This window comes from Coralloluteibacterium stylophorae (assembly GCF_018122625.2).
Classification (GTDB): domain Bacteria; phylum Pseudomonadota; class Gammaproteobacteria; order Xanthomonadales; family Xanthomonadaceae; genus Coralloluteibacterium; species Coralloluteibacterium stylophorae.
Genome location: NZ_JAGQFT020000006.1, coordinates 169,659 through 222,745, shown reverse-complemented (window position 1 = coordinate 222,745; position 53,087 = coordinate 169,659). Strand labels below are relative to the sequence as shown.

Here is a 53,087-nt window from a genome sequence, read left to right as displayed (position 1 = left end):
GAGAAGCAGAACGTGTGGCCGTCGCTGTAGGACGCGCAGGCGTCCGAGCTACCGCAGTCTTCGCAGGGGCCTTTTCCGATCAGCTCGGAATCAGCGTCCGCCACGGGTGACGGACCACATGGTCTTGCGGCGGCGGAGGCCCGCGCCGCGCTTCAGCGTGCGCTTGATCTCGCCCTGGAGGGACGAGGGAGCGGCCGCGCGCGCGGCCTTGGAGAACGCCTCGCGCATGGTCGAGGCGACGGCGGTCTGCTGCTGGCGGCTCATCGTGCGGCCTCCAGGCAGGACTTGAAGGAGGGGTAGCGGCCAAGATTCGCCGCCCAATACGCCTCCTTCACCGCCTCGGGGAGGTGGTCGTAGAAGGCGTCGAACGCCGCGCGGACCTGCGCCTCCGTGTAGAGGACCTTCGGCTGCCGCTGGGGCAGGATCGGGGTCACCACACGCTTCTGCCGGCGGCTCAGGCCGTAGCGGGTGTACCGCTGGCCGGTGGCGTCTTCCTTGGTCTCCTTGACGACCTCGTAGCCCAGCGCGCGTAGCTCGTCGATGCGCGAGGCGAGCCGGCGGATGCGGTAGACGCCCTCGGCCTGCCAGGAGGTCAGGTGCGGCTCACGCCGGAGGTGCTGAAGGACCGTGACGGCCTGCTTGGAAAGTTTCATCGGGGTTCCTCGGGTAGTCCCGGCCGTACTCGACGGGCAGGGCATGGGAGAGCCGCAGGCCCTCCAATGCGGAGAGCTGCGCGGCGGTGAAGTCGTGCGTGGGTTCGAGGGACCGGTTCACTCCGCCGATCAGGAGGACCTGGATGGCGGAGGTGTTCCGGGGGCCGGCAAGGACGCCGGGGGTGTCGAGGGGGCGACCGGGCTCGACCGTTCCGTCCCGCTTGATGACGTAGTGCGCCGCGATCTGGCTGAAGCCCTGGCGGCGGTGCATGAGGGCCACGCCTTCGGCGCCGAGGTCGGCGCTGACGGTGGGCGAGGTCATCGTCGCGGTGACGAAGAGGACCGAGGGGGCCTCGAGCTTCATCAGCCGCATCGGTAGATCGAGACCGCGGTGTGCGGCTCCTCTCCCGGCGCGGCGAATCGCTTGGCGGTCAGCAGGAGGACGATCTGGTCGTCGTCCGTCCACCAGCCGGTCGCCTTGGTGATGGCGTCGAGCGGCCCTTTTACGTGGTTGTCCACGTCGCCCTTCGGCCACTTCTTCTTCGTGGTCTTGGGGCGCTTGCAGATGGACTCGTGGACGACCAGCAGTGGCTCATCGGCCTCGAGGCCGGTGGCGCCAGGCGCAAGGTGCGCCGCGGCCGTCTCGCGCCACGTCTTGTAGGCGCCGGAGAAGTAGGTGCCCCACTTGGAGACGCGGGGGCGGGAGGCGGGCGCGGGCTCGAAGGGGAAGTCGAGAGAGGCGACCAGCGTCGCCCCCCTCGCAGCTTCGATCAGCCTCGCGAGCGGATCAGAAGTCCTCGTCACCGTCCGTCTCGGCCTCGGCGCCGTCGTCCGAGAAGCCGGCCGCGGCGGCCGGGGTGCCCTCGGCGATCTCGTCGGCGTCTTCTTCCTCCTCGAAGCCGCTCGAGTCGGCCATACCGCCCGGCTCGACCACGCGGATGAGCTGGACGCTGTTGAGGGACAGGGACAGGCCGAACTGCTTCGAGCTGTCCACGAAGTACCAGCGCGGGGTGAAGGAGACGCGGACCTCGGAGCCACCGCCGATGGCGGGTGCGACCTTGATCTGCTGCTTCCGGCCGTCGAAGAAGGTCGGCTTCATGGTGAACGGCTTGCCGGTGCGCTTGGCGACGCCGGATGCCTTCATCTTGACCTTGATGTAGTGCTTGCCGGTCGGCTCGCCCTCCTTGTCGGTCTCCTCGACCGCGATGTCGGCGAGCTGGGCCTTGCGGGCCTTGGCGGGGTTCTCGGACTTCCACGCGGCGAAGCACTCGTCGCGGTAGTCGGTGAGCTGCTGGATCAGCTTGTCCCACGCCTCCTCGCCCTCCTCGAAGAGGACGCCGGTCTCGTAGACGCCGTTCGCGTCGAACTTGGTGTCCGGCTCGTTGAGCTTCGGGAAGCGCGCGTTGCCGCGGGGCGAGAAGAAGGTCTTGGCCTTCGCGTTCAGGATGTCGGTCATGCGGGTTCCTCAGTGGTGCGGAGGTCCCGCTGGGGCACCTCCGGGTTGTCGGGGGTGTCCAGGGCGGCCGCGATCTCCGGGGTGGAGAGGCGGCCGAGTTCGCGCAGCGCGTCGTCGGCTGCGGAAGCGAATTGGCGGAGCATCAGAGGTGCGGTCGCACCTCGTTGCGCACGAAGGCCGCGACGGCATCGAACGTGCGCAGATGGCGGAAGCGGCAGTCGGCCTTCATGCGGCCGACCACGGAGAGGACCTCGCGCGGGTCGAGGCCCAGCTCGGCGCAGTAGGAGTCGAGCGCGGTGGCACAGGCGATGACCTGCGCCGCCGGCTCGGTCCACTGGAGCGCGGTGATGACCTGCATCGCCCCGTCCGCGGCCACGGTGGCCGGGCGGGAGAAGAGGCGATCACGGACAGCCTGCTCGGACATCAGCCCTCGCCCGTGCCGCTCAGGTCCGCGCGCAGGGCGCGGACGCGCCCGTCGAACAGGTCGAGGCTCTCCTGGGGATGCTGGAGAGCCCACACGTTGCCGTGGACCGGGGAGTAGCTCCGACCCATCAGCCGCCCACCAGGTCGCGCGCGCGGCTCACGAAGTCGGCGAACGCTTCGTCGTTGCGCTGGGTGGCGACGACCGTCCCGTCCGGGGCGACCGCGGAGTGGAAGAAGGAGGTCGGGGAGTTCTGGAAGTAGGTGAGGTTCACGATCTATTCCTCGAAGTGGGACGGTTGCAGAAGTGGGATTGACTAGGCAAAGAAATACCGCGCCTCGCGCACGAGGCTCAGGTCCAGCTTGCCGGTCGGTGGAAGCGGCGGGATGTCTGCCGCGATCTCGGGGGGTACCTGGGCGACCAGGGCGTCCCGGAACTCCCCCAGCACGTCACGCTCGTACTGCTCGATGAACGCTTCGCGGAGGGCGGACGCCAGGATGCCGGTGGTGGCCGCGTGGGTGCCGTAGGAGTCGTGGATCATCGCGAAGTCCGTGATGCCGTTGGCCTTCGCGAGGACGGTGGTAAGCATCAGGTGCGATGCGTCGCAGGAGTGGACGAAGTTGGGGGAGATGCCGGCACCCTGCCGGCGGCGGTCGAGTTTGGTTCCATCACGAGTCAGCACTAATTGAACTCGCTTGCCCCCCAGGTGGACGTTCACTACCTCGCCGATGTCCTCCCGGTACTCCTGGAGCACAGGGAATCCGGCTGGCGTCGTCCACGAGATCGGGAGGTCCGCTGCCGAGACGACCTTCGCCGCGGCCCGGAGCCACGCCATCGCCTCGGCCGCCGCGATGACGACCTGCCCGACGCACTCCCACAGGACCTTCCCGAGGTACCCCGCCATTTCGAAGGAGTCATCCATCCCGTCCTTTTTCATCTGGTCGAGGATTTGCCCGCGCATCCCGTTGGAGGTCACGCCGTAGGGAAGGGTCATCACCGGTCGCTTGACCATCGAGCGGGTCAGCCGCCCGTCCCACGCCGCCGCCAGCGGACAGCCGCCCTCTGCGTCCTTTCGAATGCGCCCTTCGGCCACCGTCTTTACCTCGGTGTAAATGTCAGCCGGGTGCGAGCGGGGCATCAGGTTGGTGGCTGCGCCGCCTACCTCGTCCCGAAGCATCGCCGAGAAGTTCTGGAGGCCGTTGCAGGAGCCGTCGAGCGCGATGGGGAGGTGCGACACGAAGTCCTCGCCCTGGAGGGAGTAGCCGAGCCACTCGAAGCACGCCGCCAGGGCGCACCACGGAGAATCGGCGGTCTCCCAAAAGCGACGGCCGTCGAGGGGATCAAGGGCGGAGTCGAGGATCAGCTCCTCGTTCTTCCGCACCCAAGCGATGCGCTCCTCGAAGGGCACCTTGTCCACGCCGAACAGGTTCGCGACGTGGACGGCGAGCCACTTGGCACCCTCGGAACCCAGCGGCTTCCCTTCGGCGAACCGCAGAAGCGCCTTGGTCGGGTCGTCACCCTGAGGGGTGAGCGAGACGGTGAGGGGGTAGACCCTCCCACGGAAGTCGAGGGAGTGAGGGAAGTAGATCGCCGGCTCGTCACGGAAGCGGCGCGCGGCCTGAAGCCGGGTCGCGGCCGCGATGCGGGAACTCGTGTTGCGGGCGTTGCTCTCATGGACGGCGGAGGCGCGGCGCTTCCAATCGGTGAACTCCTCGGGGTGTTCCTTCTTGAAGAGTTCGCCGTTCTCGACGAGGCCCAGGGGCTTCGGCGGGAGGTCCTGAAGCTCCCTGGAGGGGAGTCCGCCGAGACCGCCGCCCGCCTCCCAGGCTTCCAGCATCACGTCCAGCACGGAGGCGTTGATCTGCCAGGGGGTGTTCTGGATCGTATTGACCGCCTCATACACCAACGGCATGTCCGCCAGGGCCAGCTCGTTCAGGTATGCCTTGTTCCGGACGCGGGCGAGCTTCGCGCGCGCCGCTACGGGCCGCAGGTAGCCTCCAGGCTGCCCCGGCCCCCAAGGCCGCGGCGGGATCAGCATGGGGAGGGAGACCGGGCAAACGTTCGCTGCTGACCGGTGTGCCGCGTCGAGCCACTCCATCAGCTTCTCGTTGCCCTCGATCACCATCTTCGACTTGCGCGCAGCTCCGGAACCGCGGTTCACCAGGCGCATCTCCAGCATTCCGGTGGTCTCGGCGAAGACCTCGATCAGCTTCATCGCGACGATCACGCCCTCTCCCTCAGGGAAGGAGAACGACGCCATGTCGGTCTTGGAGATGGCGTTGTTCATCACCGCCTTGGAGTGCCGAGCCGACGTGGACTTCTGCACCGCGCGCTGCGCGAGCTTGTAGAGGCCGGGATGCTTCTCTGCGAAGCCGGCGTGGTTCACGGCGTCCTCGATGGCGAGGGCGAGGTTCATGGCGACGCGGGTGGCAGGCGACTCGCCGAGGGCGAGGTGGTCCACGCAGCGGGAGACGGTCAAGAAGGCGAGGGTCGGGATGTCGATCTCGCGGAGGTACTTGATCGCGGAGTGGCGGCGACCAGCCCTTCCGGAGGACGCCTCGGCCACGAACACGTTCAGGGCCTCGATCATCGGCTGGATGGTCTCGCGGATCAGACGGCGCCCAGGCGCCATCTCGGACTCCTCTCGCCGCTCGCGGTCCCTTTCGTATGCCTCGGCACCCATGCGGATCGACTCCTCCTCGAGGGCGTGCTGCCGCGCGATCAGGTCGTGGTTGCTCATCTGCAATGTTCTCACTTGTGGGATTGACTAGACAAAACGAGGCGCAGCCCCTCCGAAGAGGGGCCACGGTCGAATTGGGTTCCTTGGGAGACCTAGGGGTTCTGTAGGTCTCTTGTAGGGTGACTAAAGGTACACCACAGGGGAGGGCGGAGGAGGTCCATCACGAGCAAGCACTAATTGTGCGTGTCACCTGCCGCGTCACCTCATGTCACCTCTACGTCACCCGTTGCGTCACTAGGCCGCGTAAGCGTATGATTGGCGGTTCGTTTCCCCCGGATTTAGGTTCCAGTGGGGAAACCCGTGAGAGTTCGAGTCTCTCCTTTCGCACCAGCGAGGTCTTGCGGGGTGCGGGGCGACCGACCTCCGCGGGTTTTTTTGTGCCCGGGCGATCGGCGCCGGGTTGAAGAACGGGTCCCGCGTCCAGCGCGGTCAGGAGCATGCAATGGAAGTCTCGGTCGAACAGGTCGGTAACCACGAACGCCGTCTCACCGTCAGCCTGCCGGGCGAGCGCCTGCAGTCGCAGGTCGGCTCGCGTCTGCGCGACATGGCGCGCTCGGCGCGCATCAAGGGCTTCCGCCCGGGCAAGGTGCCGCAGAAGGTGATCGAGCAGCGTTACGGCAAGCAGGTGCGCGCCGAGACGCTGGGCGAGATCGTCCGCGAGAGCCTCAACGAGGCACTGGCCCAGCAGCAGCTGCGTCCCGCCGCCGCGCCGCAGATCGAGAAGGCGACCGACACCGACCAGGAGATCCGCTACACCGCGACCTTCGAGGTGATTCCGGATCTCGGCGCGATCGACGTGAGCAAGGTCGCCGTGACCCGGCCGACGGCCAGCGTCAGCGACGCCGACGTCGACCAGATGATCGAGACCCTGCGTCTGCAGCGCCGCAGCTGGAAGCAGGTCGAGCGCGCCGTGCAGGACGGCGACCTGGTCCAGATCGAGAGCAGCGCGAGCACCGGCGACGTGCGCCTGCCGCCGGAAGGCGCCGAGCGCGGTACCACCATCCTCGGCTCGGGCGTGCTCCTGCCGGCGATGGAAGCGGCGATCCGTGGCCTGAAGGCAGGCGACGAGGCCGATGCCAGCGTCGAGTTCCCGGCCGACTGGCGCGTTCCCGAGCTCGCCGGCAAGACCGCGACCGTGCACGTGAAGGTCGACCAGGTGTCGGAGCCCGACCTTCCCGCCGTGGACGAGGAGTTCATCCGCAGCTTCGGCATCAAGTCCGGCGACATCGAGCAGTTCCGCAAGGACGTGCGCGCGAACCTGGAGCGCGAGCTGAAGGGCGCGCTGATGAACCGCCTGCGCGCCGAGGTGGTCGAGAAGCTGGTCGAGAACTTCGGCAACGTCGAGTTCCCGCCGCGCCTGATCGAGTCCGAGGCGCGCGGCATGGCGCGCCAGGCCGAGCAGCAGGCCGCGCAGCGCGGGCGTCAGGGCGAGAAGATCTCCCACGAGAACTTCCTGAAGGCGGCGCAGCGTCGCGTGGCCGCGGGCATGATCCTCGGCGAGATCGCGCAGCAGAACGCCCTGCGGCTCGACCCCAAGCGCGTCAGCGAGACGCTGAGTCTGATCGCCTCGACCTACGAAGAGCCGCAGCAGGTCGTTGAACTCTACCGTCAGGACCCCCAGCTGATGTCCAGCCTGCAGACGCGGGTGATGGAGGAGCAGGTGGTCGACTGGGTCGCCGAGCATGCCGACGTCACCGAGCAGACGCTGAGCTTCGACGAGCTGATGCGCCCGCAGTAAGGTGTCGCATCCGCGGTGCCGGCCATCCCGGCCGGTGCCGCCAGGGCTGGTCATCCCCAACCGGAGCGACGAACGACATGATTCCCCCCAAGGCCCTGAACCTGGTGCCGATGGTGGTCGAGCAGACCAGCCGCGGCGAGCGCGCCTACGACATCTATTCGCGCCTGCTCAAGGAGCGCGTGATCTTCCTGGTGGGCCCGGTCGACGACCACGTGGCCAACGTGATCGTCGCGCAGATGCTGTTCCTCGAGGCCGACAATCCCGACAAGGACATCAGCCTCTACATCAACTCGCCCGGCGGCGTGGTCACGGCCGGCATGGCGATCTACGACACCATGCAGTTCATCAAGCCGGACGTGAGCACGATCTGCATCGGCCAGGCGGCGAGCATGGGTGCGCTGCTGCTCGCCTCCGGCGCCGCCGGCAAGCGTCACGCCCTGCCGCATTCGCGGGTGATGATTCACCAGCCGCTCGGCGGCTTCCAGGGCCAGGCCAGCGACATCGACATCCACGCGCGCGAGATCCTGACCCTGCGCGAGAAGCTCAATGCCATCCTCGCCCAGCACACCGGGCAGGACATCGAGCAGATCGCCAGGGACACCGACCGCGACCGCTTCCTCAGCGCCGACGCGGCGAAGGAATACGGCCTGGTCGACTCGGTGATCGAGCGCCGCCAGGACGAGAGCGTGACCCCGGCTTGAACCAGCTCGCAATGGGCGTGATGCCCCTCGCAGCCCCGCGGCGGAGCGCCGTGGGGCCTGTGCTACCCTCCAGACCGAACCATCACCAGCGGGGCTACGTGCGATGACCGACGAGCGCCAGGGCCGTTCCAGCGACAGCGGCAAGATCCTCTACTGCTCCTTCTGCGGGAAGAGCCAGCACGAGGTGCGCAAGCTGATCGCCGGGCCGAGCGTCTTCATCTGCGACGAGTGCGTCGAGCTCTGCAACGACATCATCCGCGAGGAGCTCGAGGAGAAGGCGCAGGCCGCACGCAGCCATCTTCCGAAGCCGCGCGAGATCATGGACGTGCTCGACCAGTACGTCGTCGGCCAGCCGCGCGCGAAGAAGACGCTGTCGGTGGCCGTGTACAACCACTACAAGCGCATCGAGAGCCGTCAGAAGAACGACGACATCGAGCTCGCCAAGTCCAACATCCTGCTGATCGGCCCGACCGGCTCGGGCAAGACGCTCCTGGCCGAGACGCTGGCGCGCCTGCTGAACGTGCCGTTCACCATCGCCGACGCCACGACGCTGACCGAGGCCGGCTACGTCGGCGAGGACGTCGAGAACATCATCCAGAAGCTGCTGCAGAAGTGCGACTACGACGTCGACAAGGCGCAGACGGGCATCGTCTACATCGACGAGATCGACAAGATCTCGCGCAAGAGCGAGAACCCGTCGATCACGCGCGACGTGTCCGGCGAAGGCGTGCAGCAGGCCCTGCTGAAGCTGATCGAGGGTACGGTCGCGTCGGTGCCGCCGCAGGGCGGGCGCAAGCATCCGCAGCAGGAGTTCCTGCAGGTCGACACCAAGAACATCCTCTTCATCTGCGGCGGTGCGTTCGCGGGGCTGGACAAGATCATCCAGCAGCGCAGCAGCGACTCCGGCGGCATCGGCTTCGGTGCCCAGGTCAAGAGCAAGGACCGCAAGGCCGACATCGGCAAGCTGCTGGCCGATGCCGAGCCCGAGGACCTGATCAAGTTCGGCCTCATCCCCGAGTTCGTCGGCCGCCTGCCGGTGGTGGCGACGCTCGAGGAGCTGGACGAGAAGGCGCTGGTCAAGATCCTGCTGGAGCCGAAGAACGCGGTCACCAAGCAGTTCAAGAAGCTGTTCGAGATGGAGGGCGTGGAGCTGGAGATCCGGCCGGATGCGCTGGCGGCGATCGCTCGCAAGGCGCTCAAGCGCAAGACCGGTGCGCGCGGCCTGCGCACGATCATCGAATCCGTGCTGCTGGACACCATGTACGAGCTGCCCTCGCTGGACGACGTCAGCAAGGTGGTGGTGGACGAATCGGTCATCGAGCAGCGGGCGGAGCCCTACCTCATCTATTCCACGCCGACCCAGCAGCCGCGGGCTGCGTCCGAGTAGGCGCCGACGAACGGTCCGGACGAACCGGAAGGCCGTCGCCCCAGGGCGGCGGCCTTTTTCTTTGCGTGGCCGGCGCTTGCGCGGCCGCCTGGGGAAGCGCCGGCGGCGCCTCACGCCGGCGCGACATGAATGCGCTTGTCGCGGACCGACCGCGCGCGTCAGTCTCCATCTTGCGTGGTGGGCCGCCGCCCCCATCTCCCCGCCAGTGGCGCTTCGCGCCGCGCGGCCCGCCGTCCCTCCGCATCGGCCGCGCACCAATCAGGAGTCCCAGATGCAAAAGCAGAACGAAGCGCTCGACCTGCCGGTGCTGCCGCTGCGCGATGTCGTCGTGTACCCGCACATGGTCATCCCGCTGTTCGTGGGTCGCGAGAAGTCGATCAAGGCGCTCGACATGGCCATGGATGCCGACAAGCAGATCCTGCTCGTCGCGCAGCAGAGCCCGGAGACCGACGACCCGCAGGCCGCGGACCTGTTCCGCGTGGGCACGCTCGCCCAGGTGCTGCAGCTGCTGAAGCTGCCCGACGGCACCATCAAGGTGCTGGTCGAGGGCAGCGAGCGCGTGGTGCTCGACGGTTTCGGCGAGCGCGAGGGCGCGCTGACCGCGTCGGGTCGCCAGGTCGAGTCGGACTACGAGCGCGACGAGCGCGAGATCGAGGTCACCGTCCGCTCGCTGATGTCGCTGTTCGAGCAGTACGTGAAGATGAACCGCAAGCTCCCGCCGGAGCTTCTGGCGACGCTGTCGGGCATCGAGGACCCGAGCCGCCTTGCCGACACCATCGCCGCCCATCTCGGCATCCGCCTGGCGGACAAGCAGACCCTGCTGGAGACGCTCGAGGTCGGGGCCCGCCTGGAAATGCTGATCGGCTTCGTCGACGGCGAGATCGACGTGCAGCAGCTGGAGAAGCGCATCCGCGGCCGGGTCAAGTCGCAGATGGAGAAGTCGCAGCGCGAGTACTACCTCAACGAGCAGATGAAGGCGATCCAGAAGGAGCTCGGCGAGCTCGAGGACGCGCCGAACGAGCTCGAGGAGCTCGCGCGCAAGATCGCCGGGGCAGGCATGCCCAAGGACGTCGAGACCAAGGCGCGCACCGAGCTCAACAAGCTCAAGCAGATGTCGCCGATGTCCGCCGAGGCGACCGTCGTGCGCAACTACATCGACTGGCTGGTCGGCGTGCCCTGGAAGAAGCGCACCAAGGTACGGCGCGATCTCAAGGCGGCGCAGGACGTGCTGGATGCCGACCACTACGGTCTGGAGAAGGTCAAGGACCGCATCCTCGAGTACCTCGCCGTGCAGTCGCGGGTGAAGCAGATGAAGGGGCCGATCCTGTGCCTGGTCGGTCCGCCCGGCGTCGGCAAGACCTCGCTCGGCCAGTCGATCGCCAAGGCGACCAACCGCAAGTTCGTGCGCATGGCGCTCGGCGGCGTGCGCGACGAAGCCGAGATCCGCGGCCATCGGCGCACCTACATCGGTTCGATGCCGGGGCGGGTGGTGCAGAACCTGTCGAAGGTCGGCAGCAAGAACGCGCTGTTCATGCTCGACGAGATCGACAAGATGGCGATGGACTTCCGCGGCGATCCGTCCTCGGCGCTGCTGGAGGTGCTGGACCCGGAGCAGAACAACAGCTTCAACGACCACTACCTCGAGGTCGATCTCGATCTGTCGGAGGTGATGTTCATCGCCACGGCGAACTCGCTGAACATTCCGGGGCCGCTGCTCGACCGCATGGAGGTCATCCGCATCCCCGGCTACACCGAGGACGAGAAGCTCAACATCGCCACGCGCTACCTCGTGCCCAAGCAGGTCAAGAGCAACGGCCTCAAGCCGGAGGAGCTCAGGATCGCCGACTCCGCGCTGCGCGACATCGTGCGCTACTACACGCGCGAGTCCGGCGTGCGCAACCTGGAACGGGAGATCTCCAAGATCTGCCGCAAGGTGGTCAAGGAGCTGGCGCTGGCCGGCCCGGAGGCGCTGAAGAAGGCGAAGGCGAAATCCGGCACGGTGCAGGTGACGTCCAAGAACCTGGACAGGTACCTCGGCGTGCGGCGCTACGACTTCGGTCGCGCCGAGCAGGAGAACGAGATCGGCCAGGTCACCGGGCTGGCGTGGACCGAGGTCGGCGGCGACCTGCTGCAGATCGAGGCGACGCTCGTTCCCGGCAAGGGCAACCTCATCGTCACCGGCCAGCTCGGCGACGTCATGAAGGAATCGGTGTCGGCAGCGCTGTCGGTGGTGCGCTCGCGCGCGGAGCGCTTCGGCCTGGACGTCGAGTTCCATCGCCACAACGACACCCACGTGCACGTGCCCGAGGGGGCGACCCCGAAGGACGGTCCGAGCGCGGGCATCGGCATGGTCACCGCGCTGGTGTCGGTGCTGTCCAAGGTCCCGGTGCGCGCGGACGTGGCGATGACCGGCGAGATCACTTTGCGCGGTCGCGTGCTGCCGATCGGCGGACTGAAGGAGAAGCTGCTCGCCGCGCTGCGCGGCGGCATCCGCACGGTGATCATTCCCGACGAGAACCAGAAGGACCTGGCCGACATCCCGAAGAACGTCACCCAGGGGCTGGAGATCATCCCGGTGAAGTGGATCGACCAGGTGCTCGACATCGCGCTCGAGCGTCCGCTGCGCCCGGTGGAGAAGTCCGCCGGACAGGATGCGGAAGCGGTCGTCGAGGGCGAAGGCGGTACCTCCGATCCGCAGGCGAACGTGCGTCCGCACTGACGCGTTCCGCGCGCGAAGTCAAGCGCTCCCGACGCTCCGGAAACCGCGCCACGGCGCGGTTTTTCGGTTGCGGGGTAGTGGGGACGCTGCTATAAATCGCCCGCAATCGCAGGCCGGTCGCGGCAGGCGATTCCAGTCGATCCGGTGGCCCTCGGGGGATGTCGTTTGCAGGCCACCACCGGTTCCCAAAACACATCGCGGGCCCACCTCGCGCAGGAGTCAAAAGAATGAACAAGTCCGAGCTCATCGACAGCATCTGCAAGAGCGCCGATCTCTCCAAGGCGGACGCCGGCCGTGCCATCGATGCATTCGTCGCCACGGTGACCAAGGCGCTCAAGAAGGGCGAGACGGTGACGCTGGTCGGTTTCGGCACCTTCGAGGCACGCAAGCGTGCCGCACGTACCGGCCGCAATCCGCAGACCGGCGAGACGATCAAGATCAAGGCGTCGAAGAACCCCGCCTTCAAGGCTGGCAAAGCCCTCAAGGACGCTGTAAACTGATCAACTTCGCTCAGGGCGCTTAGCTCAGCGGTAGAGCGTCGCCCTTACAAGGCGAGGGTCGGGGGTTCGAAACCCTCAGCGCCCACCAAGATGCAGGACCGTCGGCTGCGGCCGACGGGCAATACCTCAAGCGCGGAGTGGTAGTTCAGTCGGTTAGAATACCGGCCTGTCACGCCGGGGGTCGCGGGTTCGAGTCCCGTCCACTCCGCCACCTACGGGGACGTCCTCATGGCGTCCTACTCGATGAAGCGCCGGAGGCGCATCGTCGAAGCAGCACCAGAAGCCGGCGCAGGCCGGTGGCAGTACCGACGCGGAGTGGTAGTTCAGTCGGTTAGAATACCGGCCTGTCACGCCGGGGGTCGCGGGTTCGAGTCCCGTCCACTCCGCCATAGTTGTCGAGAAGGCGCCCCGAAAGGGCGCCTTTTTCGTTGGCGCCTGCCGCGCGGGCAGGCCCGGCGGTGCGCTAGAATCGCCAGTTCCGTTTCGTTACCGGCGCGTCAACACATGCTGCAGAAGCTCCGCGAGAAGACGACCGGCTGGGTCGCCGTCGTCATCATCGGCCTGCTGATCATCCCGTTCGCCTTCGTCGGGCTCCAGAGTTACGTCTCGGGGGCGGGGGATACCTCGGTCGCACGCGTCGAGGCACCGCCGGAGTGGTGGCCGTCCGCTCCCCACGCGTGGCCGCTCAGCCTGCTGTGGGAGCAGCGCGAGGTGTCGCAGCAGGATTTCCAGCGCCGCTACCAGACCTATCGGCAGCAGATGCAGCAGCAGATGGGCGAGCGCTTCGACCCGCGCCAGTTCGACAGCGACGACACCCGGCTGCAGTTGCTCGAGCGCGTGGTCGACGAGCAGCTGCTGCGCCTCGAGGTCGAGCGCCGCCGACTGCTGGTGCCGGATGCGCTGGTGCGCGAGCAGATCGCCAACGAGGTCGTGTTCCAGATCGACGGCAGGTTCGATTCCAATCAGTACCGCATGGCCCTGATGGGCGCGGGCATGACGCCGCTCGGCTTCGAGCGCAGCGTGCGCGAGGACCTGCAGGTGCAGCTGCTGCCCAGCGAGATCTCGCGGACGACGCTGGTCGACGCCGGCCAGGCCGAGGACTTCCTGCGCATCAGCGGCCAGCAGCGCGACCTGCAGTGGGTCGAGGTCGCGGCCGGAGAAGAGGTGCCGGCACCGTCCGCGGAGGATGTCGCCTCCTTCTACGACGCCCATGCCGACCGCTACATGCAGCCGGCCCGGGTCGCGCTGGAGTACGTCGAAATCGACGGCTCGACGCTGCCGGAGCCGGCGGTGCCGGGCGAGGACGAGTTGCGCCAGCGCTATGAGGAGGAGTCCGGGCGCTTCGTCGAGGCCGACCAGCGCCTGGTGTCGCACATCCTGGTCGCGGTGCCCGCCGACGCGGACGCCGCCGCGGAGGACGCCGCGCGCGGCGAGGCGGCGGCGCTGGCCGAACAGGCGCGCGCCGAAGGTGCGGACTTCGCGGCGCTGGCGCGCGAGGCGTCGGACGATCTGGGCTCGAAGGCCGCCGGTGGCGACCTGGGCTGGCTGGAACGCGGCATCGCCGAGGCGTCGTTCGACGATGCGCTGTTCGCGCTCGAGCCCGGCCAGGTCAGCGATCCCGTGCGCACCGCCGAAGGCTGGCACGTCATCCAGCTGCGCGAGGTCCGCGAGGGCGACCGCGAGTCGTTCGATGAGGTCCGCGACAGCCTCGCCAGCGAGGCGGTGACCCAGGCGCGGCAGCAGGCCTTCAGCGAACTCAGCGGGCGGCTCATGGACCAGGTGTACCAGGACCCCGGCAGCCTGGCGCCGGCCGCGGCCGAAGCCGGCGTGAAGCTGCAGACGACGCCGCTGTTCGCGCGTGGCGAAGGCGAAGGCATCGCCGCGAATGCCGACGTGCAGCAGGCGGCGTTCTCGGAGGCCGGCCTGCAGGGGCAGGTGAGCGACCCGATCGAGCTCGGTCCGCAGCACATCGTCCTGGTGCGCGTGCGCGACCAGAAGCCGGCGACGCCACGCCCGCTCGAGCAGATCCGTGAGCAGGTCCAGGACGATCTGCTCGCCGAGCGACGGGCGGAGGCGGCGCAGGCGCGTGCCGAGGCCCTGCTGGCGCGCGCGCAGGAGGGCGCGGACCTGCCCGCCCTGGCGGAGGCCGAAGGCCTGGCACTGCAGGAGGCGGACGATGTCGGCCGCTCGGCCGCGTCGCCGGCGCCGGAGCTGGTGCGGGCCGCGTTCGACCTGCCCAAGCCGGAGGAGGGTGCGGCGAGCTACGGCCTGGCCCGTGTCGGCGACCGCTACGCCGTGGTCGGCGTGACCGAAGTCGGCGCCGGCGACCTGTCCGCCATCCAGGGACCGATGCGTGACATGCTGCGCAACCAGCTCGCCGGCGCGTACGGCGCGGTGGAAGTCCGCGCCTATCTCGAGGCGCTGCGCCGGCAGTACAGGGTGAGCACCCACCCCGACCGCCTGCGCTGACCGGTGCGGGCGATGCCGTCGGCGGACGCGGATCCGCTGGCGGCGGTCGCGCAGGCGAAGCCGGAGGCAGGATCGGCCGACGCCGACGCCGACGCCGACGCCGACGGCAGGCCTGCCGGCACGGCGCACGCTGGCCCATCCGCGGGATGCGACGTTGCGTCCGCCCGCCAAGCGAGCGGCGGATGCGCCCTCGGAGCGAAGCTCTACTGCGTGAGCTTGATCGACTGGCCGGGCTGCAGGACCGCGCTGCGCGAGAGCTGGTTCCAGCGCAGCAGCTGCGACAGGTCCAGCCCGTGCCGCTGTGCGATTTCCGACAGCGTATCGCCGCTGCGGACGATGTACTCGCCGGCCTCGGCCGCCGGCGGTGAGGCCGATGGCAGCGAGGCCAGGCCATTCCACCGCAAGCGGGTGCGGGCGGGAACGAGAAGCACGTGCGGCGCGGACACGCCGATGCGCCCGCCGGCGTAGGCTGGATTGAGTGCCGCCAGCGCGGTGGACTCGAGTTCCAGTGCGGCGGCGACGGCGGCGAGGTCCTGCGTCCCCGGCGCCAGCGTCACTTCCGCGAGCGGCTCGATCACCGCATCGCGCTCGAACGCCACGCCCTGCTTCTCCGGCTGCGCGATCAGACACGACAGCGCGCGCAGCTTGTCGACGTAGGTGTAGGTGTGCGAGGCGAGACCGCCGGGACGACGGCGCTCGCCGTGGATCCGGGCATCCTTCGCCAGCGCCCGGCGCATCCGTCCCTCGCCAGCGTTGTAGGCCATCACCGTCGCGCGCCAGTCGCCGAACTCGGTGTGCAGGCTGTCGAGGTAGGCGATCGCGGCCTGGGTCGACTCCACCGGTGAATAACGGCCGTCGTAGCCCGGGGTGATGGTGACGCCATGGTGGCGGGCGGTGCTCGGGATCATCTGCCACAGGCCCGCCGGTGCGCCGCTGCCGCCGGCGCCGTGCGCATCCGGCCGGTACCAGCTCTCGACGACGGGTATCAGCGCGAACTCGCCCGGAAGGTCGGCGGCTTCCACCTCGTCCATGACGTAGTCGAGGAGCGGAAGAATGCGCTTGACACGCGCCGCGAACCGGTCCGGCTGGGCCGCGTAGCGCTCGCGCCAGAGGTTGTTGTGGCTGCCGCGGACGCAGGCCGGCGCGTCGAGGCGTGCGGTGAGGCGGTCGAGGACGTCGCCGGCGGTGCGGACCTGCACCGCCTCGAGCTCGGGCAGCGCGGTGCGCGTCGTGCGCAGCGGCACGCGCTTGGGCGTCGGGCTGCTCGCCACGGTGCCGCGCTCGGGGGCATCCGGTGCGGAGGGCGGCGACAGGCTCTGGCAGGCGGCCAGGGCCACGGCCGTGCCCGCAGCGGCGAGCAGGCGCGGCGCCCGCATCAGCGGAACTCGTCCTTCCAGGCGCGCAGCGCGCCGAACACCGCTTCGCGGCCGTCGATCCGACGCCCGCAGCGTCGCTCGACGGCATCGACCAGCGCCGGCGCATCCGGACGCAGGAAAGGATTGCAGGCCATTTCGTCTCCAAGCAGCGAGGGCAGGGTCGGGCGTCCCGCCGCGCGCAGCGCATCGATCTCGTCGGCGCGCTGCGCGAGTCGCGGGTTGTCGGGATCCACCGTCCGCGCGAAACGGGCGTTCGACTGGCTGTACTCGTGCGCCGCGCACACCAGGGTCCGCGGCGGCAGGCGGGACAGCCGGTCCAGCGACGCCAGCATCTGCGCCGCCGAACCCTCGAACAGGCGGCCGCAACCCAGACTGAACATCGTGTCCCCGCAGAACAGCCAGTCGCCGCCGTGGAAGGCGATGTGGCTGGAGGTGTGGCCCGGCACCTCGATCACCTGGAACCGCAACCCCAGTTCCGGCACCTCCACCTCGTCGCCATTCCCCACCCGCCGGGTGACCGGCGCCACACGCGGATCCGCGGGGCCGATGCAGGGAACGTCCGCGTGCCCGAGGATGCCGGCGACGCCGCCGATGTGGTCGCCGTGGTGGTGGGTCAGCAGGATGGCGACCGGGCGCAGGCCCTGGGCCATGGCCGCCAGCACCGGCCCCGCCTCGCCCGGATCGACCACCACCGCGGCGCCGTCGGTCGCCGAGAGCGTCCAGATGTAGTTGTCGGAGAGCGCGGGCAGGGCGCGAAGGTGCAGGTCGGGCATGACGTCCGCAGCGTATTGCCGCAAAATCGCGACCATGCCCGCGCCCCGATTCGGACGTCAACCCGAGCCTGCCGAGGACGCCTGGTTCGAGCAGCCCACCGCACTGAGCCTCATGGCCGCGATCCAGCGCGACGCCATGCCGCACGTGCCGGCGCTGTGCGGCCACGGCGGCCTCGTCCTGCAGGCGGCACGCGCCCTGCCGAACCCGCCGCTGGACCTGCGTCTGGGCGCGCTGCTGCGACTGGATCGCTGCCGCGGCGGCTTCGACGGTGCGCTGCGCTGCCGCGAGGACGCGCTCCCGATCGGCGACGGCAGCCTGTCGCTCGTGTATGCCGCGCACGTCGTGGAAAGCGCGCAGGACGCGCCGGCGCTGCTGCGCGAGATCCGTCGCGTGCTGCGCCCGGGCGGCGCCGCCCTGGTCGTGGTGCTCAACCCCTGGAGCGCGGTGCGGCTGCGCTGGGACCGCCGCGGCCCCGCCGCGGTGCATCCGCGCGCGCTGGGCACCCTGATGCGGGCGGCGGACCTGGAGGTCACCGCGCGCCGCTACGTCGGCCCGTACTGGCGCGGCGACGGCGCGGCGCATCTCGCGCCCGAGCACGGCGCGCTGCCGCCGCTGCGCGCGGCCTACCTGCTGCAGGCCGAGCGCCGCGACCTCGCGCGCATCCGCCCGCGGCCGGCGCGCGCGCGGCGCCTGCAGCCGGAGATGCGTCCGGGATGAACGCGCGACCGGTCGACGAGGCGGCGCTGACGCCCGTGGAGATCTACACCGACGGCGCCTGCCTGGGAAATCCCGGCCCCGGCGGCTGGGGCGTGCTGCTGCGCGCCGGCGGCCACGAGCGCGAACTCGGCGGCGGCGAGGCCCAGACCACGAACAACAGGATGGAACTGATGGCGGCGATCGTCGCGCTGGAGACGCTCAAGCGGCCCTGCCGGGTCGAGCTGCACACCGATTCGCGCTACGTGCAGCAGGGCTACAGCGAGTGGCTGCCGGGCTGGCGTCGGCGCGGCTGGAAGACGGCCTCCGGCGAGGCGGTCAAGAACCAGGACCTGTGGCAGCGCCTGGATGCCGCCGCCGCGCGCCACAGCGTCACCTGGCACTGGGTGCGCGGCCACAGCGGCCACGCCGAGAACGAGCGCGTCGACGCGATCGCCTGCGCCCACGCGCGCGCGCAGCGCGCGCCGGTCGGCGGGGGCGCGGGTCGATGAGGCAGGTCATCCTCGACACCGAGACCACCGGCCTCTCGACCCAGCTCGGCAACCGCATCGTCGAGATCGGTGCGATCGAGCTCGTCGAGCGGCGCCCCTCGGGTCGTCACTACCACCAGTACATCCACCCCGACCGCGAGTTCGAGGCCGGTGCGCAGGAGGTCACCGGCCTGACCCTGGAGTTCCTCGCCGACAAGCCGCGCTTCGCGGAGATCGTCGACGAGTTCCTCGCCTTCATCGACGGCGCCGAGCTCATCATCCACAACGCCGCCTTCGACATCGGCTTCCTCGACTACGAGCTTTCGCTCGCCGGCGCGCAGCATGGTTGCATCGGCGACCGCTGCAGCGTGGTCGACTCGCTCGCGCTGGCGCGCGAGCGCTATCCGGGCCAGCGCAACTCGCTGGATGCGCTGTGCAAGCGCCTGGGCGTGGACAATGCGCACCGCAAGCTGCACGGCGCGCTGCTCGACGCGCAGCTCCTGGCCGAGGTGTACATCGGCCTGACCTCGGGGCAGGACGATCTCGGCTTCGGCGCGCTGGATGACGCTGCCGCGGCCGGATTCGTGGTGTCGGCCGCGGCGCGCAGCGCGCCGCGTCGCGTCCTGCGCGCCTCGGTCGAGGAGATCCGCGCGCACGAAGTGCGCCTCGAGCAGATCGGCAAGGCCGCCGGCAAGGCCGGACGCAGCGCGATCTGGGGTGCGAGCGAACCGACGCCGGCGGGCGAGGCCGTGCCGGCCTGACGCGTCAGCGGCAGCGGACGAGGATGATGGTGATGTTGTCCGAGCCGCCGGCATCCAGCGCCGCCGCCAGCAGCTGGTCGACGCATTCCTGCGCGGAATGATCGGTGCGCGCCACGATCCTGGCGATCGTGGCGTCGTCGACGTCCTCGGTGAGTCCGTCGCTGCACAGCAGCAGCTGCATGCCCGGCCGGAAGCTGCCGCGGATCGGCTCGATCCGCAGGGCGTCGGTGGCGGTGACGCCCAGCGCCTGGGTCACCACGTTGCGCTGCGGATGCGTGCGCGCCTGCTCCGCGCTCAGCGTGCCGCGCTCGATCAGGGTCTGCACGTAGCTGTGGTCCTGGGTGAGCTGGCACAGGCGTCCGTCGGCGAACAGGTAGACGCGGCTGTCGCCCACCCACACCGTCTCGAACGCGCCGTCGGCGATGCGGACCGCGGCCACCGTGGTGCCCATCGGCAGCGCCTGCGCGCGGCTGTGGGAATGCCGCAGGATCTCGTCGTCCGCATGGCGTACCGCATCGGCGAGCCCCGTGCCGGCACGCACCCCGCGCACGATGGCCTCGCGTGCCATCGCGCTGGCGACCTCGCCGAAGTCGTGCCCGCCCATGCCGTCGGCCACCAGCCAGAGCCCGAGCTCCAGGTCGCCGTAGTAGGTGTCTTCGTTGAGGTTGCGTCGGAGGCCGACGTGGCTCTGGTGGCCGAATTCGATCATGCGCGCGCGCAGCGTCCAGGCGCCGCCGGCGCGGCCCGCCGGCCATCATGCGGGCCCGTGCGCGGCAGGCGCAAGCCGTGCAACGGGCGACCGGCGCTTGCCGCAGGCGGCCACGCCGCCGTATCATCTCCGGCCCGCTGCGGCGATGCCGCCGCGGGCGACCGTGGAGAGGTGGCAGAGTGGTCGAATGCGCCGGATTCGAAATCCGGTTTACGGTTATGCCGTAACGTGGGTTCGAATCCCACCCTCTCCGCCACGGTGACGACGAACCCCGCGCAAGCGGGGTTTTTCGTGTCGGCCGCCCGGGCGCCGACGCCGGCGTGAGCCGCCGTCGCCTAGACTTTTCGTCCTTCCGAAGAACCGCCACGTACGCCATGTCCGAACAACTGCTCGTCCCCGTCTCCTACGGCGAACTCCTCGACAAGATCGCGATCCTGCAGATCAAGTCCGAACGCATCGCCGATCCGGCCAAGCTCGCCAATGTACGCAACGAGCTGGAAGCGCTGGAGAAGACCTGGATGGCGCATCCGGCCGCCGGCCACGACATCGCCGGGCTGCGCGCGCAGCTCAAGGCCGTCAACGAGCGGCTGTGGGTGATCGAGGACGACATCCGCATCAAGGAGAAGGCGCAGGCCTTCGACCAGGAGTTCATCCGCCTGGCGCGCAGCGTCTATTTCGAGAACGACGAGCGCGCGCGGATCAAGCGCCAGATCAACACCCAGCTCGGCTCCAGCTACGTCGAGGAGAAGTCCTACCAGGACTATCGCGCCGGCTGATCAGGCGCCGGCGGCCGATCCGATCGTCGCCGCGTGGCGTTCCAGCGCGGCGACCGCATCGTCGACGGTGACCAGATCCATGACCCCGGGCTTCTCGATCTTGGTGCCCCAGGGAAGCGCTGCGGCCGGGCGCCGCAGGTAGGTGCGCGCCGCGTCGTCATAGCGGTCGACGCAGAAGCGGCGGTCGCTGTACGGGCCGCTGCGCGCGGGATTGCTCGCCGCGTGCAGGCCGAGCACCTTGCTGCCCATGGCATTGGCGATGTGCATCGGTCCCGAGTCCGGCGTCATCACCAGGCTGGCCCGCTCCAGCAGGGCAGGCAGCTGTTTCAGCGTGTCCCTGCCGATGAGGTCCAGCGCCGGCGTCTTCATCGCCGCGAGGATCGCATCGCCGGTGCGGCGCTCGAGCTCGCTGCGGCCGCCGCACAGCACGACCCGGTAGCCGAGGGTCGCCGCGTGGCCGGCGACCGCGGCGTAGCGTTCGGCGCGCCAGTTGCGCACCGCATGGCTCGAGCAGGGCGAGACCAGCAGCCACGGCGCATCGCCGTCGAGTCGCTCCGCGGCCCATGCGCGCGCGGCGTCCGGCACCGGCAGGTTCCATTCCACCCGTTCCTGCTTCAGCCCCAGCGGTTCGCAGAAGCTGCCGATCGCATCGAGCACGTGGATGCCGGGGCGGTCGGCGATGCGCTCGTTGACGAACAGGCCGTGCAGGTCCCTGGAGCGGGCGCGGTCGTAGCCGATCCGCCGCCGCGCCGGGATGGCGGCAGACAGCAGGTTGGCGCGCAGCGCGACCTGCATCTGCAGCAGCGCGTCGAAACGCCGGCCGGCCAGCACCGTGCGCAGCGCGCGCATGCCGCGCAGGCCGCTGCGCTTGTCGTAGACGAGCAGCTCGACCCCCTCGAGCCCGTCGAGCAGCTTCGCCTCGCCGCTGCCGATCACCCAGGTCAGCCGGACCTGCGGCCAGGTTCGGCGCAGGGTGCGCACCAGCGGCACCACGTGGGTGACGTCGCCGAGCGCCGACAGGCGCAGCAGGCAGATCGAGGCGGGCGCCGGAGGGGTGGTGCTCATGCGCCGGCGCAGGCCGGGCGCAGGCCTGCGGGTGCGGTGAAATCGGGCATGGCTGCCTCTAGACTGGGACGATGACGATCCCGGATCTCGCCGGAGAAGGCCTGCAGCCGTTTCGCGCGCACGCGGGCCACGGCGCCATTCTGTTCGACCCCCAGCGGGTGCGACAACCCGGCCCGGAGCTGTTCGATGCCGGCGCGTGGGGACCGGCGGCGCGACCGGTGGGGCAGGGCGGCCGCGGCGCGGCCTGGTTCGTCGAGGACGCGGAACTCGGGGCGATGGTACTGCGCCACTACCGGCGCGGCGGCCTGCCGGCGAGGCTCGTCGCCGACCGCTACCTCTGGCGCGGCGCCAACGACGCGCGCAGCTTCCAGGAGTTCCGCCTGCTCAAGGCGCTGCGCGCGCTGGACCTGCCGGTGCCGGCGCCGATCGCGGCGGCGTACGCACGCGACGGTCTGGCCTACCGCGCCGACCTCCTGATCGAGCGCATCCCGCGCACGCGCTCGCTGGCGGAGCGCCAGGCCGAGGCCGACGACGCGCTGTGGGCGCGCGTGGGCGAGACGGTGGCGCGCTTCCACCGTGCCGGCGTGGACCATGCCGACCTCAACGCCGCCAACATCCTGGTCGACGACGCCGGCACCGTGTGGCTGATCGACTTCGATCGCGGCCGCCGGCGCCCGCCGGCCACGCGCTGGCGCGAACGCAACCTGCGCCGGCTGCGACGTTCGCTGCTCAAGCTGCGCGGCGCGCGTCCGGCGGACCGGGTGGAACGCGACTACGCGACGCTGCACGCGGGCTACGACCGGGCCTGGGCGAGCGCGCTGTGAGCGGCGCCTGGTCGCTGCATTTCCTGGGCGTGGGCAACGCTGCCGCCGCCGCGCGGCTGGGCTCGGCGAGCGGCGTGTTCGAGCGCGACGGCAGTCCGCTGCTCATGATCGACTGCGGCGAGTACGCGCTCGACGCCTATCTCGCCCGCTACGGCGCCCATCCCGCGGCGCTCTTCGTCACCCACGTGCACATGGACCACGTCGGTGGCCTGGAGCGCCTGTTCACGCTGGCCTGGTTCGCGGCGGCGCAGACTGGGCCGGTGCGGCTGTACGTCCCGGCGCCGCTGGTGCCGCACCTGCAGGCGCGGGTCGCCGACTACCCCGGCGTGCTGGCCGAGGGCGGCGTCAACTTCTGGGACGCGTTCCAGCTGATCCCGGTCAGCCGCGGGTTCTGGCATCAGGAGGTGTGGTTCGACGTGTTCCCGGTCCGTCACCATCGTCCCGACACCGCGTTCGGGCTGCGCCTGCCCGCCAGCGCGCTGTGGTCGGGCGACACGCGCCCGATCCCGGAGACCATCGCCCACTTCGCCGACGCGGACGAGCTCATCGCCCACGACTGCAGCCTGCGCGGCAACCCTTCGCACACCGGCGTCGACGATCTCGAGCGCGAGTATCCGCAGGCGCTGCGTGCGCGCATGGTGCTCTACCACTACGGCAGTGCCGCCGATGGCGAGGCGCTCGCCGCGCGCGGCCATCGCGTGGCCCGGCCGGGGCTGACGTTGCCGCTGGCGCCACCGCGCCGCGACGGGGACCAGGGATGAACGCGCGGCTGACACCGGCGCCGACGCATGCCGCGCTGGCCGACCGGCTGGGCCGGCCGCTGCGCGACCTGCGGATCTCGGTGATCGATGCCTGCAATTTCCGCTGTCCCTACTGCATGCCGGCGGACAAGGTCGACGAGCACCACGGCACCGACGCCGCCGCGCGGCTGAGCTTCGACGAGATCGAACGCGCGGCGCGCGGCTTCGTGCGGGCGGGCGTGAGCAAGCTGCGCCTGACCGGTGGCGAGCCGCTGCTGCGCAGGAACCTGCCCGACCTGGTCGCGCGGCTCTCGTCGCTGCCCGGCGTCGAGGACCTCGCCCTGACCACCAACGGTTCGCTGCTGGCGCGGCAGGCGCGCGCGCTGCGCGCCGCCGGGCTGCACCGGCTGACGATCAGCCTGGACTCGCTCGATCCGGCGCGCTTCGCCGCGATGAGTGGCGGGCGTGGGCGCCTCGACCAGGTGCTGCGCGGCATCGAGGCGGCCGAGGACGCCGGCTTCCGCCGCATCAAGTTCAACGTCGTGATCCGTCGCGGCACCAACGAGGACGACGCGCTCGCCATCGCCGGGCGCTTCCGCGGCACCTCGCACGTGGTGCGTTTCATCGAGTTCATGGACGTGGGTACCCGCAACGACTGGCGCCGCGACGAAGTTGTCCCCTCGGCCGAGCTGCATGCGCGGCTGTCGGCGCGCTGGCCGCTGGTGCCCCTGGATGCCAACTACCGGGGCGAGGTCGCCGAGCGCCACGCCTGGGCCGACGGCGAGGGCGAGGTCGGCTTCATCAGCTCGGTCTCCACGCCGTTCTGCGGCGACTGCAACCGCGCCCGCCTCTCCGCCGAGGGCCGGCTCTACACCTGCCTGTTCGCGTCGTCCGGACACGACATGCGGCCGTGGCTGCAGGGCGATGCGCAGGCGCTGGACGAACGCATCGCGGCGATCTGGTCGCGCCGCGCCGACCGCTACAGCGAGCAGCGCGGCGCGCGCGCGCGCGACGGCGCGCGGCCGATCGAGATGTACCTCATCGGCGGTTGACGGCAGCGGCTGCTACGCTGCGCCGCCGCGCCCGGATCCTTGAGCCCATGGCTTCCGCCCCTGATTCGCTGACCCATGTCGATGCCGACGGCCGCCCGACGATGGTGGACGTGGGCGACAAGGCCGTCACCGCGCGCCGCGCGCGCGCCGAATGCGCGGTGCGCTTCCCCGCCGAGGTGGCGCGCACGCTGCGCGAGTCCGGCCTGCGCACGGCCAAGGGCGCGGTGGTCGACACCGCGATCGTGGCCGGGACCATGGCGGTCAAGCGGACGCACGAGCTGATCCCGTTCTGTCATCCGCTGCCGATCGACGGCTGCCGCTTCGAGATCGACTGGAGCGCGGCCGACGCCCTGGCGATCGCCTGCGAGGTGCGCACCACGCACCGCACCGGCGTGGAGATGGAGGCGCTGACCGGTGCCACCGTCGCCGCGCTGACCATCTACGACATGTGCAAGGCGCTGTCGCACGGCATCGAGATCGGACCGGCGCGCCTGACCGCGAAGCAGGGCGGCAAGCGCGACGTGGGAGCGCCGGCGTGAGCGCGGTCGAGGTGCTGTACTTCGCCAGCCTGCGCGACGCCGCCGGCATCGCGCAGGAATGGGTGGAGACCGACGCCGCCGACCTCGCCTCGCTGTACGAGACGCTCCGCGCGCGCCACGGCTTCGGCTTGGCGCGCGAACGCCTGCGGGTGGCGGTGGACGGCGAGTTCGCCAGCTGGAGCGATGCGCCGCGCGCCGGCAGCGAGATCGCCTTCATTCCGCCGGTGTCCGGCGGATGAGCGCGTTCAGCTTTGCCATCGTGGACGCGCCGCTGGACATCGCGCCGCTGCGCGCCTCGCTGCTGGACGCGCGCGCCGGCGCCTTCGCCAGCTTCGAGGGCTGGGTGCGCGACCACAACGACGGGCGCGCCGTGGACGGCCTGTTCTACGAGGCCTACGCCGGACTCGCCAACGCCGAGGGGCTGCGCGTGATCGAGGAGGCGCGCGTGCGGTTCCCGATCCACGGCGCGCGCTGCGTGCACCGGACCGGCGAGCTCGGCATCGGCGACATGGCGGTGTGGGTCGGCGTCGCCGCCGGGCACCGCGACGAGGCCTTCGCCGCCTGCCGCTGGATCATCGACGAGATCAAGGCGCGGGTGCCGATCTGGAAGCGGGAGCGCTACCGCGAGGGGGATGCGGGATGGCTGCATCCGGTCCCGGAGGAGCGGGAGCCGGAAACCGGGAACGGGAAGCGGTAGATCGACGCCGCCTGCCGCGCGCGCTGCGCGTGGATGGCGAGCATGTGGATCTCGCCTGCGCCAAGGGCCCACAAAGGCGGCAGCCCCCGCCGGTTTGCCCCGGCACCCGAATCGGCCGATACCGTTGCTCCCTTCCGGGCCTGGCGGGGTTTTCGGCCTATCGTCGCGGGGGCCGACGGGGGCCACCATGAAGACGTTGCGCTGAAGATGGCGGAGAGGGCGGGATTCGAACCCGCGAAACGGGGTTTAGCCGTTTACACACTTTCCAGGCGTGCTCCTTCAACCACTCGGACACCTCTCCGCAGGCGCCTGATCCCCCGACCAAACGGGGGCGCGGAAGTGTAGCGGCGCGGGCGCGGCGCCACAAGGCGCGAGCCGGCATCCTTGGCCGGGGGGAGGGGGCGCGGCACAATGGCCGGACGTCTTCCGGTGCCTCTTCGATGTCCTATCTCGTCCTCGCCCGCAAATGGCGGCCGAAGCGCTTCGCCGAGCTCGTGGGCCAGGAGCACGTGGTGCGCGCGCTGTCCAACGCGCTCGACACCGGGCGGGTCCACCACGCCTTCCTGTTCACCGGCACCCGCGGCGTCGGCAAGACCACGATCGCGCGCATCTTCGCCAAGTCGCTCAACTGCGAGCGCGGCGTCAGCGCCGAGCCCTGCGGCGAATGCGCGATCTGCCAGGCGGTCGACGCCGGCCGCTTCGTCGACCTGCTCGAGATCGACGCCGCCTCCAACACCGGCGTCGACGACGTGCGCGAGGTGATCGAGAACGCGCAGTACGCGCCGACGCGCGGCCGCTACAAGGTGTACCTCGTCGACGAGGTGCACATGCTCTCCAAGAACGCCTTCAACGCGCTGCTGAAGACGCTGGAGGAGCCGCCGGAGCACGTGAAGTTCCTGCTGGCCACGACCGATCCGCAGAAGCTGCCGGTGACGGTCCTCTCGCGCTGCCTGCAGTTCAACCTCAAGCGCCTCGACGAGGGCCAGATCCGCGGCCAGATGGAGAAGATCCTCGGCGCGGAGGGCCTCGCCGCGGAGGGCGGCGCGATCGGCCTGCTCGCGCGCGGCGCCGACGGCAGCCTGCGCGACGGCCTGTCGCTGCTCGACCAGGCGATCGCCTACACCGGCGGCAACCTCGACGAGGCCGGCGTGCGCGCCATGCTCGGCACCGTGGAAACCGCGCGCGTCGAGGCGCTGCTGGCGGCGCTGGCGGCGGGCGACGGCCCGGCGCTGATGGCCGAGGTCGAGACCCTGGCCGGGTATTCACCCGATTTCGCCAACGTGCTGGAGGACGTGGCCGCGGCCCTGCATCGCCTGCAGCTCGCGCAGCTGGTGCCCGGCGCGGCCGACGATGCCGATCCCGCGCTCGCGCAGGGCCTGGCGCCGGAGACCGTGCAGCTCTGGTACCAGATGGCGGTCAACGGTCGCCGCGACCTGCCGTGGGCGCCGAGTCCGCGCGCCGGCTTCGAGATGGCGCTGCTGCGGATGCTGGCGTTCCGCCCGGCCGACGGCGCGCCGTCGGTGCGGCCGCAGTCTCCGCGCGGCGCGGCCCGGGCAGCGGGCACGGCCGTGGCACCGGCTGCCACCGCGATGGCGGCGGCGCCGGCCGCGACGCCGGCGGCGGATGCCGCGGCACCGGCGCGCGCGACGGCGGCGCCTCCGGATGCGCCGCCGCGCGCCGCCGTCCCCGACCCTGCCGGGCGCGCGCCGGAACGCGCCGTGGCCGAACCCGAGCCCGCGCCCGCGCCGCCGGTCGCCGCGCGCGCCGCGGTGCGGCTGCGCGGCAACGACGATTGGCTCGACCTGCTCGAGCGCTGCCCGGTGCGCGGCCCGGCGCGCGAGCTGGCCGCGCACAGCAGCCTGATCGGCTTCGAGCACGGCGTGCTGCGGCTGTCCATCCCGCCGGCGGACGAGTACCTGGTCGGCGACCGCCTGGTGCGCCAGTTCGCCGACTGCCTGGCCGAGGAGCTCGGGCAGGCGCCGCAGATCCGTTTCGAGATCGCCGAACCTGCCGGCGAGGTCGAGACCATGCACCTGCGCACCCAGCGCCAGGCCGGCGAGCGCCAGGAGCAGGCCGAGCGCGACTTCATGGCCGACGGCACCGTCCAGCGCCTGATCCAGCACTACGGGGCGGCGGTTGTTCCCGGCTCGATCGCCCCCATCCAGTCCGATGCACATCCCCACGAGAACTGACCGATGAAAGGCAACATCGCCCAGCTGATGCAGCAGGCCCAGAAGATGCAGGAGAACCTCAAGCGCGCGCAGGAGGAACTCGGCAACATCGAGGTCACCGGGCAGTCCGGCGGCGGCCTCGTGCAGGTCACGGTGACCGGGAAGATGGAGGCGCGGCGCGTGCGCATCGACCCGCAGGCGCTCGGCGATGCCGAGATGCTCGAGGACCTGGTCGCCGCGGCCTTCAACGACGCGGTGAACAAGGTCAACACCGAGAGCCAGTCGCGCATGAGCGCGGCGACCGCGGGCATGCCGCTGCCGCCCGGAATGAAGCTGCCGTTCTGATCTCCTGACGTTCCCGACGACGCCGGCCTCGAGCCGGCGTCCTCGCCTCCGGTCCCCGCGCCTTGTCCACCTCGCCGCTGCTCGAACAGCTCATCGACGCGCTGCGCTGCCTGCCCGGCGTCGGGCAGAAGAGCGCGCAGCGCATGGCCTACCACCTGCTCGAGCGCGAACGCGCCGGCGGCCGGCGCCTGGCCGAGCGCCTGGCCGAGGCGATGGAGAAGGTCGGCCACTGCGAACGCTGCCGCGACTTCAGCGAGAGCCCGCTGTGCCCGATCTGCAGCAGCCCCGCGCGCGACGCGCAGACGCTGTGCATCGTGGAGACGCCGGCCGACCGGCTGGCGATCGAGACGGCGACCGGCTACCGCGGCCTCTATTTCGTGCTGCAGGGCCGGCTCTCGCCGCTGGACGGGATCGGCCCGCGCGAGCTCGGCCTCGACGTCCTCGCCGCGCGGCTGGCCACCGGCGAGGTCGCCGAGCTCATCGTCGCCACCAATCCCACGGTCGAGGGCGAGGCGACCGCGCACTACCTCGCCCAGCTCGCCCGCGGGCACGGGGTGCGGCCGAGCCGGCCGGCGCACGGCCTGCCGCTCGGCGGCGAGCTCGAATACACCGACCGCGGCACGCTCGCCCACGCCTTCGGCACCCGCGCCGAGATCCTGCGCTAGGTCCCGCCTCAGGCCCGGCCCGGCGGCGCCGCCCGGCGCGTCGCCAGCCAGACGCCCGCCGCGGCGCAGGCGAAGCCGGCGCCCTTGAGCAGGGTCAGGTGCTCGCCGAGCCACAGCCAGCCCATCACCGCGGTCACCGGCGGCATCAGGAAGAACAGGGCCGCCACCTTCGTCGCCGCGCCGCGGCGGATCAGCACGAACAGCAGCGCGAAGCCGCCGACCGAGTTGACCCCGACCAGCCACGCCAGCGGCAGCAGGAAGGCCGCGCTGCGTTCGAAGTGGACGCCCTCCAGCACGATCGCCAACGGCAGGACCAGCAGCGTGGCCGTCGCGTTCTGCACGGTCAGCCCCACCCGCATGTCGAGCCGGGAGGCGTGCCTCTTCTGGTAGAGCGTGCCGAGGCTGATGCCGAGCACGCTCGCGCCCAGCGCCAGCCATGCCAGCGGCGGCGTGGCGCCGTCGACGCGGTCGGCCACCACCATCGCGACGCCGCAGAATCCGATCGCGAGCCCGCTCCACTGGCCGCCGCCGAGCCGCTCGCCGCCCGCCAGCGCGAGCAGGGCCACCACCAGCGGCATGCTGCCGGTCGCCAGCGCCGCCACGCCCGCCGTCGCGCCCAGGCGCAGGCCGATGTACATGCCGCCGAACTGCAGCGCGAGCAGGAGCGCGCCGACGACGGCGCTGTGGCCGAGTTCGCGGCGCGCGGGCCAGCTCGCGCGGCCGACGAGGGCCAGCAGCGCGAACACCAGGGTCGTCAGTCCGAAGCGCAGCACCAGCGTGGTCAGCGGCCCGCCGTGCGCGACCGCGAGCGTGCCGGCGATGTAGCCGGTGCACCACACCAGCACGAACGCCATTCCGACCCCGCCCGCCGCGCCGCGCGCATCCGCGGTGGAGGGAGGAAGGGCGGTGCCGGAAGAGGTCATCGTGGCGCGTACGGCTGCGGCGGGAGCGGGCGGCCATGCTCGCACCGTCCGGCCTCGTCCACGGCGTCGACCAAGGTCGCAGGTGCCGATGCCGTACCCGGCGCGGCTGCCGCTGTGCGAGGCTTGGGCATCCTCCCAGCGCACACGACGCCATGTCCGACGACACCCTGTTCGCCAAGATCATCCGCCGCGAGATTCCCGCCGAGATCGTGCACGAGGACGAGCACGTGCTCGGCTTCCGCGACATCGACCCGAAGGCGCCGGTGCACGTGCTGTTCGTGCCGAAGAAGGCGGTCGCCACGCTGGACGACATCCAGCCGGAGGACGCCGAGCTGGTCGGCCGCATGGTGTTGGCGGCGACCGCCTACGCGCGTGCGCAGGAGTTCGCCCGGGACGGCTACCGTGTGGTCATGAACTGCCGCGAGCACGGCGGGCAGAGCGTCTACCACATCCACCTGCATCTGCTCGGCGGCCGGCAGATGACCTGGCCGCCGGGCTGAGGCGGATCACCACCAGCCGTAGTAGCCGCCCCAGTAGGGACCGCGGTCGTAGATCACGTCGACCTCGCGCTGCTCCGGCCACAGATAGACGACGTCGGCGGCGACGCGGGGATGCAGGTACGGGAAGTCGCCGATCGTCCGCGTCTCGAAGCCCTCGATGCGGCCGGTCACCGTGACCGCACGCCCGCGCTCGAACACGACCGGATCGTAGAAGCCCTCGCGGCAGGCGACGAAGCGGCCGGCGCTGCTGTCGCTGTCCTCGTCGGGACGCCCGCGCCCGTCCAGCGGCCGGCCGACGAGCTCGAAGCAGGTGCGCTCGCGCTGCGGCACGACCTCGGCGATGGTGCCGCCCCAGCGCACCAGGTCGCCGGGCACCTGGCGCTGCGCGGCGGTGGCCGGCGACAGCGGCGCATAGCTGCCCTGCAGCGGCTTGGGCGGCGTGGCGCAGGCGGCGAGGACGCCGGCGGCGAGCAATGCGGGAACCAGTGCGCGCATACGGTTCATGGTCAGGCACTCCTACGGACGGGACGACAGCCGGAAGCGGCGCAGGTCGCGCACGAGCGCGGCGTCCGTTCCGGCCTCGGACTGCGCGGGAGCGTAGCGCGCGGCGACGAAACGCGCGGTGAGCGAACGGATCCGTGCGGCGTCGGCGGGCAGCGCCTCGGCCGCGCGCCAGGCCCAGGCGAGCGCCGGTTCGTGCGCGGGTTTCGGCACCGGCGTGCGGGCGAAGCGACGGGTGAAGCGCCGCCAGGCGACGAGGACGGGATCGCCCGGCGGCGCGCGCTCGCGCAGCATCAGCAGCAGGCTCGCCAGGAGGATCAGCCCGGCGACCGCGGCGAAGGCCAGGCCCACCTGCCAGCCGCTGGCGCGCTCGATGCCGAACGGCTGCAGCAGCAGGCTCTGCCGCGCCGCGTCGAAGCCGAGCACCAGGTCGTTCCAGCCGCGCCGCAGCCAGTCGCCGATGTCGAGCATCGGCCGCATGCCACCGCCACCGCCGCCGTCGCCGAGGTCGTTGACGGTGTTGAGGATGCGTTCCGGCGCGACCGCCGCGGTCGGGTCGACGCGGGTCCAGCCGCGGCCGGCGAGCCAGACCTCGTTCCAGGCGTGCGCCTCGGACTGGCGCACCAGCCAGTAGTCGCCGAAGGGATTGCGGTAGCCGCCGACGTAGCCGGTGACCACACGGGTCGGAATGCCCGCGGCGCGCATCAGCACCGCGAACGAGGAGCTGTAGTGCTCGCAGAAGCCGGCGCGAGTGTCGAACAGGAACTCGTCCACGCTGTCGCGGCCCAGCGGCGGCGCGGCCAGGGTGTAGCTGAAGTCGCGGCGGTACATCTCCAGCGCGCGCCGCACGATCGCCGCGTCGTCCAGGCCCTCCTCGCGCCAGGCGCGGGCCATCGCCACCGTGCGTGGGTTGAACTCCGCCGGCAGGCGCAGCGCCATGTCGCGGGTGGCGCGGCGCAGCTCCGGCTCGAAGCGGACCGGCGGCGCCGACTCGAGCGTATAGCGGGTCAGGCTGCGGATCGGGCGCGCCGCGATCGGCGACAGGTCGACGCCGAGCCGCGCGCCCTCGGGCACCGATTCCGGCAGGTCGAGCGCGAACATGAAGCGGCGCTCGGTGGGCTCCTGCGTGATCTCGTAGCGCACCGCGGCGTCGGCGTAGTCGACCTGCGGCGGCTCCAGGTAGCTCATGCCGTCCCAGCGCGTCCAGGTCCGACCGTCGAACTGCCACAGCACCGGGCCGCGCCAGTACATCTGGCCCGAGGGCGGTGGCGCGCCGAAGAAGCGCACGCGGAAGGCGGGACTGTCGTCGGCGAGGAGGTCGATCCACTCGCCGGGCGACATGCGGTCGTCGATGCCGGTCTTGGCCAGCGCGTTCTCCGGCACGCCCCACAGCGGCGACGGCAGGCGCGGGAACAGCCAGAAGGCGGCCAGCGCCAGCGGCAGCGCGATGGCCACGGCCAGCAGGGCCTGGCGCAGCCGGGGACCGACGCGCGGTGGCGCCTCGAGCCCGGCCTCGCTCTCGGCCAGGCGCTGGCTGGCGGCGAGCGCGAGCAGGGCGGCCGGTGCGGCGAGCACCAGGGTGATCGGGCCCTGGTCCTGCAGGAACGCGGCGAAGGCTGCGAACAGCCCGAAGCCGACCAGGCTGCGGCCGTCGCGCAGGTGCGCCGTCTCGCCGCACTTGAGCATCAGCATCGCCATCAGCAGCGCGCAGCCGGTGTCGCGGCCGAAGCGGAAGTCGAAGGCGAACAGCACCGCGGCCGCCAGCGCCAGCGTCATCACCAGCCGCAGCCACGACGGCCACGGCCGTCGGAACGCGCTGACCGCGCCGAGCAGGCCGACGCCGGCGAGCACCGCCGCGAGCGCGGGCGGTAGCAGGCGCAGCAGCGGCAGCGCACAGGCGCCGGCCGCGACCAGGCTCCAGCGGCGCGCGGCGGGATCCATGGCCATCCTCATGCCGGCGGCAGCAGGGCGAGCGCGCGCAGGCACGCGTGGCGATGGTCGGGGCCGATACCGGGCCCCAGCGTCTCGCGCGGCAGGCGCAGGCGATAGCGGCTGCCGGCGCGCTCGGCGTCGACCACCCAGCGCGCCAGGCGCCGGATCCGCGCCTCGTACTCGAGCGCGCCCAGCGCGTGCCAGTCCAGCAGCAGTTCGCGCCCGGCGACGTCCTCGTGCTCGCGCACCAGCAGCCGGCCGGTGCGTGCCGAGGGGCGCCAGGCGATCTTCCGCGTCGGGTCGCCGGTCCGGTACTCGCGCAGGTGGTGGAACTCGTCGCCCCACAGCGAGCGCCGCTGGTTGGGGCGCTCGCCTTCGCCTTCCGGCAGCGGGGCCGCGCTCGCCTCGAGCGCGGGGTAGACCAGCAGGCGCACGTCGGGCCGGACCCAGCTCCAGGTCCGCGCCAGGCCGAGCGGCTGCACCGTGGACACGCGCAGCCGCGGCGGCGTCCACCAGCCGCGGCGCGGCGCCGGAACCGCCAGGGCGACCTCCCTGCGCTCGCCCGCCTCCAGCGACACGGCGGCGCGCGCATCGCCCAGCAGCAGCTCGATGCCGCGACGGACGCGGCGGGTGCCCATCTCCAGGTCGATGCGCAGCTGCAGGACCTGGCCGGCGTGCACCGGCGCCGCGTGCAGCGCCGCCGCCCGCAGTCCAGCGAGCACGAGCTGGCCCTGGATCAGGCTGTAGAGCGCGGTCGCCGCCAGTGCGAAACCCAGCATCAGCGCCGGATTGTTGTTGTAGTTCAGCGCGCCGACGATCATCGCCAGCAGCAGCACGGCGACGAAGGCGCCGTAGCCGGTCGGCAGCACGAAGATGCGGCGCCGGTGCAGGGCGACGGGCAGCGGTTCCGGCGCGCGCGGGCGCTGCCAGCCCAGGCGCGCCAGGCGGTCGCCGAAGCGCTCGACGCGGTCGCGTGGCGCGGGAGGGGGCGGGGCGGTGGGCGGGGACGGAGCGACGGCCACGAAGACGCGGTCAGTCCACCGCCACGGCCTGCAGGACGTCGCGCGCGAGCTGGGCGCGCTCGGCGCTCTCGCCCTCCGGCACCAGCCGGTGCGCGGCGACCTCGACGAACAGCGCCTGCACGTCCTCGGGCAGCACGTGCCCGCGGCCGGCGATCAGCGCGCGCGCGCGCGCCGCCCGCAGCAGCGACAGCCCGGCGCGCGGCGACAGCCCCACCCGCAGGCCCGGCTGCGTGCGGCTGCGCGCGAGCAGCGCCTGCACGTAGCGGATCAGCGTCTCGCTCGCGTGCACGCCTGCCGCCGCCTCGCGCAGCCCCAGGATCCGCTCCGGCGCCAGCACCGGCATCGCCTGCGCGATGAGCGCGCGGCGGTCCTCGCCGGCGAGCATCTCGCGCTCGGCCGCGTCGTCCGGGTAGCCCAGGTGCAGGCGCAGCAGGAAGCGGTCGAGCTGCGAGTCCGGCAGCGGGAAGGTGCCCGACAGGTCCACCGGGTTCTGCGTGGCGATCACGAAGAACGGCCGCGGCAGCGTGTGCGAGACGCCGTCGACGCTGACCTGGTACTCGGCCATCGCCTCCAGCAGCGCGCTCTGCGTGCGCGGCGGCGCGCGGTTGATCTCGTCGGCGAGCAGCAGCTGGGTGAACACCGGTCCCGGATGGAAGCGGAAGCCGCCTTCGTTCTGGTCGAAGACCGACACGCCGAGGATGTCCGAGGGCAGCAGGTCCGAGGTGAACTGCATGCGCTGGAAATCCAGGCCCAGCGTCGCCGCCAGGGCGCGCGCCAGGGTGGTCTTGCCGAGGCCGGGCAGGTCCTCGATGAGGAGGTGGCCGTCGGCCAGCAGGGCGACGAAGGCGAGCTCGATCTCGCGGGTCTTGCCGAGTACCAGGCCGTTGACCTGGGCGATCGCGGCGTCGAGGGCGGCGCGGCCGGTGTCGGTTAGGATGGCGGGGCTCCTTGCCTGTGCGTGCATGCGGGCTGCCGACATTGGGGACGGGGCGAGTGTAACGATGGGCGAGGCCGGGATGCGGTGCGCGTGGAATCGAAGCGCGGCGATGCGGCGAAGCGTGACCGAGGCCACGGCATGCATACGCGGCGCCGGTCGCGGACGCCGGTCGCGATGAACGCAGTGGACCGCCGCGCGGATCCCGCGCGCGTGAAGTTCCTCGTCCTGGTGGGGGCACTGCTGGCGGCGAAGATCGCGATCGCCGCGCTGCTGCCGCTGTTCGGCGACGAGGCCTTCTACTGGCAGGAAAGCACGCACCCGGGCTGGGCCTATTCCGACCTGCCCGCGGCGACGGCGTGGCTGGCCTGGCTCGGCACCGCCATCGGCGGCGACACGCTGCTGGGACTGCGCTGGCCCTTCCTCGCGATGGGCACCGCCGTTCCCTTCCTGGTGGTGGCGGTCGCACGGCGCGAACTCGGCGAGGCCGCCGGCTGGCGCGCGGGTACGGTGGCGGCGCTGCTGCCGCTGGCGGCGACGCTGGGCGTGCTGGCCCTGCCCGACGTGCCGCTGACCTTCGCCGCGCTGCTGTGCCTGGACGCGGCCTCGCGCCTGCTGCGCCGGGTCGGCGCCGCGGCCTGCATCGAGCTTGCCTGCGGACTGGTGCTGGGTGGCCTGACCCATTACCGCTTCGCCCTGGTCGTGGCGGCCGGCGCGCTGGCCCTGCTCGCCTCGCGGGACGGCCGCGCCGCGCTGCGCGATGCGCGCGTCTGGGCCGCGGTCGCGGTGGGCGCGCTGGCATGGCTGCCGCTCGCGTGGTGGAACCTGGCGCACGGCGACGCCGGCCTGCGCTTCCAGCTGGTCGACCGCCATCCGTGGCGCTTCCACCTGTCCGGCGCCTGGTTTCCGCTGGTGCAGCTGGTCTGCGTCACGCCGCTGCTGCTGGTCGCGCTGCTGGGTGCATTGCGCGAGGCGTGGCGGGAACGAGCGCGCGCCGGCGCGGCCCTCGTGCTGGTCGCCGGCGGCCTGCCGATCGCCGCCTACGGTGTGCTCGGCTTCTTCGCCGACGCCGAGCGGGTGAGCTTCCACTGGACTCTGCCGGGCTGGCTCGCGCTCGCGGTGTTCGCGCCGCCGGTGCTGGCGCGCTGGCCGCGCCCATGGCGCATCGCCACCCAGGCGCTGGCCGCTGCCGGCACCCTGCTGGCCTGCGCCTATCTCGTCGCCGCGCTCGCACCGGGGCTGCGCGCGCGCCTGGCCGGCACATCCGCCTATCCGGACAACTTCGCCGGCTGGGGCGAGGTCGCCGCGGCGGTCGACGCGCGGCTGGCGCAGATGCCGGACGACACCCGCGTGGTGGCCGACAACTTCATGCTCGGGGCCCAGCTCGGGTTCGCGCGCGGACGCGGCGACGTGCCGGTGCTCGACCATCCGCTCAACCACAAGCACGGGCGCGCGCCGCAGCTGGCGCTGTGGGGGCTCACCGAAACCGACCTCTCGACGCGCGATGCGCCGGTGCTGCTCGTGGTCGAGGACAGCGCGCGGCCGGCGAAACAGCGGCTGGAGGCCTATCGCGGGTTGTGCGATGTCGCCGGCGGGCTGCGTTCGCCCGAGGTGCTGAACGTCGACGGCGGCCGCAAGCGTTTCCTGCTGTTCGCGCTGCCGCCGACCGCGCCGGGCACGGCCGGCGCCGGCTGCGTGCTGCCGGCGATCGCCTGGATCGATGCGCCCGCGGCGGATGCGGAGGTCTCGGGCGGGTTCGCAGTCGCGGGCTGGGCGTTCAAGGACGGCGCCGGCGTGGCCCGGGTGGAGGTCACCCTGGATGGCGCGACGGTGGCGGACGCCGCCTACGGCAGGCCCGCGCCGTGGGTCGCGGAGTACTGGAAGGTGTCGGAGGATCCGGCGCATCCGGCGGTGGGCTTCGATGCGCGTCTGGACGCCGCTGCGCTGCCGGCGGGCCGGCACCGGCTCGGCATCGTGGTGCACGGCCGCGACGGCAGCCGTGAGCCCTGGCCGACGCAATGGGTGCGGGTCGTGCACGAGTAGGCGGACAGCGCGACGGCGGTGGCCGTTGCGTCGTAGATCCGCGGGAACGCGGTCACAGGGAGTGTGGACATGCTGCTGGAGAAACTTCGGACGCGGCTGCGGCCGTCGGCGCTGGCGCCGGCGCGCTGCCCCGCCTGCGGGCCGAGCCTGCTGGTGCGCATCGGCGACGACGAGACGGCCGTGCGCTGCCTGCGCTGTCGCGGGACCCCGGTCCATCTCTCGCTGATCGCGGTGCTGTGCGAGGCGGTGGAGGACCTGGCAGGCGCCTGCCTCTACGAGCTCTCGGCCGGCGGTGCTGCGCTGCGCTTCTACCGGGCGCGCTGCGGCGCGGTGACGGCCAGCGAGTTCCTGGCCGGCGTCCCCGCGGGAACGGTCGCCGACGGCGTGCGCTGCGAGGACGCGCAGCGGCTGAGCTTCGCCGACGCCAGCTTCGACGTCTGCACTTCGACCGAGGTGTTCGAGCACGTCGCCGACGATGCCCGCGGCTTCGCCGGGATGCTCCGGGTCCTGCGCCCGGGTGGGTTGCTCGCCTTCACCGTGCCGCTCGCCGGCGCGACCACCGTCGAGCGCGCGTGCCTGCGCGAGGACGGCGGCATCGAGCACCGCCTGCCGCCGGAGTACCACGGCGATCGCCTGGTGGGCGAGGGCGGGGTGCTGGCGCTCCGGAACTACGGCCGCGACATCGTCGCCCGGCTGCGCGATGCGGGCTTCGCCTGGGCCGCGATCGTGCCGCCCAGGCGCCGCTTCCTCGGCCACGCCCGCGAGGTCGTGCTCGCGCGCAAGGCGGGCTGAGCGCGGCTCAGTGCCGCCTGAGCGCGTCGGGCTCGCGCGCCGCGGCCTCCATGACCGCGTCGGTGGCCTCGGCGAGCGCCGCGGCCGCGCCTTCCAGCCGGCGCAGCTCGCCGTCGATCCGCTCGCGGGCGCGATCCATCGCCGCGCAGGCGGCGTCGAGTTCGTCCTGGCTGGCGTCGGCGCCGTGGCGGTCGATCCACAGCCGGTGCTGCAGGACGTCGCGCAGCGCGTCCTGGATCGCCCCTTCGCTGTCGAGGGACGCGCGCGCGCTGGCGCCGATGTCCTCCGGCACGCGCCCGAGCACGCCGCCGACGTCGCTCATCCGGCGCCGGGTCCGGTACAGGAGGCGTTCGACCTCGTCGGCGCCGTCGAGCAGGCGGGCCAGCGTGCGCTGCCGCCGCTGCGCGCGCAGGCGCGCAACGGCAAAGACGGTCGCGACGGACGCGAACAGCAGGAGGGGGACGAGGAAGACGGCGAGCTTCAAGCGGGGCCGCAGCGGTGGGTGGAGGCGCAGTCTGAGCCTTGGGTGACCGAGGCCGCAAACGGCACCGGCCCATGCTGTGGCGCCCGTCGCGCTTCATTGACACCCCTGCTGCCGGCGCCTAAGATTCCGCGCTTATGTCCGTGCCCATCCCCGCCGTGCTGGATGCCTGGCGCATGGTCGCGTCCAGGCGACACTTCGAGGGCCGCATGCCGCTGTCGGCATTCCGGCGTCTCCAGGAGAGCCTGGTCGATGCCGAGGGCGAGGTCCGCTTCGAACTCGACTTCGACCGCGACGCGCTCAAGATCGCATACGTCGACCTCCGCGTCGAAGCGGAGCTGCCGCTGGAATGCCAGCGCAGCCTTGCGCGGTTCCTGCATCCGGTCCGGATCGAGCAGCGCCTGGCGCTGATCGAGTCCGAATCGCAGGAGGCGGCCCTGCCCGCCGACTACGAGCCGGTGCTGGTGGGCGAGGACAGCGCGGTACGCCCCCTCGAGCTGATCGAGGACGAACTCATCCTGGCGGTGCCGGTCATGCCGGTGGCGCCGGGGACCGAGGCGGTCGAGAAGGACTGGCCGGCGGTCGAGCAGGTCGAGGAACCGGTGGCGCCGAATCCGTTCGCCGCGCTGTCGGTCCTGAAAGATAAGAAGCATTAGCCGGAGAACCTTGAAATGGCCGTCCAGAAGTCCCGCAAGACCCCGTCCACCCGCGGCATGCGCCGTTCGCACGACGCGCTGAGCGCCAAGCAGCTGTCCACCGACCCGACCAGCGGCGAGACCCACATCCGCCACCATGTCACCGCGGACGGCTACTACCGCGGCAAGAAGGTCATCCAGACCCAGTCGGCGGTCGAGGAAGACTGAGTTTTCGCCGCGCCGGCCCGTCCCGGCGCGCGACGGAGGCCGGATCCGCGGTTTCCCGCGGGTGCATCCGGCCCGATCGGAGTTCCGCCCCGGCCGGCTTGCGCCGGCCCCCAAGGGAGCCGGCATGGCAACGCAAACTGAGGGCCGGGTCTACGCCCGGATCGCCGGCACCGGCAGCTACCTGCCGGAGAAGGTGCTGACCAACGACGACCTCGCGCAGTTCGTCGAGACCAGCGACGAGTGGATCCGCGAGCGCACCGGCATCCGCCAGCGCCACATCGCGGCCGACGGCCAGACCACCAGCGATCTCGCCTACGAGGCGGCGCTGCGTGCGCTCGAGGCCGCGGGCATCGAGGGTCGCGACCTCGACGCCGTCATCGTCGGCACCACCACCCCCGATCTCGTCTTCCCGTCCGTGGCCTGCCTGCTCCAGCACCGGCTGGGCGCCAACGGCTGCGCCGCGTTCGACGTCAATGCCGCCTGCTCCGGCTTCGTCTACGCGCTCGGCGTGGGCGAGAAGTTCATCCGCGGCGGCGCGAAGAACGTGCTGGTGGTCGGCGCCGAGACGCTGACGCGGATGGTCGATTGGTCCGACCGCGCCACCTGCGTGCTGTTCGGCGACGGCGCCGGTGCGGTGGTGCTGCGGCCGGACGCCGAGACCGGCGTGCTGTCCACCCACCTGCATGCCGACGGCGGCCACAAGGAACTCCTGTGGAACCCGGTCGGCGTCTCCGCCGGCTTCAGGCCGGAGGAGAAGAACGCGGGCGTGCGCATCCTCATGAGCGGCAGCGACGTGTTCAAGGTCGCGGTGAAGACGCTCGACAGCGTGGTCGAGGAGACGCTCGAGCACCACGGCATCGACCGCCGCGAACTCGACTGGCTGATCCCGCACCAGGCCAACCTGCGCATCATCCAGGCGACCGCCAAGCGCCTGGAGATGCCGATGGACCGCGTCATCGTCACCGTCGACCGGCATGGCAACACCTCGGCCGGTTCGGTGCCGCTGGCGCTCGACGAGGCGGTGCGTTCGGGCCGGGTCCAGCGCGGCCAGCTGGTGCTGCTGGAGGCCTTCGGCGGCGGCTTCACCTGGGGCTCGGCGCTGCTGCGCTACTGAGCGGCCATGGCCGGTCCACATCCACGGGTCGAGCGCGCCGTCATCGACGGACGCCCGGTCTGGATCAAGCACTACGGCAGCGACGCGCGCGGCGCACGGCTGCGCATGCTGGACTGGGCGGCGCGCCGCCTCGGCGTCGCCGCGCTGCGGCCGCCACCGCATCATCTGGCCGACGAGGCGCTGGAAGTCGAGCGCGCGCGTCTCGGAGCGCTCGCCGCTCTCGGCGTGCGCGTGCCGGAGGTGGTGGGCGAGGGCAGGGGTTTCCTGGTTCTCTCCGACCTCGGCGACACGCTCTCGAGCCGGCTGCGCACCGGTACGCATGACGGCGGGGCGGGGCTGGTGGCGCGCGCGGCGGCCGCGGTCGCCGACGTGCACGCGCGCGGCGGCTACCTGGGCCAGCCGCTGGCGCGCAATCTCGCCGTGGATGCGGCCGACCGCATCGGCTTCCTCGACTTCGAGGAGGACCCGCGCGAGGTGATGTCGCTGCGGGATGCGCAGGTGCGCGACTGGCTGCTGTTCGCCAGCGGCACGGTGCGCTACCTCCCCGAGGGCGCACTCGCCGGCGGGGTCGCCGCTACCCTGGGGGAAGAGGATGCGGCGGTGCGCGACGGCGTGCGCGAGTCGGTCGCCCGGCTGTCCTTCCTCGGCGCCGCGACCCGCCGCCTCGGCGCCCGCGCGCGCGGTCTCGGCGGTGCGGTGGCGGCGCTCGGCCTCGCCCTGGCGGGCGCGCCGGGCGGCATGCTCGCGGCGCTGCTGCTCGTCGATCTGCTGCACGACGGCGACATCGAGGCGCTGCAGTTGCTGTTCGGCCTGTTCTCCTGACGGGCCGCGACCGACCCTACGGGCCGGTACAGACGCTGTCCGCATCATGTCCCGTATCATGCGCGGCCCACCGCAACGCACCTGATCGATGCCGACATCCGCCGCGCCGAACCTCGCCTTCGTCTTTCCCGGTCAGGGATCGCAGTCCGTGGGCATGCTCGCCGACCTCGCCGCCGCCCATCCGCAGGTGCGCGAGGCCTTCGACGAGGCGTCGCAGGGCGCGGGGCTGGACCTGTGGACGCTGTCGCAGTCCGGTCCGGAGCAGGATCTCAACCGCACCGAACTCACCCAGCCGGCGTTGCTGGCGGCAGACGTCGCCGTGTGGCGCGCGTGGCAGGCGCAGGGCGGCGCGGTCCCGGCACGGTTCGCCGGCCACAGCCTCGGCGAATACGCAGCGCTGGTCGCCGCGGGCGCGCTGTCGCTCGCCGACGCCGCGCGCCTGGTGCGCGAGCGCGGCCGCCTGATGCAGGAGGCGGTCCCCGAGGGCGTCGGCGCGATGGCCGCGGTGCTGGGCGCCGACGACAGCGTGGTCGCCGAGGTCTGCATGGAGGTGTCCGACGGCGAGGCCACGGTGGTCGTGCCGGCCAACTTCAACTCGCCTGGGCAGGTGGTCATCGGCGGCCATGCGATCGCCGTCGACGCCGCGCTCGCGGTGCTGGCCGGCCGCGGCGTGCGCAAGGCGGTGCGGCTGCCGGTGAGCGTGCCCTCGCACACGCCGCTGATGCGCGGCGCCGCCGAGCGCCTCGCGCAGGCGATGGCCGACGTGCGGTGGTCGGCGCCGTCGATCCCGGTGGTGCAGAACGCCGATGCCGCGGTCGCCGGCGACGTCGACGGCATCCGCGACGCGCTCGTGCGCCAGCTGTTCTTCCCGGTGCGCTGGACCGAATGCGTCCGCGCGCTCGCCGCCGAGGGGGCGACGCGCATCGCCGAATGCGGTCCGGGCAAGGTGCTCGCCGGCCTGGTCAAGCGCATCGACAAGTCGCTCGACGCGCGTGCGCTGGGCAGCGCCGCCGACTTCGACGCCGTCCGTTCCGAATGGGGCTGAGCCGCGGACCCGGCGCTCCCCCGCATCGTTTCCAGCAGGATCACGACATGACCAGTTCCGTCCTCTCCGGCGAGGTCGCCCTCGTCACCGGCGCCAGCCGCGGCATCGGCGCGGCCATCGCCGACATGCTCGCCGCGCAGGGTGCCCGGGTCGTCGGCACCGCCACGAGCCAGGCCGGGGCCGAGGCCATCGGTGCACGGCTCGCGGCGCGGGGCGGTGCCGGCCGCGTCCTCGACGTCACCGATGCGGCCGCCGTCGACGCGCTGGTGGACGCCGTCGGCAAGGAGTTCGGGGCGATCGGCATCCTCGTCAACAACGCCGGCATCACCCGCGACAACCTGCTGATGCGGATGAAGGACGAGGACTGGCAGGCGATCCTGGACACCAACCTCTCCAGCGTCTACCGCACCTCGAAGGCGGTGATGCGCGGCATGATGAAGGCGCGCAAGGGCCGCATCATCAACATCGCCTCGGTGATCGGCCTGGTCGGCAACGCCGGGCAGGCGAACTATGCGGCGGCCAAGGCCGGCGTGATCGCGTTCTCCAAGTCGCTGGCGAAGGAGATCGGCAGCCGCGGCGTCACCGTCAACGTGGTCGCGCCCGGCTTCATCGATACCGACATGACCCGCGCGCTGCCGGAGGCCTCGCGGACCGCGCTGCTGGAGCAGATCGCCCTCGGCCGCCTCGGCGTCGCCGAGGACATCGCGCATGCGGTGGCCTTCCTGGCCGGCCCGACCGCCTCCTACATCACCGGCGAGACCCTGCACGTCAACGGCGGGATGTACATGCCCTGACCGGCTGTCGCGGCGCAGCACGGGCCTTGCCCCCGCCGCGACACGGTCCACGGAATCGTTACGAGCGGAACCCGCGGCGCAGGCGCCCGCGGGGCCGCGCCGCAAGGCGGTCTACCGCCGATCCGGCTTTCCTCTACAATGCGCCCGCTTGCACCCCCTGGGAGTCTCGAACACATGAGCAGCATCGAAGAACGCGTCAAGAAAATCGTCGTCGAACAGCTCGGCGTGAAGGAAGACGAAGTCACCGCGAACGCTTCCTTCGTGGACGATCTCGGCGCCGACTCGCTCGATACGGTCGAACTGGTGATGGCCCTCGAGGAAGAGTTCGAGTGCGAGATCCCGGACGAGGAAGCCGAGAAGATCACTTCCGTCCAGCAGGCGATCGACTACATCAAGGCGCACGTCAAGGCGTGAGCCACGGCCCGGGACGCGGTCCCGGGCACGACCTGAGCGCCCCTTCCGGGGCACATGCGGGGCCGCATTCGCGGCCCTGCGCGTTTGCGCGCACCGTGCGCGCCACCCGTACATGAGGTCCGCCATGAGCAAGCGACGCGTCGTCATTTCCGGCATGGGCATCGTCTCGCCGGTCGGCAACGACCTGGCCACCGCGTGGGACAGCATCCGCAACGGCCGCTCCGGCATCGGCCCGGTCACCCATTTCGATGCGAGCGCCTTCCCGACCCGCATCTGCGGCGCGGTCCGCGACTTCGACCCGACGGCGTTCATCCCGCCGAAGGACGTCAAGAAGATGGATCCCTTCGTGCACTACGGCATCGCCGCGGCGTCGATGGCGATGGACGACGCCGGCCTGGTGGTGGACGAGTCCAGCGCCGAGCGCATCGGCGTGCTGATCGGATCGGGCATCGGCGGCATCGCCGGCATCGAGGAGACCACCGCCAAGTACCTGCAGGGCGGGCCGCGCAAGATCTCCCCGTTCTACGTGCCCTCGACCATCATCAACATGGTCTCGGGCCAGCTGTGCATCATGAAGGGCATCAAGGGCCCGAACTTCTCCGCGGTCTCCGCCTGCGCGACCGCCAACCACAGCATCGGCACCGCGCTGCGCATGATCCAGTACGGCGACGCCGACGTGATGATCGCCGGCGGCTGCGAATTCGGCTCCTCGCCGACCTCGATGGGCGGCTTCTGCGCGATGAAGGCGATGTCCACCCGCAACGACGAGCCCGAGCGCGCGTCGCGCCCATGGGACGCGGAGCGCGACGGCTTCGTGCTCGGCGACGGCGCCGGCATCCTCGTGCTCGAGGAGTACGAGCGGGCCAAGGCGCGCGGCGCGCGCATCTATGCCGAGCTGCTGGGCTTCGGCGCCAGCTCCGACGCCTTCCACATGACCGCGCCCAGCGAGAACGGCGAGGGCCCCGCGCGCTGCATGAAGAGCGCGCTGGCCGATGCCGGCGTGAACCCGGAGGAGGTCGAGTACCTCAACGCGCACGGCACCTCCACGCCGCTGGGTGACCTGGCCGAGACCCATGCCATGAAGCGCGCCTTCGGCGACCACGCCTACCGGCTGATGGTCAGCTCGACGAAGTCGATGACCGGCCACCTGCTCGGCGCGGCGGGCGGCGTCGAGGCGATCTTCTCGATCCTGGCGCTGCACGACGGCGTGATCCCGCCGACGATCAACCTCGAGAACCCGAGCGAGGGCTGCGATCTCGACTACGTGCCCAACGTGGCGCGCGAGAAGAAGATCGAGATCGCGGTGTCCAACGGCTTCGGCTTCGGCGGCACCAACGCCACCCTCGTGTTCCGGCGCGCCTGATCGCGCGGCGGCGCGCGGCATGATCCACGTCCGCGCGCTGCCGCCGGACACCGACCTGCTGGCGGTGCATCGGCACGCGCCGATGCGCTACCGCGTGCTGCTGGAATCGGCGGCCACGCCGGTGGCCGCCCCCGCCGACGCGGCCGTCGACGCGAGGCCGCGCCTGTCGCCGCGCTGGGACATGCTCCTGCTCGCCGACGGTACCGGCCTGCGCTGCGACCGCGACGGCGCGGTGCGCGCCTTCGATGGCGATGCGACGCGGGCGCAGGATGGCCGCTTCCTCGAGTGTCTCGACGCGGCCTGGCAGGCCGCCCGCACGCCGCGCAGCGACTCGCCGATACCGTTCCGCGGCGGCTGGGCGCTGCTGCTGGCCTACGAACTCGCCGGCCAGGTCGAGCCGGTGCTCGACCTCCCGCCGGCCGAGGGGGCGCTTCCGGTCGCGCTCGCGCTGCGCTGCCCGGCCGCGATCCTGCGCGACCGCCACAGCGGCGAGGCGCTGGCCGTGGTCGAGGCCGACCACCCCCAGGCGCGCGGGCTGCTCGAGCGGATCGAGGCCGACGTCGCGGCGGCGTCCGGCATGGGACCGGCGACGGCGTGGCAGGCGCCGGTGACGATCGAGGAGGATCCGCCGCAGCGCTATCTGGATGGCGTGCGTGCGGTGCAGGACTACCTCGGCGCCGGCGACGTGTTCCAGGTCAACCTCTCGCGCGGCTGGCGGGCGCGGTTCGCCGCGCCGCCCGATCCCGCCGCCTTCTACGCGCGCCTGCGCGCGGCCAACCCGGCGCCCTTCGCGGGGCTGCTGGCGGCATCGGGCTGGGCGCTGGCCAGTTCCTCGCCGGAACGCCTGGTCTCGGTGCGCGGCGACGACGTGCAGACCCGGCCGATCGCCGGCACCCGCGCGCGCGTGGACGGCGACGACGCCGACCAGCGCGTGCGCGAGCTCGTCGGCCATCCCAAGGAGCGCGCCGAGCACGTGATGCTGATCGACCTCGAGCGCAACGACCTCGGCCGCGTGTGCACGCCCGGCAGCGTCGAGGTCGACGAGCTGATGGGCATCGAGAGCTATGCCCACGTGCACCACATCGTCAGCAACGTGCGCGGGACGCTGCGCCCGGGCATCACGCCGGGGCAGGCGATCGCGGCGGTGTTCCCCGGCGGCACCATCACCGGCTGCCCCAAGGTGCGCTGCATGCAGATCATCGCCGAGCTCGAGCGGACCGGCCGCGGCGCCTACACCGGCGCGCTGGGCTGGCTGAACCGCGACGGCGACATGGACCTCAACATCCTGATCCGCAGCGCCTGGATCGAGGGCACCGGCATCGGCTTCCGCGCGGGCGCCGGCATCGTGGTCGACTCCGACCCCGAGCGCGAGCTCGAGGAGACGCGGGCCAAGGCGCGCGGCCTGCTGCGGGCCTTCGGTCCCGCATAGGACGTCCGGGGAGCGGGCGCCGCCCGCCGCGCGCGCGTTATCCTGTGCGGCCGGTCCGCATGCGCGGATCGCGTCCCCGACCCGACGGAGCCGACCCTTGGCCGACGCCGCCCCGCACCGCCCCTCCGCCTTGGCGCGTCTGCTGCGCTGGTTCCTGCTGTTCGCGGTGCTGATCGGCGTCGCGCTGGCCGGCGTGCTCTGGCTCGGCTACCGCGGCTTCGCCGACGCGCCGCTGCTGCCGCAGGATGCCGCGCCCGGCTCGGTGGTGATCGAGCGCGGCGACGGCTTCGGCACCGTGCTCGCCAACCTGCGCGGCGAGGGGGTCACCGCCGGGCATCCGCTGCAGTGGAAGGCGCTGGCCTTCGAGACCGGCGCGCGCGGCCGGATCAAGGCCGGCGAGTACGCGCTCGATCCCGGGCTGAGCCCGCGCGAGCTGCTGCAGCGCATGGCCGCCGGCACCGTAATCCAGCGCCGCTTCACCATCGTCGAGGGCTGGAACATCCGCCAGCTGCGCGCGGCGCTCGCGCGCGTGGAGATGCTCGGGCAGCGCAGCGACGGGATGAGCGACGCCGAGCTGATGGCGGCGCTCGGGCACGAGGGCGAACATCCGGAAGGCCGCTTCCTGCCCGAGACCTATTCCTGGGTGCGCGGCGATTCGGACCTGGACCTGCTGCGGCGCGCCTACGATGCGATGACCGCCACGCTCGACACGCTGTGGGCGGAGCGTGCCGACGACACCCCGGTCGACTCGCCCTACGAGGCGCTGATCCTGGCCTCGATCATCGAGAAGGAGACCGCGGTGGCGGCGGAGCGCCCGCAGATCGCGGGGGTGTTCGCGCGGCGGCTGGAGCGCGGGATGCTGCTGCAGACCGATCCGACCGTCATCTACGGCGTCGGCGAGGCCTACGACGGGGTGATCCTGCGCAGCCACCTCGACACCGACACGCCCTACAACACCTATACCCGCGCCGGCCTGCCGCCGACGCCGATCGCGATGCCGGGCCGTGCCGCGATCGCGGCCGCGCTCGATCCTGCCGACGGCGACGCGCTGTACTTCGTCGCCCGCGGCGACGGCAGCCACGTGTTCTCGGCCACGCTGCGGGAGCACAACCGCGCGGTCGCCTGCTATCGCCGCGGGGGCTGCGAGTGAGGCGGGGCAGGCTGGTCACCATCGAGGGCGGCGAGGGCGCGGGCAAGTCCAGCGTGCTCGCCGAACTCCGCGCCGCGCTGGCCGCGGCCGGGCACGAGGTCGTGGTCACCCGCGAGCCCGGCGGCACCCCGACCGCGGAGGCGATCCGCGCGCTGATGCTCGACCCCGCGCACGCCGGCATGGCGGCCGAGGCGGAGCTGCTGCTGGCCTTCGCCGCGCGCGCCCAGCACGTGCACGAATGCGTGCTGCCGGCGCTCGCGCGCGGGGCGACGGTGCTGAGCGACCGCTTCACCGATGCCAGCTTCGCCTACCAGGGCGCGGGGCGCGGCATCCCGACGCAGCGCATCGCCGAGCTCGAACGCTGGGCGGCGCGGGTGCGCCCGGACCTGACCCTGCTGCTCGACGTCGGCGTCGCCCAAGGCCTGGAGCGCGCGCGCAGCCGCGGCGGCGAGCCCGACCGCATCGAGCGCGAGCAGGACGGCTTCTTCGAGCGCGTGCGCGGCGCCTACCTCGCGCGGGCCGCGGCCGAGCCCGCGCGCTTCCGCGTGATCGATGCCACCCGTCCGCAGGCCGAGGTCGCGGCGGCGGTGCGTGCGGTCCTGCACGCCTGGCTGGGCGAGGCATGAGCGAGGCGTTCTCGCCCTGGCAGGCGCGGGCGCTCGATGGCGCGCTGGACGCGCTGGCGCGCGGCCGGCTCGGCCACGCCACCCTGCTGCGGGGACCGGAGCGGCTCGGCAAGCGCGCGGTCGCCGACGCCCTGGCGCGGCGCCTGCTGTGCACCCAGGCCGAAGGCGCACAGCAGGCCTGCGGCGCCTGCCGCGGCTGCCGGCTCCTGGCGTCCGGCACACATCCCGACTTCCGGATGGTGACGCTCGAGGTCAACCCGAACACCGACAAGCTGCGCACCGAGATCGTGATCGAGCAGATCCGCCAGCTCGGGGAGTGGTTCGCGCTGACCTCGCAGTTCGGTGGCGCGCAGGTGGCGCTGATCGACCCCGCCGACCAGCTCAACGTGGCCGCCGCCAATGCCCTGCTGAAGACCCTGGAGGAGCCCTCGCAGGATCGCTACCTCCTGTTGGTCGGCTCGCGCCCTGCGCGGCTGCCGGCGACGATCCGCAGCCGCTGCCAGTCGATCGAGTTCCGCCTGCCGCCGCACGCGGAGGCGCTGGCCTGGCTGGCGCGGCGCGGCGGCGGCGATGCCGGCACCGCGCTCGAGGCCGCACGCGGCCATCCCGGCCTTGCGGCGGAATGGCTCGACGCCGGGGCGCTGGCGCTGCGTGCGCAGGTACGCGACGAGCTGGCGGAGGTCGGCGCCGGCACCGCGAGCGCGGTCGAGGTCGCCGCGCGCTGGACCGCCGACGAGCAGGCACCGCTGCGCCTGCGCTTCGCCGCCGACCTGGCGCTGGAGCGCGCAGGCGAACTCACCGGTGCGCAGCCGCAGGCGCGCAGCGGCTTGACCGCCGTCACGGCTTTCCAGAAGCTCTCGGCGTGGTTCGATGCGGCCAATCGCACCCGCGATCTGCTGCGGACCACGGTGCGCGCCGATCTTGCGGTCGCGGGACTGCTGCATCAATGGCGCGACGCGTGCGCGGGAGCACGCGGCGAGGCCCCGACGAGGAGAGGAACACGATGATCGGTGCAGGCGCGGCGCGGCAGGGCATCCTGTCGCTGGCGATCAAGGACAAGGCGTCGCTGTACAACGCCTACATGCCCTTCGTGAAGGGCGGCGGCATCTTCGTGCCGACCACCAAGCGCTATGCGCTCGGCGACGAGGTCTTCGTGATGCTGTCGCTGATGGACGAGAAGGAGCGCGCCGGCGTGGCCGGCAAGGTCATCTGGATCACGCCCCCGGGCGCCCAGGGTCACCGCACCGCCGGCATCGGCGTGCAGTTCGCCGAGTCCTCGGATGGCGAGGCCGTGCGCAGCAAGATCGAGACGCTGCTGGCGGGCACGCTCGGCGGGGACAAGCCGACGCATACGATGTAGGGGAGAAGCGGGACTCGGGAATCGGGAATGGCGAGGTCATGCCCGCAGGTAGCGGATCGCTATGTCATCGCGCCCCTGCCGCCTCGACAACCGTTCCACTCCCGCTTCCCCATTCCCGAGTCCCGGCTCATCCCCCCACCATCCCCAGCCTCTGCCCCAGGCGCACCACCTGCTCGGGCAGCCAGTGCTCGTCCATCCGGACGCCGGGCGGGACCAGGACGATGACGGTGGAGCCGTAGTTGAAGCGGCCCATCTCGGCGAAGCGGTCGAGGCGCACGTCCTGGCCGCGCCAGTCGCGGTGGCGGGGACGGTCGGCGTAGGGCGGGATCTCCTCGCCACCCCAGACGGTCTCCACGCCCGAGACCAGGATCGCGCCGACCAGCACCACCGCCATCGGCCCGAAGGCGGTGTCGAAATGGCAGACCAGGCGCTCGTTGCGAGCGAACAGGCCGGGGATCGCCTGCACCGCGAACGGCGCCACGCTGAAGATCCGCCCGGGCACGTGCAGCGTCTCGCGCAGGGTGCCGGCGAAGGGCATGTGCACGCGGTGGTAGTCGCGCGGCGACAGGTAGACGGTGGCGAAGCTGCCGTTGGCGAACGGCGCCGCGGCCGCCTCGTCGCCGAGCAGCTGGGCGGCGCTGAAGCCGTGGCCCTTGGCCTGGAAGATGCGCCCGGACTCGATCGGCCCGAGCTGGCTGATCACGCCGTCGCAGGGCATCACCAGCGCGTCGGGGTCCGGGTCGTCGCTGCGTGCGCCGGGGCGCAGCCCGCGGGTGAAGAAGGCATTGAAGCTCGGATGCGCGGTCGGCTCGCGCTCGGCGAACTCGCTCATGTCCACGTCGAAGCGACTGACCACCGTGCGGATCAGCAGGTTCTTCCACGGCGTCCAGGTCCAGCGCGCCGCGGCGTAGGCCAGGCGCGAGAGCAGGCGGTGCGGCAGCAGGTACTGCAGGGCGACGGCGGGGCTCATCGTGCGTCTCCGCCGGCCAGCGTGCGCATGTCGCGGGCGATGGCCGCGGCATCGAAGCCGACGGCGCCGGCCTCGTCGATGTCGGGACGCACGATGCCGGCGAAGCGCGCCTGCGGGTCCAGCACCGCGATCATCGAGGAATGGTTGATGCCGTAGTCGTCGCCTTCGCCGGGCGCCTTGACGAACACCATCCCCAGCGCCTGCGCGAACTCGCGCAGCACCGGGATCTCCGCGGTCACCGCGACGGTATCCGCATCGAAGTAGCGCGCGTATTCGGCGGTGCGCTCCGGCGTGTCGCGCTCCGGGTCGACCGACACGAACAGCAGGCGCGGGCGCTGCGCTTCCGGCAGCGTTTCGCGCCACTGCGTCTGCGCGCGCGCCATGTCCGCCAGTGTGGTCGGGCAGATGTCGGGGCAGTGGGTGAAGCCGAGGAACACCAGGGTCCAGCGGCCGCGCAGGGCTTCCGGCGTCACCGCCGCGGCGCCCGCGCGCTGCAGGGCGACATCGGGAAGCGGGCGCGGGTCGGGAAGCAGGCGGACGACCTCCAGCTGCGGGCCGGCACCCGCCGCGGCGCCCCCCATGTGCCGCTGCGCGAACCAGAGGCCGAGCCCGGCGACGAGCGCCACGGCCAGGACCACGAGGGTGGTGCGGTTGAACATCGCGAAGAGCCGGAGTGCGGGGCGCGTCAGTATAGAGGCGTGGGGTTGGAGGTCGGAGGGGGCGCAGGCGCAGGCACGGGAATCGGGAATCGGGAATCGGGAACAGGGAACAGGGAACAGGGAACAGGTGGCAGGTGGCAGGTGGCAGGGAGCAGGGAGCAGGGAGCACGAGCTGTCAGTGCCAGGCCCGAGCCCGCGCGGCGGCCAGCGCCTATACTTTCCGGCCCGCCGCAGTCCCGCCGCACTGGCTCTAGAGCATGACCGCCGAACTCGCGACCCTGATCGACTTCATCCGCTACGGCGCGAGCCGCTTCAACGCCGCCGGGCTGACCTTCGGGCATGGCCACGACAACGCGCTCGACGAGGCCACCCAGCTGGTCCTGCACAGCCTGCACCTGCCGCACGACATCGGCCCGGCCTACGGCCAGGCGCGCCTGACCGCGGAGGAGAAGGACGCGATCCTCGGCCTGTTCCAGCGCCGCATCGACGAGCGCGTGCCGGCCTGCTACCTCACCGGCGAAGCCTGGTTCGCGGGCCTGAGCTTCAAGTCGGACGCGCGCGCGCTGGTGCCGCGTTCGCCGATCGCCGAGCAGATCGAGGCCGGCTTCGAGCCCTGGCTCGCCGGGCGTCCCGTCGCCCGCGCGCTGGATGTCTGCACCGGTTCGGGCTGCATCGCCATCGCGATGGCGCACTACAACCCGCAGTGGGAGGTCACCGGGGTCGACATCAGCGACGAGGCGCTGGCGCTGGCGGTGGAGAACCGCGAGCGCCTGCACGCGGCCAACGTGCGCCTGCTGCACTCCGACCTGTTTTCCGCGCTGGACGGCGAGACCTTCGACCTCATCGTCACCAACCCGCCCTACGTCACCAACGCGCAGACCGACGCGCTGCCGCCGGAGTACGCGCACGAGCCCGACCTCGGCCTGCGCGCCGGCGACGACGGCCTCGACCTCGCGCTGCGGATCCTGCGCGACGCGCCGGCGCACCTGAGCGAGCACGGCCTGCTGATCTGCGAGGTGGGCGAGAGCGAAGCCGACCTCGTGCGCCTGCTGCCGGAAGTGCCGTTCGCCTGGATCGAGTTCCGGGTCGGGCAGATGGGCGTGTTCGCCATCGACCGCGCCGACCTCGTCGCCCACCACGCGCGGATCAGGACCCTGGCCGACGCGCGATGAGCGACAACAGCTTCGGCCGCCTGCTGCGCGTCACCACCTTCGGCGAGAGCCACGGGCCGGCGATCGGCTGCGTCCTCGACGGCTGCCCGCCGGGGCTGGCGCTCGCGGCGGAGGACTTCGCCCACGACCTCGCGCGCCGCGCGACCGGACGCACCCGGCACACTTCCCAGCGCCGCGAGGCCGACGCGGTCGAGATCCTCTCGGGCGTGCACGAAGGCCGCACCACCGGCACCCCGCTCGCCCTGCTGATCCGCAACACCGACCAGCGCAGCAGGGACTACGCGGCGATCGGCGAGCAGTTCCGGCCGGCGCACGCCGACTACACCTACTGGCAGAAGTACGGCATCCGCGATCCGCGCGGCGGCGGGCGCAGTTCCGCGCGCGAGACCACGATGCGGGTGGCCGCCGGCGTGGTCGCCAAGAAATGGCTGGCCGAGCGCCACGGCGTGCGCGTGCGCGGCTGGCTGTCGCAGCTGGGCGAGGTGCGCGCCGTCGTCGACGCCGGCATCGACTTCGACGCGGTCGAGTCCAATCCGTTCTTCTGGCCGGTTGCCGCGCAGGTGCCCGAGCTCGAGGCCTACATGGACGCGCTGCGCAAGTCCGGCGATTCGGTCGGCGCCGAAGTGTCCGTGGTCGCCGACGGCGTGCCGCCGGGCTGGGGCGAGCCGGTGTACGGCAAGCTCGACGCCGAGCTCGCCGCCGCGCTGATGTCGATCAATGCGGTCAAGGGCGTGGCCATCGGCGACGGCTTCGACGTCGTCGCCCAGCGCGGCACCGCCCACCGCGACGAGATCACCGCCGACGGCTTCCTGAGCAACCACGCCGGCGGCATCCTCGGCGGCATCAGCAGCGGCCAGCAGGTCCGCGCCAGCGCCGCCTTCAAGCCGACCTCCAGCCTGCGCCTGCCCGGCCGCGGGCTGGACGTGCACGGCAACGCGGTGGAGGTGGTCACCACCGGCCGCCACGATCCCTGCGTCGGCATCCGCGCCACGCCCATCGTCGAAGCCATGACCGCCCTGGTGCTGATGGACCAGGCGCTGCGCCACCGCGCGCAGTGCGGCGACGTGGGCACGGTGGCGCCGCGCGTGCCGCCGGCCGCCTGACCGCGTCGTGGCAGGAGAACCGGTCATGGGCGAGCGGCCGCGCGTGTGGGTGTCGCAGCCGCTGTTTACCGATGTGCTGGCGCGGATCGACGCGCATGCCGAGGTGGTGCGCACGCCGGAGGTGGCCGCGCACGGTTCCGCCGACATCGCCGCGCACCTGGCCGGGGTCGACGGCGCGCTGGTGACGCTCAACGAGCGCATCGATGCCGGCGTGCTCGGCGCGGCCCGACGCCTGCGCGTCGTCGCCAACCTGGGCGTCGGCTACAACAATCTCGACCTGGACGCGCTGACCCGCGCCGGGGTCATGGCCACGAACACGCCCGACGTGCTGACCGAGACCACCGCCGACTTCGGCTTCGCCCTGTTGATGGCCACCGCCCGCCGCATCACCGAGGGCGAACGCTGGCTGCGCGCGGGCGAGTGGCGGCGCTGGTCGTTCGAGACGCTGCTGGGGCAGGACCTGCACGGCACGACGCTCGGCATCCTCGGCATGGGCCGGATCGGGCAGGGCATCGCCCGCCGCGCGCGCGGCTTCGGCATGCGCGTGCTCTACCACAACCGCAGCCGCCTGCCGGAGGCGACCGAACGCGAGTGCGCCGCGCGCTTCGTCGAT

The 53,087-nt window shown here is 71.9% G+C and carries 61 protein-coding genes, 6 tRNA genes and 1 other RNA gene (2 of these 68 cut by a window edge); 43 read left to right on the top strand and 25 right to left on the bottom strand.

All coding sequences use genetic code 11. The features are described from left to right. The 11 genes in view from KB893_RS11110 to KB893_RS11065 are tightly spaced (at most 42 nt apart) and all read right to left on the bottom strand, a layout consistent with a single transcriptional unit that may run on beyond the window. Positions 1-104: the beginning of a toprim domain-containing protein gene (locus KB893_RS11110; RefSeq protein WP_338026932.1), read on the bottom strand. The gene continues 1,543 nt to the left of window position 1, outside the view; 104 of the gene's 1,647 nt are visible here — the first part of the coding sequence; it begins with the start codon at positions 102-104; the stop codon falls past the left edge of the window. Next, positions 91-264: a hypothetical protein gene (locus KB893_RS11105; RefSeq protein ID WP_211925426.1), complete on the bottom strand. Its 174-nt coding sequence runs from the start codon at positions 262-264 to the stop codon at positions 91-93. The genes KB893_RS11110 and KB893_RS11105 overlap by 14 nt, the downstream gene beginning before the upstream one ends. After that, the gene (locus KB893_RS11100) at positions 261-653 is read right to left on the bottom strand and encodes a helix-turn-helix domain-containing protein (RefSeq protein ID WP_211925427.1); all 393 of its coding nucleotides are present in this window, start codon (positions 651-653) and stop codon (positions 261-263) included. The genes KB893_RS11105 and KB893_RS11100 overlap by 4 nt, the downstream gene beginning before the upstream one ends. After that, positions 604-1,017: a peptidoglycan recognition protein family protein gene (locus tag KB893_RS11095; RefSeq protein WP_211925428.1), complete on the bottom strand. Its 414-nt coding sequence runs from the start codon at positions 1,015-1,017 to the stop codon at positions 604-606. The genes KB893_RS11100 and KB893_RS11095 overlap by 50 nt, the downstream gene beginning before the upstream one ends. Then, positions 1,017-1,457: a RusA family crossover junction endodeoxyribonuclease gene (locus KB893_RS11090; protein ID WP_211925429.1), complete on the bottom strand. Its 441-nt coding sequence runs from the start codon at positions 1,455-1,457 to the stop codon at positions 1,017-1,019. The genes KB893_RS11095 and KB893_RS11090 overlap by 1 nt, the downstream gene beginning before the upstream one ends. After that, entirely contained in the window at positions 1,441-2,109 is a 669-nt protein-coding gene (locus KB893_RS11085) for a hypothetical protein (RefSeq protein ID WP_211925430.1), read from the bottom strand. The genes KB893_RS11090 and KB893_RS11085 overlap by 17 nt, the downstream gene beginning before the upstream one ends. Continuing rightward, a complete protein-coding gene (locus tag KB893_RS11080; protein ID WP_211925431.1) occupies positions 2,106-2,252 on the bottom strand; it encodes a hypothetical protein in 147 nt (48 codons plus the stop codon). The genes KB893_RS11085 and KB893_RS11080 overlap by 4 nt, the downstream gene beginning before the upstream one ends. After that, on the bottom strand, positions 2,252-2,533 hold the full coding sequence (locus KB893_RS11075; protein WP_211925432.1) for a hypothetical protein: 282 nt from the start codon (positions 2,531-2,533) through the stop codon (positions 2,252-2,254). The genes KB893_RS11080 and KB893_RS11075 overlap by 1 nt, the downstream gene beginning before the upstream one ends. After that, the gene (locus KB893_RS18560; protein WP_263858575.1) at positions 2,533-2,661 is read right to left on the bottom strand and encodes a hypothetical protein; all 129 of its coding nucleotides are present in this window, start codon (positions 2,659-2,661) and stop codon (positions 2,533-2,535) included. Before KB893_RS18560 ends, KB893_RS11075 begins: the two co-directional genes overlap by 1 nt. Continuing rightward, positions 2,661-2,804 (bottom strand): hypothetical protein, encoded by a 144-nt coding sequence (locus tag KB893_RS11070; RefSeq protein WP_211925433.1) that lies wholly within the window; start codon positions 2,802-2,804, stop codon positions 2,661-2,663. Before KB893_RS11070 ends, KB893_RS18560 begins: the two co-directional genes overlap by 1 nt. A gap of 42 nt (positions 2,805-2,846) precedes the next feature. Next, positions 2,847-5,270 (bottom strand): DNA-directed RNA polymerase, encoded by a 2,424-nt coding sequence (locus tag KB893_RS11065; RefSeq protein ID WP_211925434.1) that lies wholly within the window; start codon positions 5,268-5,270, stop codon positions 2,847-2,849. A 241-nt stretch (positions 5,271-5,511) separates the two neighbouring features. On the opposite strand from KB893_RS11065, the gene KB893_RS11060 reads away from it, so the two are divergent. The 10 genes from KB893_RS11060 to KB893_RS11015 all read left to right on the top strand — a co-directional run bounded on the left by KB893_RS11060 (position 5,512) and on the right by KB893_RS11015 (position 14,784). After that, a tRNA-Leu gene (locus KB893_RS11060) sits at positions 5,512-5,600 on the top strand. Between the two features lie 112 nt (positions 5,601-5,712). After that, complete coding sequence (gene tig / locus KB893_RS11055) at positions 5,713-7,008, top strand: trigger factor (protein ID WP_213173709.1); 1,296 nt, start codon at positions 5,713-5,715, stop codon at positions 7,006-7,008. A gap of 77 nt (positions 7,009-7,085) precedes the next feature. Beyond that, on the top strand, positions 7,086-7,709 hold the full coding sequence (clpP, locus tag KB893_RS11050) for an ATP-dependent Clp endopeptidase proteolytic subunit ClpP (RefSeq protein WP_211925794.1): 624 nt from the start codon (positions 7,086-7,088) through the stop codon (positions 7,707-7,709). A gap of 103 nt (positions 7,710-7,812) precedes the next feature. Continuing rightward, the gene (clpX, locus tag KB893_RS11045) at positions 7,813-9,096 is read left to right on the top strand and encodes an ATP-dependent Clp protease ATP-binding subunit ClpX (RefSeq protein ID WP_211925793.1); all 1,284 of its coding nucleotides are present in this window, start codon (positions 7,813-7,815) and stop codon (positions 9,094-9,096) included. A gap of 271 nt (positions 9,097-9,367) precedes the next feature. Beyond that, the gene (lon, locus tag KB893_RS11040; RefSeq protein ID WP_213173708.1) at positions 9,368-11,815 is read left to right on the top strand and encodes an endopeptidase La; all 2,448 of its coding nucleotides are present in this window, start codon (positions 9,368-9,370) and stop codon (positions 11,813-11,815) included. A 227-nt stretch (positions 11,816-12,042) separates the two neighbouring features. Further along, the gene (locus tag KB893_RS11035; RefSeq protein ID WP_211925791.1) at positions 12,043-12,315 is read left to right on the top strand and encodes an HU family DNA-binding protein; all 273 of its coding nucleotides are present in this window, start codon (positions 12,043-12,045) and stop codon (positions 12,313-12,315) included. Between the two features lie 13 nt (positions 12,316-12,328). Beyond that, positions 12,329-12,403 (top strand) — tRNA-Val (locus tag KB893_RS11030). Positions 12,404-12,449: 46 nt separating this feature from the next. Continuing rightward, positions 12,450-12,526, top strand: a tRNA-Asp gene (locus KB893_RS11025). 101 nt (positions 12,527-12,627) lie between these two features. After that, positions 12,628-12,704, top strand: a tRNA-Asp gene (locus KB893_RS11020). Between the two features lie 115 nt (positions 12,705-12,819). Further along, complete coding sequence (locus KB893_RS11015; protein ID WP_211925790.1) at positions 12,820-14,784, top strand: peptidyl-prolyl cis-trans isomerase; 1,965 nt, start codon at positions 12,820-12,822, stop codon at positions 14,782-14,784. A gap of 203 nt (positions 14,785-14,987) precedes the next feature. Here KB893_RS11015 and KB893_RS11010 read toward each other — a convergent pair whose 3' ends face one another. Continuing rightward, positions 14,988-16,160, bottom strand: coding sequence for a transglycosylase SLT domain-containing protein (locus tag KB893_RS11010; RefSeq protein ID WP_211925789.1), 1,173 nt, complete (start codon positions 16,158-16,160; stop codon positions 14,988-14,990). Continuing rightward, positions 16,160-16,924, bottom strand: coding sequence for a hydroxyacylglutathione hydrolase (gene gloB, locus KB893_RS11005; RefSeq protein WP_211925803.1), 765 nt, complete (start codon positions 16,922-16,924; stop codon positions 16,160-16,162). The genes KB893_RS11010 and gloB overlap by 1 nt, the downstream gene beginning before the upstream one ends. A 43-nt stretch (positions 16,925-16,967) precedes the next feature. Between gloB and KB893_RS11000 the strand changes: the two genes are divergently transcribed. The 3 genes from KB893_RS11000 to dnaQ are packed head-to-tail and all read left to right on the top strand — an operon-like array spanning position 16,968 to position 18,879. After that, positions 16,968-17,651 carry a methyltransferase domain-containing protein gene (locus KB893_RS11000; RefSeq protein WP_211925788.1) on the top strand — a complete coding sequence of 228 codons (684 nt, stop codon included), beginning with the start codon at positions 16,968-16,970 and terminating at the stop codon, positions 17,649-17,651. A 26-nt stretch (positions 17,652-17,677) separates the two neighbouring features. Beyond that, a complete protein-coding gene (rnhA, locus tag KB893_RS10995; RefSeq protein WP_211925802.1) occupies positions 17,678-18,139 on the top strand; it encodes a ribonuclease HI in 462 nt (153 codons plus the stop codon). Next, on the top strand, positions 18,136-18,879 hold the full coding sequence (gene dnaQ, locus KB893_RS10990) for a DNA polymerase III subunit epsilon (protein WP_213173707.1): 744 nt from the start codon (positions 18,136-18,138) through the stop codon (positions 18,877-18,879). The genes rnhA and dnaQ overlap by 4 nt, the downstream gene beginning before the upstream one ends. Before the next feature lie 4 nt (positions 18,880-18,883). On the opposite strand, the gene KB893_RS10985 is transcribed toward dnaQ, so the two are convergent. Beyond that, complete coding sequence (locus tag KB893_RS10985) at positions 18,884-19,588, bottom strand: PP2C family protein-serine/threonine phosphatase (protein ID WP_213173706.1); 705 nt, start codon at positions 19,586-19,588, stop codon at positions 18,884-18,886. Between the two features lie 165 nt (positions 19,589-19,753). On the opposite strand from KB893_RS10985, the gene KB893_RS10980 reads away from it, so the two are divergent. After that, a tRNA-Ser gene (locus tag KB893_RS10980) sits at positions 19,754-19,844 on the top strand. A gap of 118 nt (positions 19,845-19,962) precedes the next feature. Then, entirely contained in the window at positions 19,963-20,364 is a 402-nt protein-coding gene (locus KB893_RS10975; protein WP_211925785.1) for a DUF6165 family protein, read from the top strand. Here the strand turns inward: KB893_RS10975 and KB893_RS10970 are convergent, their stop codons facing one another. Continuing rightward, positions 20,365-21,429, bottom strand: a complete 1,065-nt coding sequence (locus KB893_RS10970) for a glycosyltransferase family 9 protein (protein ID WP_211925784.1) — start codon at positions 21,427-21,429, stop codon at positions 20,365-20,367. A gap of 71 nt (positions 21,430-21,500) precedes the next feature. On the opposite strand from KB893_RS10970, the gene KB893_RS10965 reads away from it, so the two are divergent. From KB893_RS10965 to KB893_RS10940, 6 genes are read left to right on the top strand one after another with little or no spacing between them, the layout of a single operon-like run. Continuing rightward, on the top strand, positions 21,501-22,253 hold the full coding sequence (locus tag KB893_RS10965) for a 3-deoxy-D-manno-octulosonic acid kinase (RefSeq protein WP_211925783.1): 753 nt from the start codon (positions 21,501-21,503) through the stop codon (positions 22,251-22,253). Then, entirely contained in the window at positions 22,250-23,014 is a 765-nt protein-coding gene (locus KB893_RS10960) for an MBL fold metallo-hydrolase (RefSeq protein ID WP_211925782.1), read from the top strand. Before KB893_RS10965 ends, KB893_RS10960 begins: the two co-directional genes overlap by 4 nt. Beyond that, positions 23,011-24,045 carry a GTP 3',8-cyclase MoaA gene (moaA, locus tag KB893_RS10955; RefSeq protein ID WP_211925781.1) on the top strand — a complete coding sequence of 345 codons (1,035 nt, stop codon included), beginning with the start codon at positions 23,011-23,013 and terminating at the stop codon, positions 24,043-24,045. The genes KB893_RS10960 and moaA overlap by 4 nt, the downstream gene beginning before the upstream one ends. A 47-nt stretch (positions 24,046-24,092) precedes the next feature. After that, the gene (moaC, locus tag KB893_RS10950; protein ID WP_213173705.1) at positions 24,093-24,584 is read left to right on the top strand and encodes a cyclic pyranopterin monophosphate synthase MoaC; all 492 of its coding nucleotides are present in this window, start codon (positions 24,093-24,095) and stop codon (positions 24,582-24,584) included. Then, positions 24,581-24,823 (top strand): molybdopterin converting factor subunit 1, encoded by a 243-nt coding sequence (gene moaD / locus KB893_RS10945; RefSeq protein WP_213173704.1) that lies wholly within the window; start codon positions 24,581-24,583, stop codon positions 24,821-24,823. Before moaC ends, moaD begins: the two co-directional genes overlap by 4 nt. Further along, positions 24,820-25,281, top strand: coding sequence for a molybdenum cofactor biosynthesis protein MoaE (locus tag KB893_RS10940; RefSeq protein ID WP_213173703.1), 462 nt, complete (start codon positions 24,820-24,822; stop codon positions 25,279-25,281). The genes moaD and KB893_RS10940 overlap by 4 nt, the downstream gene beginning before the upstream one ends. An 82-nt stretch (positions 25,282-25,363) precedes the next feature. On the opposite strand, the gene ffs is transcribed toward KB893_RS10940, so the two are convergent. Further along, an RNA gene (gene ffs / locus KB893_RS10935) (signal recognition particle sRNA small type) lies at positions 25,364-25,461 on the bottom strand. A gap of 28 nt (positions 25,462-25,489) precedes the next feature. Then, positions 25,490-25,582, bottom strand: a tRNA-Ser gene (locus KB893_RS10930). A gap of 139 nt (positions 25,583-25,721) precedes the next feature. On the opposite strand from KB893_RS10930, the gene dnaX reads away from it, so the two are divergent. From dnaX to recR, 3 genes are all read left to right on the top strand, one after another. After that, positions 25,722-27,473 (top strand): DNA polymerase III subunit gamma/tau, encoded by a 1,752-nt coding sequence (gene dnaX, locus KB893_RS10925; RefSeq protein WP_213173702.1) that lies wholly within the window; start codon positions 25,722-25,724, stop codon positions 27,471-27,473. 3 nt (positions 27,474-27,476) lie between these two features. Continuing rightward, a complete protein-coding gene (locus KB893_RS10920; protein ID WP_211926766.1) occupies positions 27,477-27,797 on the top strand; it encodes a YbaB/EbfC family nucleoid-associated protein in 321 nt (106 codons plus the stop codon). A 62-nt stretch (positions 27,798-27,859) separates the two neighbouring features. After that, positions 27,860-28,462, top strand: coding sequence for a recombination mediator RecR (gene recR, locus KB893_RS10915; RefSeq protein WP_211926765.1), 603 nt, complete (start codon positions 27,860-27,862; stop codon positions 28,460-28,462). Between the two features lie 8 nt (positions 28,463-28,470). Here the strand turns inward: recR and KB893_RS10910 are convergent, their stop codons facing one another. Beyond that, positions 28,471-29,316: a DMT family transporter gene (locus KB893_RS10910; RefSeq protein ID WP_246505589.1), complete on the bottom strand. Its 846-nt coding sequence runs from the start codon at positions 29,314-29,316 to the stop codon at positions 28,471-28,473. Positions 29,317-29,537: 221 nt separating this feature from the next. Here KB893_RS10910 and KB893_RS10905 point away from each other — a divergent pair, with 221 nt between their 5' ends. After that, complete coding sequence (locus KB893_RS10905; protein ID WP_211926763.1) at positions 29,538-29,885, top strand: histidine triad nucleotide-binding protein; 348 nt, start codon at positions 29,538-29,540, stop codon at positions 29,883-29,885. 6 nt (positions 29,886-29,891) lie between these two features. Here the strand turns inward: KB893_RS10905 and KB893_RS10900 are convergent, their stop codons facing one another. The 4 genes from KB893_RS10900 to KB893_RS10885 all read right to left on the bottom strand — a co-directional run bounded on the left by KB893_RS10900 (position 29,892) and on the right by KB893_RS10885 (position 34,304). Then, positions 29,892-30,389 carry a Slp family lipoprotein gene (locus KB893_RS10900; protein WP_211926762.1) on the bottom strand — a complete coding sequence of 166 codons (498 nt, stop codon included), beginning with the start codon at positions 30,387-30,389 and terminating at the stop codon, positions 29,892-29,894. Positions 30,390-30,401: 12 nt separating this feature from the next. Next, the gene (locus KB893_RS10895; protein WP_211926761.1) at positions 30,402-32,333 is read right to left on the bottom strand and encodes a transglutaminase TgpA family protein; all 1,932 of its coding nucleotides are present in this window, start codon (positions 32,331-32,333) and stop codon (positions 30,402-30,404) included. A 2-nt stretch (positions 32,334-32,335) separates the two neighbouring features. Continuing rightward, positions 32,336-33,262 carry a DUF58 domain-containing protein gene (locus KB893_RS10890; protein WP_211926767.1) on the bottom strand — a complete coding sequence of 309 codons (927 nt, stop codon included), beginning with the start codon at positions 33,260-33,262 and terminating at the stop codon, positions 32,336-32,338. 88 nt (positions 33,263-33,350) lie between these two features. Beyond that, positions 33,351-34,304 (bottom strand): AAA family ATPase, encoded by a 954-nt coding sequence (locus KB893_RS10885; protein ID WP_211926760.1) that lies wholly within the window; start codon positions 34,302-34,304, stop codon positions 33,351-33,353. A 147-nt stretch (positions 34,305-34,451) separates the two neighbouring features. On the opposite strand from KB893_RS10885, the gene KB893_RS10880 reads away from it, so the two are divergent. Further along, positions 34,452-36,317: a glycosyltransferase family 39 protein gene (locus tag KB893_RS10880; RefSeq protein ID WP_211926759.1), complete on the top strand. Its 1,866-nt coding sequence runs from the start codon at positions 34,452-34,454 to the stop codon at positions 36,315-36,317. A 69-nt stretch (positions 36,318-36,386) separates the two neighbouring features. Further along, positions 36,387-37,109, top strand: coding sequence for a class I SAM-dependent methyltransferase (locus KB893_RS10875; protein WP_211926758.1), 723 nt, complete (start codon positions 36,387-36,389; stop codon positions 37,107-37,109). Between the two features lie 7 nt (positions 37,110-37,116). Here the strand turns inward: KB893_RS10875 and KB893_RS10870 are convergent, their stop codons facing one another. Continuing rightward, positions 37,117-37,593 carry a hypothetical protein gene (locus KB893_RS10870; RefSeq protein ID WP_211926757.1) on the bottom strand — a complete coding sequence of 159 codons (477 nt, stop codon included), beginning with the start codon at positions 37,591-37,593 and terminating at the stop codon, positions 37,117-37,119. Positions 37,594-37,727: 134 nt separating this feature from the next. Between KB893_RS10870 and KB893_RS10865 the strand changes: the two genes are divergently transcribed. From KB893_RS10865 to KB893_RS10805, 13 genes are all read left to right on the top strand, one after another. After that, positions 37,728-38,246 carry a YceD family protein gene (locus tag KB893_RS10865; protein ID WP_211926756.1) on the top strand — a complete coding sequence of 173 codons (519 nt, stop codon included), beginning with the start codon at positions 37,728-37,730 and terminating at the stop codon, positions 38,244-38,246. 15 nt (positions 38,247-38,261) lie between these two features. After that, complete coding sequence (gene rpmF, locus KB893_RS10860) at positions 38,262-38,453, top strand: 50S ribosomal protein L32 (protein ID WP_211926755.1); 192 nt, start codon at positions 38,262-38,264, stop codon at positions 38,451-38,453. A gap of 124 nt (positions 38,454-38,577) precedes the next feature. Next, a complete protein-coding gene (locus tag KB893_RS10855) occupies positions 38,578-39,567 on the top strand; it encodes a beta-ketoacyl-ACP synthase III (RefSeq protein WP_211926754.1) in 990 nt (329 codons plus the stop codon). A gap of 6 nt (positions 39,568-39,573) precedes the next feature. Beyond that, on the top strand, positions 39,574-40,389 hold the full coding sequence (locus KB893_RS10850; protein ID WP_211926753.1) for a serine/threonine protein phosphatase: 816 nt from the start codon (positions 39,574-39,576) through the stop codon (positions 40,387-40,389). Positions 40,390-40,477: 88 nt separating this feature from the next. Further along, positions 40,478-41,434: an ACP S-malonyltransferase gene (gene fabD, locus KB893_RS10845; protein WP_211926752.1), complete on the top strand. Its 957-nt coding sequence runs from the start codon at positions 40,478-40,480 to the stop codon at positions 41,432-41,434. Positions 41,435-41,481: 47 nt separating this feature from the next. Continuing rightward, entirely contained in the window at positions 41,482-42,228 is a 747-nt protein-coding gene (fabG, locus tag KB893_RS10840) for a 3-oxoacyl-ACP reductase FabG (protein ID WP_213173701.1), read from the top strand. A 174-nt stretch (positions 42,229-42,402) separates the two neighbouring features. After that, positions 42,403-42,642 carry an acyl carrier protein gene (acpP, locus tag KB893_RS10835; RefSeq protein ID WP_211927811.1) on the top strand — a complete coding sequence of 80 codons (240 nt, stop codon included), beginning with the start codon at positions 42,403-42,405 and terminating at the stop codon, positions 42,640-42,642. A gap of 124 nt (positions 42,643-42,766) precedes the next feature. Continuing rightward, positions 42,767-44,005, top strand: coding sequence for a beta-ketoacyl-ACP synthase II (gene fabF / locus KB893_RS10830; RefSeq protein WP_211927812.1), 1,239 nt, complete (start codon positions 42,767-42,769; stop codon positions 44,003-44,005). A gap of 19 nt (positions 44,006-44,024) precedes the next feature. Beyond that, the gene (locus tag KB893_RS10825; protein WP_211927813.1) at positions 44,025-45,434 is read left to right on the top strand and encodes an aminodeoxychorismate synthase component I; all 1,410 of its coding nucleotides are present in this window, start codon (positions 44,025-44,027) and stop codon (positions 45,432-45,434) included. A gap of 97 nt (positions 45,435-45,531) precedes the next feature. Continuing rightward, positions 45,532-46,584 carry an endolytic transglycosylase MltG gene (gene mltG, locus KB893_RS10820; protein WP_246505587.1) on the top strand — a complete coding sequence of 351 codons (1,053 nt, stop codon included), beginning with the start codon at positions 45,532-45,534 and terminating at the stop codon, positions 46,582-46,584. Continuing rightward, entirely contained in the window at positions 46,575-47,210 is a 636-nt protein-coding gene (gene tmk, locus KB893_RS10815; protein ID WP_211927816.1) for a dTMP kinase, read from the top strand. Before mltG ends, tmk begins: the two co-directional genes overlap by 10 nt. Then, on the top strand, positions 47,207-48,217 hold the full coding sequence (locus KB893_RS10810; RefSeq protein ID WP_213173700.1) for a DNA polymerase III subunit delta': 1,011 nt from the start codon (positions 47,207-47,209) through the stop codon (positions 48,215-48,217). Before tmk ends, KB893_RS10810 begins: the two co-directional genes overlap by 4 nt. Further along, a complete protein-coding gene (locus KB893_RS10805) occupies positions 48,217-48,570 on the top strand; it encodes a PilZ domain-containing protein (RefSeq protein WP_211927003.1) in 354 nt (117 codons plus the stop codon). Before KB893_RS10810 ends, KB893_RS10805 begins: the two co-directional genes overlap by 1 nt. A 127-nt stretch (positions 48,571-48,697) precedes the next feature. On the opposite strand, the gene asd is transcribed toward KB893_RS10805, so the two are convergent. After that, on the bottom strand, positions 48,698-49,540 hold the full coding sequence (gene asd / locus KB893_RS10800) for an archaetidylserine decarboxylase (RefSeq protein ID WP_211926991.1): 843 nt from the start codon (positions 49,538-49,540) through the stop codon (positions 48,698-48,700). After that, positions 49,537-50,199, bottom strand: coding sequence for an SCO family protein (locus KB893_RS10795; RefSeq protein WP_211926992.1), 663 nt, complete (start codon positions 50,197-50,199; stop codon positions 49,537-49,539). The genes asd and KB893_RS10795 overlap by 4 nt, the downstream gene beginning before the upstream one ends. 257 nt (positions 50,200-50,456) lie before the next feature. Here KB893_RS10795 and prmB point away from each other — a divergent pair, with 257 nt between their 5' ends. The 3 genes in view from prmB to KB893_RS10780 are tightly spaced (at most 25 nt apart) and all read left to right on the top strand, a layout consistent with a single transcriptional unit that may run on beyond the window. Continuing rightward, the gene (gene prmB / locus KB893_RS10790) at positions 50,457-51,371 is read left to right on the top strand and encodes a 50S ribosomal protein L3 N(5)-glutamine methyltransferase (protein WP_213173699.1); all 915 of its coding nucleotides are present in this window, start codon (positions 50,457-50,459) and stop codon (positions 51,369-51,371) included. Continuing rightward, positions 51,368-52,474, top strand: coding sequence for a chorismate synthase (gene aroC / locus KB893_RS10785; protein WP_211926994.1), 1,107 nt, complete (start codon positions 51,368-51,370; stop codon positions 52,472-52,474). Before prmB ends, aroC begins: the two co-directional genes overlap by 4 nt. A 25-nt stretch (positions 52,475-52,499) precedes the next feature. Beyond that, positions 52,500-53,087, top strand: partial view of a 2-hydroxyacid dehydrogenase gene (locus KB893_RS10780; RefSeq protein WP_211926995.1) — the 5' portion only. 414 nt of this gene lie beyond the right edge of the window; 588 of the gene's 1,002 nt are visible here — the first part of the coding sequence; it begins with the start codon at positions 52,500-52,502; its stop codon lies beyond the right edge, outside the window.

What these genes read in the sequence shown, in the direction of transcription:
- dnaX (WP_213173702.1), top strand. Translation starts at nt 25,722, where the DNA reads ATGTCCTATCTCGTCCTCGCCCGCAAATGGCGGCCGAAGCGCTTCGCC.
- KB893_RS10795 (WP_211926992.1), bottom strand. Translation starts at nt 50,199, where the DNA reads ATGTTCAACCGCACCACCCTCGTGGTCCTGGCCGTGGCGCTCGTCGCC.
- KB893_RS11010 (WP_211925789.1), bottom strand. Translation starts at nt 16,160, where the DNA reads ATGCGGGCGCCGCGCCTGCTCGCCGCTGCGGGCACGGCCGTGGCCCTG.
- KB893_RS10975 (WP_211925785.1), top strand. Translation starts at nt 19,963, where the DNA reads ATGTCCGAACAACTGCTCGTCCCCGTCTCCTACGGCGAACTCCTCGAC.
- KB893_RS10965 (WP_211925783.1), top strand. Translation starts at nt 21,501, where the DNA reads ATGACGATCCCGGATCTCGCCGGAGAAGGCCTGCAGCCGTTTCGCGCG.
- KB893_RS10880 (WP_211926759.1), top strand. Translation starts at nt 34,452, where the DNA reads ATGAACGCAGTGGACCGCCGCGCGGATCCCGCGCGCGTGAAGTTCCTC.
- KB893_RS11080 (WP_211925431.1), bottom strand. Translation starts at nt 2,252, where the DNA reads ATGCTCCGCCAATTCGCTTCCGCAGCCGACGACGCGCTGCGCGAACTC.
- tig (WP_213173709.1), top strand. Translation starts at nt 5,713, where the DNA reads ATGGAAGTCTCGGTCGAACAGGTCGGTAACCACGAACGCCGTCTCACC.
- acpP (WP_211927811.1), top strand. Translation starts at nt 42,403, where the DNA reads ATGAGCAGCATCGAAGAACGCGTCAAGAAAATCGTCGTCGAACAGCTC.
- KB893_RS11105 (WP_211925426.1), bottom strand. Translation starts at nt 264, where the DNA reads ATGAGCCGCCAGCAGCAGACCGCCGTCGCCTCGACCATGCGCGAGGCG.
- KB893_RS11035 (WP_211925791.1), top strand. Translation starts at nt 12,043, where the DNA reads ATGAACAAGTCCGAGCTCATCGACAGCATCTGCAAGAGCGCCGATCTC.
- dnaQ (WP_213173707.1), top strand. Translation starts at nt 18,136, where the DNA reads ATGAGGCAGGTCATCCTCGACACCGAGACCACCGGCCTCTCGACCCAG.
- KB893_RS10895 (WP_211926761.1), bottom strand. Translation starts at nt 32,333, where the DNA reads ATGGCCATGGATCCCGCCGCGCGCCGCTGGAGCCTGGTCGCGGCCGGC.
- prmB (WP_213173699.1), top strand. Translation starts at nt 50,457, where the DNA reads ATGACCGCCGAACTCGCGACCCTGATCGACTTCATCCGCTACGGCGCG.
- KB893_RS10855 (WP_211926754.1), top strand. Translation starts at nt 38,578, where the DNA reads ATGGCAACGCAAACTGAGGGCCGGGTCTACGCCCGGATCGCCGGCACC.
- KB893_RS10810 (WP_213173700.1), top strand. Translation starts at nt 47,207, where the DNA reads ATGAGCGAGGCGTTCTCGCCCTGGCAGGCGCGGGCGCTCGATGGCGCG.
- fabD (WP_211926752.1), top strand. Translation starts at nt 40,478, where the DNA reads ATGCCGACATCCGCCGCGCCGAACCTCGCCTTCGTCTTTCCCGGTCAG.
- KB893_RS10985 (WP_213173706.1), bottom strand. Translation starts at nt 19,588, where the DNA reads ATGATCGAATTCGGCCACCAGAGCCACGTCGGCCTCCGACGCAACCTC.
- KB893_RS10825 (WP_211927813.1), top strand. Translation starts at nt 44,025, where the DNA reads ATGATCCACGTCCGCGCGCTGCCGCCGGACACCGACCTGCTGGCGGTG.
- KB893_RS11075 (WP_211925432.1), bottom strand. Translation starts at nt 2,533, where the DNA reads ATGTCCGAGCAGGCTGTCCGTGATCGCCTCTTCTCCCGCCCGGCCACC.
- KB893_RS10900 (WP_211926762.1), bottom strand. Translation starts at nt 30,389, where the DNA reads ATGAACCGTATGCGCGCACTGGTTCCCGCATTGCTCGCCGCCGGCGTC.
- KB893_RS11100 (WP_211925427.1), bottom strand. Translation starts at nt 653, where the DNA reads ATGAAACTTTCCAAGCAGGCCGTCACGGTCCTTCAGCACCTCCGGCGT.
- KB893_RS10910 (WP_246505589.1), bottom strand. Translation starts at nt 29,316, where the DNA reads ATGGCGTTCGTGCTGGTGTGGTGCACCGGCTACATCGCCGGCACGCTC.
- KB893_RS10850 (WP_211926753.1), top strand. Translation starts at nt 39,574, where the DNA reads ATGGCCGGTCCACATCCACGGGTCGAGCGCGCCGTCATCGACGGACGC.
- asd (WP_211926991.1), bottom strand. Translation starts at nt 49,540, where the DNA reads ATGAGCCCCGCCGTCGCCCTGCAGTACCTGCTGCCGCACCGCCTGCTC.
- KB893_RS11000 (WP_211925788.1), top strand. Translation starts at nt 16,968, where the DNA reads ATGCCCGCGCCCCGATTCGGACGTCAACCCGAGCCTGCCGAGGACGCC.
- clpX (WP_211925793.1), top strand. Translation starts at nt 7,813, where the DNA reads ATGACCGACGAGCGCCAGGGCCGTTCCAGCGACAGCGGCAAGATCCTC.
- aroC (WP_211926994.1), top strand. Translation starts at nt 51,368, where the DNA reads ATGAGCGACAACAGCTTCGGCCGCCTGCTGCGCGTCACCACCTTCGGC.
- KB893_RS11015 (WP_211925790.1), top strand. Translation starts at nt 12,820, where the DNA reads ATGCTGCAGAAGCTCCGCGAGAAGACGACCGGCTGGGTCGCCGTCGTC.
- KB893_RS10865 (WP_211926756.1), top strand. Translation starts at nt 37,728, where the DNA reads ATGTCCGTGCCCATCCCCGCCGTGCTGGATGCCTGGCGCATGGTCGCG.
- KB893_RS10905 (WP_211926763.1), top strand. Translation starts at nt 29,538, where the DNA reads ATGTCCGACGACACCCTGTTCGCCAAGATCATCCGCCGCGAGATTCCC.
- KB893_RS10920 (WP_211926766.1), top strand. Translation starts at nt 27,477, where the DNA reads ATGAAAGGCAACATCGCCCAGCTGATGCAGCAGGCCCAGAAGATGCAG.
- KB893_RS10970 (WP_211925784.1), bottom strand. Translation starts at nt 21,429, where the DNA reads ATGAGCACCACCCCTCCGGCGCCCGCCTCGATCTGCCTGCTGCGCCTG.
- KB893_RS11085 (WP_211925430.1), bottom strand. Translation starts at nt 2,109, where the DNA reads ATGACCGACATCCTGAACGCGAAGGCCAAGACCTTCTTCTCGCCCCGC.
- lon (WP_213173708.1), top strand. Translation starts at nt 9,368, where the DNA reads ATGCAAAAGCAGAACGAAGCGCTCGACCTGCCGGTGCTGCCGCTGCGC.
- KB893_RS18560 (WP_263858575.1), bottom strand. Translation starts at nt 2,661, where the DNA reads ATGGGTCGGAGCTACTCCCCGGTCCACGGCAACGTGTGGGCTCTCCAG.
- moaC (WP_213173705.1), top strand. Translation starts at nt 24,093, where the DNA reads ATGGCTTCCGCCCCTGATTCGCTGACCCATGTCGATGCCGACGGCCGC.
- rpmF (WP_211926755.1), top strand. Translation starts at nt 38,262, where the DNA reads ATGGCCGTCCAGAAGTCCCGCAAGACCCCGTCCACCCGCGGCATGCGC.
- KB893_RS10885 (WP_211926760.1), bottom strand. Translation starts at nt 34,304, where the DNA reads ATGCACGCACAGGCAAGGAGCCCCGCCATCCTAACCGACACCGGCCGC.
- KB893_RS10940 (WP_213173703.1), top strand. Translation starts at nt 24,820, where the DNA reads ATGAGCGCGTTCAGCTTTGCCATCGTGGACGCGCCGCTGGACATCGCG.
- fabF (WP_211927812.1), top strand. Translation starts at nt 42,767, where the DNA reads ATGAGCAAGCGACGCGTCGTCATTTCCGGCATGGGCATCGTCTCGCCG.
- KB893_RS11095 (WP_211925428.1), bottom strand. Translation starts at nt 1,017, where the DNA reads ATGAAGCTCGAGGCCCCCTCGGTCCTCTTCGTCACCGCGACGATGACC.
- fabG (WP_213173701.1), top strand. Translation starts at nt 41,482, where the DNA reads ATGACCAGTTCCGTCCTCTCCGGCGAGGTCGCCCTCGTCACCGGCGCC.
- clpP (WP_211925794.1), top strand. Translation starts at nt 7,086, where the DNA reads ATGATTCCCCCCAAGGCCCTGAACCTGGTGCCGATGGTGGTCGAGCAG.
- KB893_RS11065 (WP_211925434.1), bottom strand. Translation starts at nt 5,270, where the DNA reads ATGAGCAACCACGACCTGATCGCGCGGCAGCACGCCCTCGAGGAGGAG.
- KB893_RS10875 (WP_211926758.1), top strand. Translation starts at nt 36,387, where the DNA reads ATGCTGCTGGAGAAACTTCGGACGCGGCTGCGGCCGTCGGCGCTGGCG.
- moaA (WP_211925781.1), top strand. Translation starts at nt 23,011, where the DNA reads ATGAACGCGCGGCTGACACCGGCGCCGACGCATGCCGCGCTGGCCGAC.